This is a genomic window from Streptomyces sp. B1I3 (genome assembly GCF_030816615.1).
Taxonomy (GTDB): domain Bacteria; phylum Actinomycetota; class Actinomycetes; order Streptomycetales; family Streptomycetaceae; genus Streptomyces.
Window position 1 is genome coordinate 5,747,244 of sequence record NZ_JAUSYD010000001.1, and the last position, 56,679, is coordinate 5,803,922.

Sequence of the window (56,679 nt, forward strand, 5' to 3'; positions counted from 1 at the left end):
GTAGTGGGTGGCCGAGTGCTCTCTCTCACACCGAGTGCGTAATCTGGGTGAAATCCCGGGTCGTGATACTGGAGTGTCTCCCCTACCCCGGGCGGTGGTGCACGGACCGTCTGAACTGCAAGGATGTGGCTATGGACAAGCAGCAGGAATTCGTCCTCAGGACGCTTGAGGAGCGCGACATCCGCTTCGTACGGCTGTGGTTCACCGATGTTCTCGGGTACCTCAAGTCCGTCGCCGTGGCCCCTGCCGAGCTCGAGCAGGCATTCGACGAGGGCATCGGCTTCGACGGCTCCGCCATCGAGGGCTTCGCCCGGGTGTACGAATCGGACATGATCGCCAAGCCCGACCCCGGCACGTTCCAGATCCTGCCCTGGCGCGCGGAGGCCCCGGGCACGGCACGGATGTTCTGCGACATCCTGATGCCGGACGGCTCGCCCTCCTTCGCCGACCCGCGCTTCGTGCTCAAGCGCATCCTCGCCAAGACCTCGGACCTGGGCTTCACCTTCTACACCCACCCGGAGATCGAGTTCTTCCTGCTGAAGAACAAGCCGGTCGACGGCAGCCGTCCCACCCCGGCCGACAGCTCGGGCTACTTCGACCACACCCCGCAGAACGTCGGCATGGACTTCCGCCGCCAGGCGATCACCATGCTCGAGTCGATGGGCATCTCGGTCGAGTTCAGCCACCACGAGGGCGCCCCCGGCCAGCAGGAGATCGACCTGCGCTACGCGGACGCGCTCTCGACCGCCGACAACATCATGACCTTCCGCCTCGTCATGAAGCAGGTCGCGCTGGAGCAGGGCGTGCAGGCCACCTTCATGCCGAAGCCGTTCTCGGAGTACCCGGGTTCGGGCATGCACACCCACCTCTCCCTCTTCGAGGGCGACCGCAACGCGTTCTACGAGTCGGGTGCCGAGTACCAGCTCTCGAAGGTGGGCCGCTCCTTCATCGCGGGCCTGCTCAAGCACGCCGCGGAGATCTCCGCCGTGACGAACCAGTGGGTCAACTCCTACAAGCGCATCTGGGGCGGCTCCAGCCGCTCGGCCGGCGCCGGGGGTGAGGCCCCCTCGTACATCTGCTGGGGCCACAACAACCGCTCCGCGCTGATCCGCGTCCCGATGTACAAGCCCGGCAAGACCGGCTCGGCCCGCGTCGAGGTCCGCTCCATCGACTCCGGCGCCAACCCCTACCTGACGTACGCGGTGCTCCTCGCCGCGGGCCTCAAGGGCATCGAGGAGGGCTACGAACTCCCGGCCGGCGCCGACGACGACGTCTGGGCGCTCTCCGACGCGGAACGCCGCGCGATGGGCATCGAGCCGCTGCCGCAGAACCTGGGCGAGGCGATCTCCCTGATGGAGAAGAGCGAACTGGTCGCGGAGACGCTCGGCGAGCACGTCTTCGACTTCTTCCTGCGCAACAAGAAGCAGGAGTGGGAGGAGTACCGCAGCGAGGTCACGGCCTTCGAGCTGAAGAACCTGCTGCCGGTGCTGTAGACGCAGGCCGGGCGCTGTCGTCGCGCTCGTACGTGGCTCGGGGCCGACGGTGCGACACCGTCGGCCCCGAGTTGCAGTGTCAGGCAGACGTGACGCTGCCCGGGCCACGGTTCGCCCGCCGGTCGTGTCACGGCGCAGCCGCGCCCACCGGCCCGCATCCACCGGGCGTCCTCGCAGCACAGGTTCCCCCGGTGGCCGTTCGGGCGGGTAAAAGGGCCCGGGGTCGCCGCCGCGTCACCGCTTGCGTCCGCCACCCCCGTCGCCCGTACCGGCGGCGGACCGGGCGGCCAGGTACTCCTCGAACGTGCCCTTGCCGACGGCCTGTTGCGGGGCCAGGTGGCCTCCAGAGCGGAAGCTCCGGTACGCCGGGCCGAAGAGGGGCACCTGCACCACGGGGCGCCTGCGCCCGGTGGCGGCGAGGTACGCGCGGGCCAGCTCCGGGAAGGTCCGCACGGCGGGGCCGCCCATGTCCGCCACCCGGCCGGCGGGCGGGCCCTCCGCCAGTCCGGCCAGGCGGTCGGCGACCTCGGAGACCTCCACGGGCTGGTCGCTCACCCCTGCCGGGAGGATCAGCACGGGCAGTTTCGCCAGGGCCCGGAGGACCGTGGCGACCAGGTCGTGGAACTGCGTGGCCCGCAGCACCGTCCAGCCGAGCCCCGACTCCTCCACCATCCGCTCCACGGCGAACTTGGACCGGTAGTAGCCGAACGGCACCCGGTCGACGCCGACGATGGAGATGTAGACCAGGTGACCCACGCCCGCGCGGCGCGCCGCCGCGACGAGATGTGCGGCGGCCTGCTCGTCGCCGCCACGGGGCCCGGTCGCGCAGTGCACGACGGTGTCCACGCCGTCGACGGCCGCGTCCAGTCCGGGGCCGCCCTCACGCAGATCGACGGCGTACGGCTCTGCGTGCCTGCTGAGTACCCGTACCTCGTGCCCCTGTGCCCGCAGCCGCTCGGTGACGAGGCGGCCGAGCGTTCCGGTACCGCCGGTGACCAGGATCGTGGCCATGCTGTTCAGTCCCTTCCGATGGTGGCGCTCCCGGACGGAGCGCCCTCACCCCTCAGGACCGGGTAGCCCCACGCGATGTGACAGGCCCTGCCGCACGGGCGCCTACGGACGCGCGAGCTGACGCCCTACGAAGGCCAGTTTGTCCGGGTTCATCACCACCCGCACGGCGACGATCTCCCCGTCGCGGCAGTCGAACGCGGCCACTGCGAGCAGCGTGCCGTCCGCGTGCCGGGCGACCAGGGCGGGCGCGCCGTTGGCCTCGGTGACCGTGAACCCCACGCCGTCGAGGAACCGTTCGGACATGCCCACGAGGAGGCGGGCGACCTTCTCGCGGCCTGCCACGGGCCGCCGGGCCGTGGAGACCTTGCCGCCGCCGTCGCTCCACCAGGTCGCATCGGCCGCGAGGAGCTTCTCCAGACCGGCGAGGTCGCCCTCCCGCGCAGCCGTGACGAACATGGTCACGAGTTCCTCCTGCCGCTCCCGCCCGGCCGGAAAGCGGTTCTCGGACGTGGCGATCCGCTGTCGCGCCCTCCGGTGGAGCTGCCGGCAGTTGGCCTCGCTCAGGTCGAGGACGCCGGCGATCTCCCGGTGCCCGTACGCGAAGGCCTCCCGCAGTACGTAGACGGCACGCTCGGTGGGCGTCAGCCGCTCGAGCAGGACCAGCACGGCCAGGGACACCGTGTCCCGTTGCTCTGCCGACTCCAGCGGACCGAGTGCCCCGTCCGAGGTGACCACGGGCTCCGGCAGCCAGGCCCCGACGTACCTCTCGCGCCGGGCACGGGCGGAGGCCAGCCGGTTGAGACAGAGGTTGGTGACGACCTTGGCGAGCCAGGCCGCCGGCGCCTCGACCGCTGCGCGGTCGGTGGCGCTGAAGCGCAGGTACGCGTCCTGGACGGCGTCCTCGGCCTCCTCGGCGGAGCCGAGCATGCGATAGGCCAGTCCGAACATGCGCGGGCGGTGGGGCTCGAACTCCTCGGCGGACGCGGTCGTCATGTGGTCAGCCTGCCAGACCCCCTGCGCCGGGCCGCCAGGTGTCGCCAGGGCCACGGAACCCGTCCGGCACGGCCCGGCCCACCCGATCCGTGCTTTGCTCGGCGGGCCGATGACGGAGCGGGAATGGGGGAGGGGCGCGTGAGCGAGGGCGGACTCGACGAACAGCTCAGGGCGGCGGTACGAGCGGGCGACGCCGACGCGGTGAGGAGCCTGGTGGGGAGCGGCGCGGACCCGGACACGGTCGGCGCGGACGGCCTGCCGGTGCTCTTCGGCGCGGTGGCGGCGTACGACGCGGCGGTCGCCGAGGCGCTGGTGGAGGGTGGGGCGGACCCCGACCGGGCGCTGCCGGACGGCACCACGCCCCTGTGGCGAGCAGTGGACGGCGGCTCCCCCGCCGTCGTCTCCGCGGTGCTGGGCAAGGAGCCCCGGCTACGGCTCCCGGAGGCCGCCCGCGAACAGCTGCTCACTGTGGCCCGGAGCTGGTACGAGAGCGGTGCGGCCGGGGAACTGCGGCGCAGGACAGGCGCGGCGGGTCCCGCCGTGACGGTCCGGGTGCACGACGACGAGTACAACCACGTCGATGAGGTGTCACTCGGCGGACTCGTCGTACGGGCCGGGCACGGTGCCGTTCTGACCTCACTGGAATGGGCCTTCGGCATCCTCACCCCCGTCGACGAACTGATCGGCCGGGCCGTCGGCCGGCCTGACGAGGACGATGTGCACTGGTCCGCGGTCCGATGGGTCCTCACCGCGCGCCGCGACGCCGGGACATGGTCGGCGGTGGTGGTCCACCGTCACCACCCCGCTCCGGCGCACCGCCGCTTCGTGGCGGATCTCCTGTGGTCGCGAGGGGTGTCGCTCGGCAACGACACCTGCAGCGAGAAGAGGGACAGCGTGTTCCTGATCGGCTGGGCGGCGGAGGAGAGGGACAGTGTGATGCTCGCGAAGGTGCTGCACGCCCTCACCGAGTACGAGGACCCCGGCCAGGAGGCCGTCGGACTGCGCTACGCCGCCCATGCCGATCCCCGGGTCCGCCGTGAGGTGCCCTGGGCCCTCACCCAGGAAGGTGTCTCCCGCAGCCCGGCGTCCTGTGCCGCGCTGCTCACTCTCCTGCGTGACCCGGACGCCGAAGTGCGGCGCGAGGCGTGTGCGGCCGGGGCGCGGGACGACGGCATGATCGCCGGGATCACCGAGGCCCTGCTCATGCTGGCCGAGGAGCCGGACGCCGCCTCGCGGACGGCAGCCGCGGCGGGTCTGGCCGCATCCCGGGACCGTACGCCAGCCGTCGCCGACACCCTGGCGGCGCTGCTCGGCGAGAGCGATCAGCTCGTGCGCCTGGAGGCCGCCTACGGGCTGGCCCGGCGGGACGATCCGCGCACCGCCGAGGCGATCGGACGCGTCGGGCCGCTCGGCCCCGGCTTCGAGCACGACCACCGGGCCCACGCGCTCCTGGAGTGGCGGTGGCGGCAGCGGGAGGCGCGGTGACGTACGGACGGCGGCCCGCAGCTTCCAAGGCCCACCGCTTTCCGGCGCGCAGCTTCCCGGCCGCAGCGGAGCCGGAGTGCCCGCCCCGGCGGGTTTCCACGGAGTGCCGGATTACCGGGGCGGGTGACCGGGGATCAGGCGCCGGTGCAGGTGAGGGTGCCGGGCGCGGTGGCCGCACCGCCGGTGGCCGGCGAGGGGTCAGCGGGCCACGCGTGCGCGCCTGTTGACGGGCCCCGCCCACCGACCGCGGGTCACCGTCCGCGTGCCGGTCCTGTCGGCCGGCGGCGCGCCCGTGACCCCGCGGTGCCCGTGACCCCCGTGGCGCCCGCGAAAGGGCAGAACCCGGCCGGTGGCCGGGCCCGTTCTGGTAGTCTGCCGCTTCCCGAGACCGGGACCGACCCAGGAGGTGAGACCCATTACCGCTGTATCAGTACGGGTGCTCACCCCTCGCCGTCGCGTGGCCGACACGGCATAGGCGACCGCGGAGCGCCCATCGGATTTCCCCGAAAGGCTCCGCCGCATGTCTCAGTCGACTCCACCGCTCACCGTCTCCTCGATCGTCACCACGCTCCGCGCCGCCGGCTGCGTGTTCGCCGAGGACGAGGCGGAACTGCTCCTGTCCACCGCCCCGGACCCCACCGAACTCGCCGCGATGGTCGAACGCCGGGTCGCCGGGCTTCCGCTCGAACACGTCCTGGGCTGGGCCGAGTTCCACGGAATGCGTATCGCTGTGGACCCAGGTGTCTTCGTACCGCGACGCCGTACCGAATTCCTCGTCTCGCAGGCCGCGGCGCTCGCCCCCGCCGGGGCGGTGGTCGTCGACCTGTGCTGCGGCTCCGGCGCGTTGGGTGTGGCACTGGCGTCGGCGCTGCCCGGCGCCGAACTGCACGCGGTCGACGTCGAACCCGCCGCCGTACGCTGTGCGCGGCGCAACGTGGAAGGGCTCGGGACGGTGTACGAGGGTGACCTCTTCGCGCCGTTGCCCGTCTCGCTGCGCGGCCGCGTCGACGTCCTGCTCGCCAACGTGCCCTACGTCCCCACCGACGACGTCGGGCTCCTGCCGGCCGAGGCGCGCATCCACGAGCCGCGGGTGGCACTCGACGGCGGCGGCGACGGGCTCGACGTCATGCGCAGAGTGGCCGCCGAGGCGCCGGACTGGCTGGCCCCGGGAGGCAGCCTCTTCGTCGAGACGAGCGAGCGCCAAGCGGCACGGGCCCGCGAGACCGTGGGCGCCGGCGGACTCACCCCGCGCGTCGTCGTCTCCGGGGAGCTCTACGCGACCGTCGTCATCGGGACCCGGCGTCCGTGAACTGCCAGCGGGTCTGACCGTACGGCTCGCCCTTCGCGAAGCCGAAGGCCGTACGCGGGGGCACCGCGAAGACCTCCGCGCGGCCGCCCGCGCCGTTGGAGAACATGCCGTCGGTGACACCGAAGTGCCAGTCGCTGCCGTACTTGGCCTCCCATGCACCGGCCAGCGCGATCAGCCGCTCCTCGTCCGTCACCCGGACCGCCCGGCCCTCGACCACGACGTCGAAGCCCTCGTTCAGCGTGTTGGCGCCGGTGGTCAGGACGACCTCCGGGTTGGCTGCCAGATTCCGCGCCTTGCGCTCCGCCGCGCCCGTACAGAAGTGCAGCGCACCGTCCGACCAGAGGCCGATCAGCGGTGTGACGTGCGGGCGGCCGTCGGGGCGGACCGTGGACAGCCAGTACAGCTCCGCACCCTCCAGCAGCGCGACCGCGTCCGCCCACGGGCGGGCGGTGGCGTCCTCGCCGCTGTAGCGGGTGTCCAGGGCGGTCTCGGGGGTGGCGTTGCGGTCCGTGTCCGGCATGACGGGCCTCCTGTGGATGCGGTGTGTGCTCGTACGGAGTGCGGTGCGTGCTCGTCCAGGTCATCGTGCCTGTGAAGTGCCGACTCCGCCGCCGCTCCGAATTCGCCGGCGCGCGGCTAGGCTCGGAGGTCGGACATGTGTGTGGTCGGCGGGCAGGAGAGCGCGGGATGACGACGGTGCCGGGACGCAGGAGCAGTACGTTCACCCGACTGCTGCGGCACGGTTTCACCGACCCGTCCGCCGCCGAACGGCTGCTGGACCTCCCCGAGCTGTCCACCGTGCGGTCCGATCCCGTCCTCTTCGACGCGCTCGGGGCGACCGCCGACCCCGACCTGGCCCTGCGCGGCCTCGTGCGGCTCGTCGAGGCCGAGGAGCCCGACGGGCGCCAGGTGCTGCTCGACACGCTCGTCACGGCGAAGCCGCTGCGCGACCGGCTGCTCGGCGTCCTCGGCGCGTCCGAGGCGCTCGGGGACCATCTGGCGCGGCATCCGCGCGACTGGCAGGCGCTGGTCACGTACGAGGCCACCGACCTCCATCCCGGGGTCGCGGAATTCGAACGCATGCTCGCCGGCGCCGCCGACCCGGACTCGCTGCGGGTCGCCTACCGCAGGTCCCTGCTGTCGATAGCGGCCCGCGACGTGTGCGGGACGACCGATGTCGCCCAGGTCGCCGCCGAGCTGGCCGACCTGGCGACGGCCACGCTGCGCTCCGCGCTCGCGATCGCGGGTGCCGCGGCGCCCGCCGACGCCGCGCAGTGCCGGCTCGCCGTCATCGCGATGGGCAAGTGCGGGGGACACGAGCTGAACTACGTCTCCGACGTCGACGTGATCTTCGTCGGGGAGCCCGCCGAGGGGGCGGAGGAGAGCGCGGCCCTGCAGGCCGCCACCCGGCTCGCCGCCCACATGATGCGGATCTGCTCCGACACCACCGTCGAGGGGACCATCTGGCCCGTCGACGCAAACCTGCGCCCCGAGGGCCGCAACGGACCGCTCGTGCGGACCCTCTCCTCGCACCTCGCCTACTACCAGCGCTGGGCCAAGACCTGGGAGTTCCAGGCGCTGCTCAAGGCCCGCCCGGTCGCCGGTGACCGGGGACTCGGCGCGGAGTACGTCGAAGCCGTCTCGCCCCTGGTCTGGCAGGCCGCCGACCGGGAGAACTTCGTCGGCGACGTACAGAAGATGCGCCGCCGAGTCGTGGACAACATCCCCGTCGACCGCGTCGACCGGGAGCTCAAGCTCGGCCCGGGCGGGCTGAGGGACGTGGAGTTCGCCGTACAGCTGCTGCAGCTGGTGCACGGGCGCAGCGACAGCACGCTGCACGCCGGCTCCACGCTGGAGGCCCTGCGGGCGCTCGCCGACGGCGGATACGTCGGGCGGGCCGACGCGGCGCAGCTGGACGAGGCCTACCGCTTCCTGCGGGCCATGGAGCACCGCATCCAGCTCTACCGGCTGCGCCGCACCCACCTGGTGCCCGAGGACGAACCCGACCTGCGGCGTCTGGGGCGCTCCCTCGGCCTGCGCACGGATCCCGTCGCCGAGCTCAACAGGGCGTGGCGGCGGCACGCCTCCGTCGTGCGGCGGCTGCACGAGAAGCTGTTCTACCGGCCGCTGCTGGACGCCGTGGCCCAGCTGGCACCCGGCGAGAGCCGGCTCAGCCCGAAGGCCGCCGTCGTCCGGCTGGAGGCCCTCGGCTACGCCGATCCCGCCGCCGCGCTGCGGCACCTGGAGGCCCTGTCCTCGGGGGTGTCCCGCAAGGCCGCCATCCAGCGGACGCTCCTGCCGGTGCTGCTCGGCTGGTTCGCCGACTCCGCCGATCCGGACGCGGGCCTCCTCGGCTTCCGGCAGGTCTCCGACGCGCTCGGCAAGACCCCGTGGTACCTGCGGCTTCTACGCGACGAGGGTGCGGCGGCCGAGAACCTCGCCCGTGTCCTGTCGGCCGGCCGCCTCGCCCCCGACCTGCTGATGCGTGCCCCGGAGGCCGTGGCCATCCTCGGCGCGCCGGAGGGGCTCCGGCCCCGCGACCGTGCCCACCTGGAGCAGGAGGTGCTGGCCGCGGTCAGCCGGGCGCCCGGGGCCGAGGCGGCCGTCGCGGTGGCGCGCGGGATGCGGCGGCGAGAGCTCTTCCGTACGACGGCGGCCGACCTGATCGGCTCGTACGGCACCGAGGAGAAGCCGGCCGAATCCGATCCCGGGGCGCTCGTCGACCGGGTCGGCTCCGCCGTCACCGACCTGAACGCGGCCACTCTCTCGGGGGCCCTGCGCGCGGCCGTACGCGCACGATGGGGCGACACCCTGCCGACCAGGTTCGCGGTCATCGGCATGGGCCGGTTCGGCGGGCACGAGCTGAGTTACGGCTCCGACGCGGACGTCCTGTTCGTGCACGCGCCGCGCGAGGGCGTGAGTGACGAGGAGGCGGCCCGGGCCGCGAACACCGTCATCACGGAGATGCGCAGGCTGCTCGAACTGCCGACGGCCGACCCGCCGCTGCTGATCGACGCCGACCTGCGGCCGGAGGGCAGGAGCGGGCCGCTCGTGCGCACCCTGAAGTCGTACGAGGCCTACTACCGGCGCTGGGCGCTGGTGTGGGAGAGCCAGGCCCTCCTGCGGGCGGAGCCGGTGGCGGGGGACGAGGAGCTCGGGCGCGCGTTCATCGAGCTGATCGACCCGCTGCGTTATCCGGTGGAGGGGCTGGGGGACGACGCGGTGCGCGAGATCCGGCGGCTCAAGGCGCGGATGGAGTCCGAGCGGATGCCGCGGGGCGCGGACCCCACCCTCCACGCCAAGCTGGGGCGGGGCGGGCTCAGCGACGTCGAGTGGACGGTACAGCTGATGCAGATGCAGCACGGCTGGGCCGAGCCCGGGCTGCGCACGACGCGTACACGTGAGGCGCTGGCCGCGGCGTGCGCGGCGGGGCTGATCCCGGCCGAGGAGGCCCAGACGCTGGACGAGGCGTGGGTGCTGGCCACGCGGGTGCGCAACGCGGTGATGCTGGTACGCGGGCGGCCGGGGGACACGTTCCCCTCGAACCCGCGCGAGCTGACGGCGGTGGGCCGCTACCTGGGCTACGAGCTGGGACACGTCGGGGACATGCTGGACGACTACCGCCGGATCACGAGGCGGGCGCGAGCGGTGGTGGAGGAGCGGTTCTACGGGGCGGCGGGGTGAGAGGCCCGGCGGGAGGCGGCGGTGCCGCCGGCCGCCTGACGGGCCCGGGAGGACGCCCTCAGTCGCCGGGCTCCGGGGCCGCGGCGGGGGCCGATCCCGGGAGCAGGGCACGCAGGCGCCCGCCCCCTGCGCCGGAACGCGGGACCACCTTCGGCAGACGGTGCGGAAGCGACCCGTACCAGCCGTACGAGACCGCGTAGCCGAACGTCAGGCAGGCCATTCCGCCCACCGCGTCCAGCCAGAAGTGGTTCGCGGTCGACACGATCACGATCAGCGTGACGAACGGGTACAGCAGGCCCAGGATGCGGGCCCAGGGTGCGGTCGCCAGGGCGCATATGGTCAGACCGCACCACAGGGACCAGCCGATGTGCATCGACGGCATCGCCGCGTACTGGTTCGACATGTGCTTGAAGTTGCCCGAGGCCATCGACCCCCAGGTCTCGTGCAGCATGACCGTGTCGATGAAGCCCGTTGCCCTCATCAGGCGGGGAGGGGCCAGCGGGAAGAGGTAGTAGCCGAGCAGCGCCACCGCCGTGGTCGCGAAGAGGATCAGGCGGGTCGCCGCATAACGGCCCGGTTGGCGGCGGAACAGCCAGATGAGCACACCGATGGTGATGACGAAGTGCAGCGTCGCGTAGTAGTAGTTCATGGACACGATCAGCCATGTCACCGAATTGACCGCGTGGTTGACCGTTTCCTCGAAGGCCAGCCCGACGCTGTGCTCCAGGGACCAGATCCGGTCGGCGTTGCGCAGGGCAGCCGCCTTCTGCTCGGGCACGGCGTTGCGCACCAGCGAGTAGAGCCAGTAACTGACCGCGATCAGCAGGATTTCGAACCACAGGCGCGGGCGCCGGGGGGAGCGAAGCGAGCGCAGGCGCCAGGACCACTGGGGGCGGGGCCCCGGAGGCTCGGCGGCGGTCGCTCCGACCGCGAGGGGTGAAGGGGTGACCGCCGTGCGGTCTTCCTGTGTAGTCACGTGCGATTCACCCATAGGCGCAGAGTCTGCCAGATACGTTCCCGTGTGCCCGATGATCCTCCGGTCGGGTACCGGCCGCACATTCTGTACCTTACGGCCAGGTGCGCGGTCCTGAGCGGGCCCCACGGGTCCTGCCGCCCGCCGGTCCGGTCCCGGTCGTGCCCCGTGCGGTCACCGGCGTGACCGGGGGCCCGGCGAGGTGCCCGGCCCCGCCGCGGTCGAGCCGCGGACGACCAGCTCGGGCATGAAGACGAATTCGCTGTGCGGAGCGGGGGTGCCGCCGATCTCCTCCAGCAGCGTGCGCACCGCGGCCTGTCCCATGGCCGTCACCGGCTGCCGGATCGTGGTCAGCGGCGGATCGGTGAACGCTATGAGCGGGGAGTCGTCGTAACCGACCACCGAGAGGTCGCGCGGCACCTCCATCGACAGCCGGCGGGCCGCCCGGATCGCGCCGAGCGCCATCATGTCGCTGGCGCACACCACCGCGGTGCAGCCGCGCTCCATCAGGGCCGAGGCCGCCGCCTGGCCACCCTCCAGCGTGTAGAGGGAGTGCTGGATCAGCTCTTCCACCGCGTCCGCGGCAAGGCCGAGCTGCTCCGCCATCGTGGCGTGGAAGCCCTCTATCTTGCGCAACACCGGCACGAAGCGTTTGGGGCCGACCGCGAGGCCGATGCGCTGGTGTCCCAGTGCCACCAGGTGCGTCACCGCGAGCCGCATCGCGGCCCGGTCGTCGGGGGAGATGAACGGCGCCTGCACCTTGGGGGAGAAGCCGTTGACCAGGACGAAGGGAACACCCTGCGCACGAAGTTGTTCGTAGCGCTGCATGTCGGCGGAGGTGTCGGCGTGGAGGCCGGAGACGAAGATGATGCCCGAGACCCCGCGGTCCACGAGCATCTCGGTGAGCTCGTCCTCCGTCGAGCCACCGGGCGTCTGCGTCGCCAGCACCGGTGTGTAGCCCTGCCGCGTCAGCGCCTGGCCGATGACCTGGGCGAGGGCGGGGAAGATCGGGTTCTCCAGCTCGGGCGTGATGAGGCCGACCAGTCCGGCGCTGCGCCTGCGCAGGCGCACCGGGCGTTCATAGCCGAGGACGTCGAGCGCCGCGAGGACGGATTCACGGGTAGCCGCGGCGACACCGGGCTTGCCGTTCAGTACACGGCTGACCGTCGCTTCGCTGACCCCCGCCTGAGTTGCGATATCGGCAAGCCGTGCGGTCATGGAAGTGGACTGTACCGGGCGCGTGTCGGATTGCCCACCATGCGCCGGATTCGGGCCCCACGGCTCCGTGGCGGAGCTCTGCAGCGGCCTGCGCAGCAATATCTTGCAAGGCCTTGCGGCCCCTCCCCGCTCACGGCGATCGGATCGTCGTACCGCCCAGGGAGGCGGCCTGGCCTGCTGCGGGCAGGGCGGAACGGGCTCCGTCAAGAGGCTTGACGGCAACCTTGAGGACACGCCAATGTAACGATCAGCGGCGCTTGCAGAAATCTTCCGCAAGGTCTTTCGGTCGTCTTTCATCCTTGTTACGTTCACGTCGACCCGGCGCCGCGACGGAGCGGTACGGCAGTTGAAGGAGTTCAGATGCGACGTGGCATAACGGCCACCGCCCTGGTCGCGGCCCTGGCGCTCGCGGCGACCGCCTGCGGCAGCGACGACGAGTCCGGCGGCAGCAAGAGCTCGGGCGAGCTCTCCGGCACGGTGACGTGGTGGGACACCTCGACCGTCGGCAGCGAGGACAAGGTCTTCAAGAAGATCGCCGAGGGTTTCGAGAAGAAGCACCCGAAGGTCGACGTCAAGTACGTCAACGTGCCCTTCGGTGAGGCGCAGAACAAGTTCAAGAACGCCGCGCAGGCCGGCGCCGGCGCCCCCGACGTCATCCGCTCCGAGGTCGCCTGGACCCCGGAGTTCGCGGACCTCGGCTACCTCGCTCCGCTGGACGGCACCTCGGCGCTGAAGGACGAGGACGACTTCCTCGAGCAGGCCGCCGCGTCGACCGAGTACAACGGCAAGACGTACGCGGTTCCGCAGGTCATCGACTCCATGGGCATCTTCTACAACAAGAAGATCTTCGCGGACGCCGGTGTCGAGGTCCCCAAGAACATCGGCGACCTGAAGACCGTCTCCAAGACGATCAAGGAGAAGACCGGCAAGACCGGTCTCTACCTGCGCGGCGACGACGCCTACTGGTTCCTCTCCTTCCTCTACGGCGAGGGCGGCGACCTGGTCGACGCCTCGTCCAAGACCGTCACGGTGGACGAGCCCGAGGGCGTCAAGGCCTTCAAGACCGTCAAGGAGCTCGTCGACTCCGGTGCGGCGAAGACCGATGCCACCGACGGCTGGGAGAACATGCAGTCGTCGTTCAAGGACGGCAAGGTCGCGATGATGATCAACGGCCCGTGGGCCGTCGCCGACACCCTGACCGGCAAGGAGTTCACCGACAAGGCGAACCTGGGCATCTCCCCGGTGCCGGCCGGTTCCGCCGGGCAGGGCGCCCCGCAGGGCGGCCACAACCTCGCCGTGTACGCGGGTTCCAAGAACCTCGAGGCCTCGTACGCCTTCGTCGAGTACATGACCTCGGTGGAGACCCAGGCGCAGACCGCCGGTGAGCTGAACCTGCTCCCGACCCGCACCTCGGCGTACTCCAAGCAGGAGGCCGCGGACAGCGAGATCGTCCAGTTCTTCAAGCCCGTCGTCGAGACCGCCGTCGAGCGTCCCTGGATCCCGGAGACCGGCAGCCTCTTCGCGCCGCTCGTCACCGAGTACACCAAGGTCCTCACCGGCCAGACCACGCCGGAGAAGGCCGCTTCGACGACCGGCGACTCCTACCGCAAGCTCCTCGAGGGCTGGAAGTAACCCAGGAAGGCAGGCCGGCTGATGGCTGTCCACACCAGCCAGTCGGTGGCGAAGGCCGCGGGCGACGACGTCGCCCGCGGCCGGAGCCGCGGTACTGGTAACCCCCCGCCCCCGAGCAGGCTCCGGCGGGCCATGTCGGTCCACTGGTACGCCTGGGTCATGGTCGCCCCGGTCGTGATCGTGATCGGCGTGATCATCGGCTATCCGCTGGTCCGCGGCGTCTACCTGTCGCTGACCAACGCCAATGAGCGCAACGTCGCACGGTCCATCGGTGTCAACGAACTGCCCGCCACCTACGAGTTCGTGGGCGTCGACAACTACGTCGACGCGCTGACGGGTACCCAGTTCCTCGGCACGCTCGGCTGGACCCTGGTGTGGACGGTCTCCTGCGTGGGCATCACGTTCTGCCTGGGCATGGGCCTCGCCAACATCCTCAACCGCCGTATCGCCGGACGCTCCGCCTACCGCATGGCCCTGATCCTGCCCTGGGCCATCCCCGGTTTCGTCTCGGTCTTCGCCTGGCGCTTCCTCTACAACGAGGACCGCGGACTGCTCAACAAGGTCCTCGGTGGCGCCGGCATCGACGGCATACCGTGGCTGAACGACCCGACGTGGGCCAAGTTCTCGGTCATCGCCGTCAACGTCTGGCTCGGCGTGCCGTTCATGATGGTCGCCCTGCTCGGCGGGCTGCAGTCGATCCCCTCGGAGCAGTACGAGGCCGCCGAGATGGACGGCGCCACCGCCTGGCAGCGCTTCCGCCACATCACGCTTCCCGGACTGCGCCCGGTGTCCACCACGGTGATCCTGCTCTCCACCATCTGGACCTTCAACATGTTCCCGGTGATCTTCCTGCTGACCCGCGGCGGACCCGGCGAGGCCACCCAGATCCTGGTCACCCAGGCGTACAAATTCTCCTTCGAGATCAGCCCGCGCGACTTCGCGCAGTCCTCCACCTGGGGCGTGCTGATCCTCGTACTCCTGATGCTCTTCGCCATGGTGTACCGGCGAGTGCTCCGCACGCAGGGAGACAACTGGTGACCACCGCAACGGCAACCACCCCCCGCCACGGCACACGCAAGCCCCGGCTGCGCGGCGACCGTTCCCCGGCCGCCTCCGTGGCCCTGCACCTCACCCTGATCATCGCCTCGGTGATCGCGGTCTTCCCGGTGCTGTGGGTCCTGCTGACCTCGCTGAAGCCTGCCAAGTTCGCCACGACGACGGACTTCTTCAAAGAGACGACGTTCGAGAACTACACGAACCTGATCAGGGACACCGAGTTCCTGAGCTGGTTCGGCAATTCCGTGATCGTCGCGGGACTCTCCACCGTCATCGGCGTCTTCGTCTCCGCCACCACCGGCTACGCCGTCAGCCGCTTCCGCTTCCCCGGCAAGCGCGGGCTGATGTGGACGCTGCTGATCACCCAGATGTTCCCGGTCGCCGTCCTCATCGTGCCGATCTACAACATCATGTCGAGCATCGGCCTGCTCAACCAGCCGGCCGGCCTCGTCATCACCTACCTCACCATCTCCGTGCCGTTCTGCGCCTGGATGATGAAGGGCTTCTTCGACACGATCCCGCAGGAGATCGACGAGTCGGGACAGGTCGACGGGCTCACCCCCTTCGGCACGTTCTGGCGGCTCATCCTGCCGCTCGCCAAGCCCGGTCTCGCCGTCACCGCCTTCTACTCCTTCATCACCGCATGGGGCGAGGTGGCGTACGCCTCCGCCTTCATGGTCGGTGACGAGAACCTCACGCTCGCCGGCGGACTGCAGAAGTTCGTCAACCAGTACGGAGCCCAGTGGGGCCCGATGACCGCGGCGTCCGTGCTGATCGCGATCCCGGCCGCCCTGGTCTTCCTCTTCGCGCAGAAGCACCTGGTCACCGGCATGTCCGCCGGAGCCGTGAAGGGCTGACGCGCCCAGGCCCGTACGACCGAACGCACCCGTCACGGCGGCGCCGGACCCCCGACCCGGTCCCGGCGCCGCTCCCCACCCAGACACCCCAGGGACGACATGACCCAGCACCTCGCTGCCCCCTCCACCGGCACGTCCGACGACGCCCCGGGACACCGCACCGGCTGGTGGCAGGACGCGGTGATCTACCAGGTCTATCCGCGCAGCTTCGCCGACGGCAACGGCGACGGCATGGGCGATCTCGCGGGCATCACCGCGCGGCTCCCCTACCTCAGGGACCTCGGTGTCGACGCCGTCTGGCTCAGCCCCTTCTACGCCTCGCCCCAGGCCGACGCCGGTTACGACGTCGCCGACTACCGGGCCATCGACCCCATGTTCGGCACGCTGCTCGACGCCGACGAGCTGATCCGCGAGGCCCACGACCTGGGCCTGCGCATCATCGTCGACCTGGTGCCCAACCACTCATCCGACCAGCACGAGTGGTTCAAGCGCGCCCTCGCCGAAGGCCCGGGAAGCCCCCTGCGCGAGCGTTACCACTTCCGCCCCGGCAAGGGCGCCGACGGCGGACTCCCGCCCAACGACTGGGAGTCCATCTTCGGCGGGCCCGCCTGGACGCGGACCACCGACCCGGACGGCACGCCCGGCGAGTGGTACCTGCACCTCTTCGCGCCGGAGCAGCCCGACTTCAACTGGGAGCACCCGGCCGTCGCCGACGAGTTCCGCTCGATCCTGCGCTTCTGGCTCGACATGGGCGTCGACGGCTTCCGCGTCGACGTCGCCCACGGCCTCGTCAAGGCCGAGGGACTGCCCGACCTGGGCGCGCACGACCAGCTGAAACTGCTGGGCAACGATGTCATGCCGTTCTTCGACCAGGACGGTGTGCACGAGATCTACCGCAGTTGGCGCATCATCCTCGACGAGTACCCCGGCGAGCGCATCGCCGTCGCCGAGGCGTGGACCCCCACCGTCGAGCGCACCGCCAACTACGTGCGTCCCGACGAGATGCACCAGGCCTTCAACTTCCAGTACCTCTCCACCGCGTGGAACGCCGACGAGCTCCGTACGGTCATCGACACCTCGCTCGCCGCGATGCGTCCGGTGGGCGCCCCCGCCACCTGGGTGCTCTCCAACCACGACGTCACCCGGCACGCCACCCGGTTCGCCAACCCGCCGGGTCTGGGAACCCAGATCCGTACCGCGGGCGACCGCGAGCTCGGGCTGCGAAGGGCCCGCGCGGCGACCCTGCTGATGCTGGCACTGCCGGGCTCCGCCTACGTGTACCAGGGCGAGGAGCTCGGCCTGCCGGACGTCACCGACCTGCCCGACGAGGCCCGACAGGACCCGTCGTTCTTCCGCGCCGAGGGCCAGGACGGCTTCCGCGACGGTTGCCGGGTGCCGATCCCGTGGACCCGCGGAGGCAGCTCGTACGGCTTCGGTGACGGCGGCAGCTGGCTGCCGCAGCCCGCCGGCTGGGGCGAGCTCTCCGTCGAGGCGCAGACCGGCCGGGAGGGCTCCACCCTGGAGCTGTACCGCGCCGCGATCGCCCTGCGCCGCGAGCACCCGGGGCTCGGCGCCGGTACGGACGTGGAGTGGCTGGCCGCCCCCGAGGGCGTGCTCGCCCTCGGCCGTCCGGGCTTCGTCTGCACCGTCAACACGACCGGCGCTCCGGTCCGGATGGCCGTCCCCGGCACCCTGCTGCTCGCCGGGGCCCCGGTGACCGTCGAAGGCGACACGTTCGAACTGCCCGCCGACACCACGGTGTGGTGGACGGTGTGACCGTCCCCGCCCCCAGGACCGGGCCGGCGCTGCGGCTCTCCGACATCGCCGGTCAGGCCGCGGTCAGCGAGGCCACCGTCAGCCGGGTGCTGAACGGGAAGCCGGGCGTCGCGGACACCACGCGTCAGCGGGTGCTCGCGGCGCTCGACATCCTCGGCTACGAGCGTCCCGTACGGCTGCGGCAGCGCAGCGCCGGGCTGATCGGGCTGGTGACGCCGGAGCTCACCAACCCGATCTTCCCGGCGTTCGCGCAGTCGGTGGAGCAGGTGCTCGCCGGGCACGGCTACACACCCGTGCTCTGCACCCAGCTGCCCGGCGGCGCCACCGAGGACGAGCTCGTCGAACAGCTCGTCGAGCGCGGTGTCGGCGGGATCGTCTTCCTGTCCGGGCTGCACGCCGACACCTCTGCGGACCCGGCACGCTACGCCGCGCTCAGCGACCGTGGGGTCCCCTTCGTCCTGATCAACGGGTACAACGAGCGCATCAGCGCCCCGTTCGTCTCACCGGACGACACGGCAGCCGTCCGTATGGCCGTCGGGCACCTCGCCGAGCTCGGCCACCGGCGGATCGGCCTGGCGATCGGGCCGCAGCGCTACGTGCCCTCCCGGCGCAAGCGCGAGGGGTTCGTCGAGGCGGCCGTGTCCGTCCTCGGCATGTCCCGCGAGGAGGCCGAACTCATGGTGTGCTCCACGCTGTTCGGCGTGGAGGGCGGCCAGGTCGCGGCGGGCGCCCTGCTCGACCGTGGCTGCACAGGCATCGTCTGCGGCAGCGACCTGATGGCGCTCGGCGTCGTCCGGACGGCCCGGGGGAGGGGGCTGGACGTGCCCCGGGACGTCTCCGTGGTGGGCTTCGACGACTCCCAGCTCATCGCCTTCACCGACCCGCCGCTGACCACGGTGCGCCAGCCGGTGCAGGCGATGGCCTCGGCGGCCGTGGGGGCGCTGCTGGAGGAGATCGGCGGAAGCCCGGTGCAGCGTACGGAGTACGTGTTCCAGCCGGAGCTGGTGGTACGCGGGTCCACGGCGGCGGCGCGCGGCGCCTGAGGCGGTGCGGCAGCGGGTAGCGAGGGGCCGGGTCCGGAGGGGGGACCCGGCCTTTCGCGTGCCCGGCCCCGTCGGCGCCCGCGGCGAGCAGCTGTAACGGGACGGTCAGCTCTCGGAGGCGTACGTCACGAAGGCTTCCCAGGCGGTCGTGGTGAACCCGAGGCGCGGTCCGGGCAGATCCTTGGAGTCCCGCACATGCACCGCTCCGAGCGCGGTCGCCACTTCGACGCAGTCATTGCCGTCACCGCTGCTGCTGTAGCTGCTCCTGAGCCACTCGAGCTCGGTGGCTCCCTTGGCAGAGGGCTTGTGAATCATGTTTCTCCAAGCAGTTGCTCAATGAAGGCCAGCGACTCACGTGGCGTAAGAGCCTGCGCCCGGATCATGCCATAGCGCAGTCCGAGGATCCTCAGTTGCTTCGGGTCGGAGACCGGACGGCCGTTGAACGCGCCTTCGGATCGCCCCACCGCACTGCCGTCGGCAAACCTCAGAACCTCGATCAGCCCACCCGTCCCGGGATGCTCCTCGCGACACGTCGGCATCACCTGGAGTGCCACGTTCGGCAACCGCCCTACCTCCAGCAGATGTTCGAGTTGGCGGCGCAGAACCATTGTGCCTCCGACCGGGCGGCGGAGTGTCACCTCTTCCTGGACAAAACTCAGTGACGGGAGTGGGACCCGGTCGAGCATGGATCGTCGGGCCGAGCGAGCAGCCACCACCCGGTCCATCTCGTCCTGCGTGTAGGCCGGTAGCCACGAGGCGAACAGCGCCCTCATGTGCTCCTCGGTCTGCAACAGGCCGTTGATGTTGTGGTGGTGATACGCCTCCAGTTCGACGGCTTTGGCTTCCAGCTTCGCGAGGTCCCGCACCTTCTTCGGGTAACGCGCCTCCTCCAACTCCCGCTTCAGGATCGCGAGTTTCCCGCCCGCCCCCAGCACCTCGTCCGCCCTGTCCAGGAACTCCGGCCGGGGGATGCGCCTGCCGCCCTCCACCTTGTAGACCAGGTCCTCGCCGTAACCGATCGCGGCCCCGAACTCACCGGCACGCATGCCTGCCGCTTCCCGCCAGGCCTTGATCTGCCGGCCCACCGTGGCGACCATCGCGACCCCCGACTCGTCGTCCGGATCGACGTCCCAGCCGTGATCGTCCGCTCCGTGGTCCCCGCGATCCGTACCAGCCTCGTCCACGCTCATCCGTGCCCCACTTCCGACGCGCCTGCCGTTCCTGCCCAACCTCTGTCGTTCCCGGCGAGTCACCCCGGACAGCCGGGACAGCACCGGACAGGAGCGGGACAATCACCGTACGTAACGTCTCTGTCGCTTCCCACGCTACGCAGGCGGGACCACGCTGAGTGACGTGACCCAAGAAACCACCCGAACCGAACATTCCACTCCCACTCGGCGGTTCACCGTGCTGCTCTCTCCCACCCGCCGGGGTGCCAGGCTCGCCCGTCTGCTCGCCACGGCGCATCTGGGCGACTGGGGCCTGCCCACGGAGGCGGCCGCGCACATCGTGGGCGAACTGGCCACGAACGCCGTCGTTCACGGCCGCGTACCGGGCCGCGACTTCCGTGTGCACCTCTCGGTCCACCACGACGCGCTCCTCCGCATCGAGGTCACCGACACCCGGGGTGAGCGGCTGCCTCCCGTGCCCGGCGCCGCCCCGGCCGCCGACGCGGAAACGGGGCGGGGCCTGCTGATCGTCGGGGCACTCGCGGACCGCTGGGGCGTCGACGTCGGGCCGGTGCCGCGCAAGACGGTCTGGGCCGAGATCGACCTCGTACGGTGACCCCTGCCACCGGGTCGCGGGAGCCCGCGACCCGGTGCGCCGGGACGTGGTGGCCCACCACGCTGTGCGCCTGTGCTGTGGCCGGTGGTCCGGCGTCTCCGTCAGTGACGTGCTCGTCAGCCGCGCGGCCCGGAGGCCGAGAGCGCGGCGGCCGTCTCGCGCGCGAACGCTTCCGGGTTGTCCAGCATGATGTTGTGCCCGCAGTCCGGGACCGGGACCACGCGCACACCGGCTTCGGTGAGCGAACCGTGGTCGGCGGGCGCGCCGTCGGCCTGCGGGAACAGGTACGTTCGCGGGATCTGAAGCTCCAGCAGCAGCTCACGCATGGTCGGAGTGGTCCCGCGGGTGAGGTGCACGGCGCTGCGGTGGAGAGCCTCCAGGCCGGTCAGGCGCATCGTGGACCACCAGTGGGGCCCCGCCAGGTCACGGATCTGCCGCCAGTCGCCCGCCAGGAAGTCGGCCTCGGAGAGGGCGGCGATCCCGCCGCTCCCCGGGGCGCCGGGTACCGGCGTCGAAGGATCGAGATTCGCGTCCACCAGCACCAGGCGTGACACCAGGCGTGGGTGACGAGCGGCCAGGACGACGGCCACGGACCCGCCCATGCTGTGCGCCACCAACTCCGCGCCGGTGACGCCCGCGTGCGTCAGAGCGGTGGCCAGTGCATCGGCGTGTGCTTCGAGGCGGTAGTCGAAGTCCGTCGGGCGGTCGCTGATGCCGTGCCCCAGCAGGTCGACGAGCAGGGACCTGCGGCCCGTGAGCAGCGGATGGGCGGCGGCCTGTGCGAAGTAGGCGGGGGAAGTTGAGCCGAGGCCGTGTACATAGACCCGGGCCGGTCCCTGCCCGGGCAGCTCCACCCAGCGGATCCGGTCCCCTCCGGGGGTCACAACGGCGTCGCGCACTCTTCGCTCCTCCTGGCTCATCGCTGATCGGCAAGAGCGTAGCCCGTGAGCCGGGGCGGTCTCCTGGGGGCTCAGGACGGGGCGGCGGTGGCCCGGTGGTGGCGCGGCATCAGCCCAGGCCGGTCGCGACCACCAGGCCCGCGACGGCCCGGGCTGCGCCCTTCACGACAGGTGTGCGCCGGCGGTGGTCCGCGGTGCAGGCGGTCTCGGTGTCCTCCGCGAGCCGTAATCGAGGGAGAGGAGCAGGACGAAAGGCGATGGCTGTGCGTACGAACACCCGCTCGCGGGTGCGCAGTGGTCGTCCGGTGCTCATGGGACGCATCCAGCGGGCCGACGCACGGGAGAGGTCCGGAAGTCGGCCCGGGATGGGCCGGCGGGGAAGCGACGTCCGGACCTCTCCGCGCAGTGACCGGCCCGGCCGGCCGGGCGCGTGGGACCCGGCGTGCCGGCCCCCCGGCCGGCCGGGCCGGAGTCGGGATGAACTTAACAGTCCCGCAATAAATTGCGTAAGTCCTTGCAGGAAGAAATCTCCGAGATTTCGGCGAGATGAGCGGGGTGTGTTCGCGTCGTGTCCAGGGGGTTGACCAGGGCAGGCCGGACTCGTACGGTCTGCTGCACCCCAGGTTTTGCATTCTTGCTGCAAGAACCTTCAGGAGCCTTGACGGCACGGCGCGTTGCCCGGTGAGGCTGCTCCGCCATCCCCCGCACTTCCCCCACCGCAGGAGGAACGTCATGGCACGCAGACCACTGTCTGCCTCGCTCGCCCTGGTCACCGGCGCCGCCGTCCTGGTCATCCCCACCGGACTCGGCGGCGCCGGCACGGCCCAGGCCGCGCCGCCCGGTGAGAAGGACGTCACCGCGGTGATGTTCGAGTGGAAATTCGCCTCCGTCGCCAAGGCCTGTACCGAAAGCCTCGGCCCGGCCGGTTACGGCTTCGTCCAGGTCTCACCGCCCCAGGAGCACATCCAGGGCAGCCAGTGGTGGACCTCGTACCAGCCCGTCAGCTACAGGATCGCCGGCCGGCTCGGTGACCGTACGGCCTTCGCGAACATGGTCAGCACGTGCCATGCCGCGGGCGTCAAGGTCATCGCCGACTCGGTGATCAACCACATGTCGGCCGGTTCGGGCACCGGCACGGGCGGCTCCTCGTACACCAAGTACGACTACCCGGGCACCTACTCCGCCGGCGACATGAACGACTGCCAGTCGCAGATCACCAACTACGGCGACCGGGCCAACGTCCAGAACTGCGAGCTGGTCGGCCTCGCCGACCTGGACACCGGCGAGGAGTACGTACGCGGCAGGATCGCCGGCTATCTCAACGACCTGCTCTCCCTGGGCGTCGACGGCTTCCGCATCGACGGCGCCAAGCACATACCGGCCACCGACCTCGCGAACATCAAGTCCCGGCTCAGCAACCCGGGCGTCTACTGGAAGCACGAGGCGATCTACGGTGCGGGCGAAGCCGTCTCGCCCTCCGAATACCTCGGCAGCGGTGACGTCCAGGAGTTCCGTTACGGCCGCAGCCTCAAGCAGGTCTTCAAGAACGAGAACCTCGCCGGCCTGAAGAACTTCGGCGAGGGCTGGGGCTTCATGGAGTCGGGCAGATCGGCGGTCTTCGTCGACAACCACGACACCGAGCGCGGCGGAGACACCCTGAACTACAAGGACGGCGCCGACTACACCCTGGCGAGCGTCTTCATGCTGGCCTACCCGTACGGCTCCCCGGACGTCCACTCCGGCTACGAGTGGTCCGACAAGGACGCGGGCCCGCCCAACGGCGGTCAGGTCAACGCCTGCTACAGCGACGGCTGGAAGTGCCAGCACGCCTGGACCGAGATCGCCTCCATGGTCGGCTTCCGCAACGCCACCCGCGGCCAGGCCGTCTCGAACTGGTGGGACAACGGCGGCGACCAGATCGCCTTCGGCCGGGGCACCAAGGGCTATGTCGCGATCAACCACGAAGGGTCCCCGCTGACCCGCACGTTCCAGAGCTCCCTGCCCGCCGGTGACTACTGCGACGTCCAGTCCGGCAAGGGCGTCACCGTCAACGGCTCGGGGCAGTTCACCGCCACCCTCGGCGCGAACACGGCCCTCGCCCTGCACGCCGGGGCCCGCACCTGCGCCGGAGGCGGTGGCACGACCCCGGACCCGAACCCCGGGACGGGGCAGTCCGGCGCCTCCTTCGGCGTCAACGCCACCACCGTCCCCGGCCAGAACATCTACGTCACCGGCGACCAGGCCGCGCTCGGCAACTGGCACCCCGGCAGCGCCCTGAAGCTCGACCCGGCGACGTACCCCGTCTGGAAGCTCGACGTCGGCCTGCCCGCCGGGACGACGTTCGCCTACAAGTACGTCCGCAAGGACGCGAGCGGCAACGTCACCTGGGAGAGCGGCGCCAACCGCACCGCCACCGTGCCGGCCTCCGGCAAGGCCACGCTGACCTCCGACGTCTGGCGCGGCTGACCCGTACGTCCGGCGGGCCGGGGACGCGAGGGTGAGCGTCCCCGGCCCGCACCGCTCCACACCGCCCGACCCCGAAAGCCGAGGAGTACCCGCCCGTGTCCCGAACCACCCTCCGGCGGGGAGCCGTAGCCGCACTGTGCGCGGCGCTGCTCCCCGTCGTACCGGCGGCATCCGCGTCCGCCGCGCACAGACCCCCGGCCCCGCCCTCGGACGCGAAGCTCGCCCAGGAGCCGGCCAGGCACGACCTGACCCGCGAGCAGTTCTACTTCGTGCTGCCCGACCGGTTCGCCAACGGCGACACCACCAACGACCGAGGCGGGCTGACCGGCTCGCGGCTGGAGACCGGCTACGACCCCACGGACAAGGGCTTCTACCAGGGCGGTGACCTCAAGGGCCTCACCCAGCGGCTCGACTACATCAAGGGCCTCGGCACCACCGCGATCTGGCTCGCCCCCATCTTCAGGAACCGGCCCGTCCAGGGCACCGGCGAGAACGCCTCGGCCGGCTACCACGGTTACTGGATCACCGACTTCACCCAGGTCGACCCGCACTTCGGCACCAACGCCGACCTGGCGAAGCTGATCGACAAGGCCCACGGCAAGGGCATGAAGGTCTTCTTCGACGTCATCACCAACCACACCGCCGACACCGTCGACTACGCCGAGAAGAAGTACGGCTACAAGCCCAAGGGCGCCTTCCCGTACCTCGACAAGGACGGCCGCCCGTTCGACGACGCCGCGGGCATGGCGCAGGTGGACGCCGGCTCCTTCCCGTACACCCCCGCCAACACGGGCGAGAAGGTCCCGTCCTGGCTCAACGACACCACGATGTACCACAACCGGGGCGATTCGACCTACGCCGGCGAGTCCACCGGGTACGGCGACTTCTCCGGCCTCGACGACCTGTGGACCGAGCGTCCCGAGGTCGTCTCCGGCATGGAGAAGATCTACGAGAAGTGGGTCCGCGACTTCGACATCGACGGCTTCCGCATCGACACCGTCAAACACGTCGACCTCGACTTCTGGACCCAGTGGGCGACCGCCCTCGACGGCTACGCGGCGAAGCACGGGCGCGACGACTTCTTCATGTTCGGCGAGGTCTACTCCGCCGACACCGCGATCACCTCGCCCTACGTCACGCGGGGCCGCCTCGACGCGACGCTCGACTTCCCCTTCCAGGAAGCCGCCCGCCAGTACGCCTCCCAGGGCGCGCCCGCCTCGAAGCTCGCGGCCGTCTACGGTGACGACTACCGCTACACCACCGACAAGGCCAACGCCTACGAACAGGTGACCTTCCTCGGCAACCACGACATGGGCCGGATCGGCACCTTCCTGAAGCAGGACAACCCGAAGGCCGACGACGCCGAACTGCTCGACCGCGCACGCCTGGCCGACGAGCTGATGTTCCTCGGCCGGGGCAACCCGGTGGTCTACTACGGCGACGAACAGGGCTACACCGGCGCCGGCGGCGACAAGGACGCCCGCCAGCCCCTCTTCGCCTCGAAGGCCGCCGACTACCTCGACGACGACCAGATCGGCACCGACCGTACGCACGCCTTCGACGCGTACGACACGAAGCACCCGCTCTACCGCTCCATAGCCACCCTGTCGAAGCTCACCGCGGAGCACCCGGCGCTGCGCGACGGCGTGCAGACCGAGCGTTACGCGAAGGACTCCGTCTACGCCTTCTCGCGTACGGACACCAAGCGCCCGTACGAATACGTCGTCGCCGCCAACAACGGCACCGAGGCGAAGACCGTGAAGCTCGCCACCGAGTCCGCCGGCATGGACTTCCGGACGCTGTACGGCGGCTCCGGCACCGTCCGCAGCGGCGCGGACAAGACCCTCGAGGTCACGGTGCCCGCGCTGTCCAGCGTCGTGCTCCGCGCCGGCAAGCCGCTCGGCGCCCCCGCGACCAAGCCCTCGGTCACCCTGAAGGCCCCGGCCGCCGGAGCCACCGGCACCGTCGAGATCAGCGCCGACGTGGACGGTGGAGACCTGAACCGCGTCGTGTTCGCCGCGCAGACCGGCAACGGGAAGTGGCGCACCCTCGGCTCCGCCGACCACGCCCCGTACAAGGTCACCCAGCACCTCGACGAGTCGGTGGAGGCCGGGACCGCGCTGCGCTACAAGGCCGTCGTCGTCGACCGGGCAGGACGCACGTCGAGCGTCCTCGCCTCCTCCACCGCGGGCCAGGCCCCGCCGGCCCCGAAGCCCGTCGCCGTCGAACGCGACCACGCCCTCGTCCACTACAGGCGCGCGGACGGCGACTACGAGGGCTGGCAACTGAAGTCGGGCGACAGGAGCGCCGACTTCATCGGCCGGGACGCCTACGGCGCCTTCGCCTGGATCGACCTCGACGAGGGTGCCTCCACCGTCCCGTACACGGTCGAGAAGGCCGGGAGCGCGGACGGGCCACAGCGCACGATCGACCTCGCGAGGACCGGACAGGTCTGGGTCGAGCAGGGCAAGGACGGCCAGGCCACCGAAGCGCCCGAGGGCGCCGAGCCGCCGCAGGACACCTCCAAGGCCGTCCTGCACTACCACCGGGCCGACGGGAACTACGACGGCTGGGGCCTGCACACCTGGACCGGAGCCGCCGCCCCCACGGACTGGGCGAAGCCCCTGCAGCCCGTGCGGACCGACGCCTTCGGCGCCACCTTCGAGGTCCCGCTCACCGACGGCGCCACCTCGCTCAGCTACATCCTCCACAAGGGCGACGAGAAGGACCTGCCCAGCGACCAGTCCCTGGACATCGCCACCTACGGGCACGAGGTCTGGATGCTGGGCGGGAAGCCCGGATACCTGCTGCCGCAGGCGGGCGGCGTGCCCACCCCCGACCTCACCAAGGCCGAGGCCCAGTGGATCGACGCGGACACCGTCGTGTGGAAGGTGAAGGCCACCGACGCCACCAGCCAGCAGCTCGTGTACGCGAAGGAGGGCGGCATCTCCGTCGTCGACGGCGCGCTCTCCGACGAGGGCCGGTGGCTCCGGCTCGGTGCGACGGAGCTCACCGCCGCCCAGAAGGCGAAGTACCCGCACCTCAGGGACTACCCGGCGTTCACCGTCGACACCCGTGACCGGGACAGGGTCCGCGCGTCCCTGCGCGGCCAGCTGATCGCCACCCAGCGCGCCGCCAACGGCGCCCTGCTCGCCGCCACCGGCGTACAGACCGCGGGCGTACTGGACGAGTTGTACGGGAAGGCCGCGAGCGGGGCCGCGCTCGGGCCCGTCTTCCGCAAGGGCACCCCGACGCTCTCCGTCTGGGCCCCCACCGCCCGCACCGTCTCGCTCGAACTCGACGGGAAGACCGTCCCGATGCGGCGCGACGACCGCACCGGCGTCTGGTCGGTCACCGGGAAGAAGTCCTGGGCGGGCAAGCCCTACCGGTACTCCGTCCAGGTCTGGGCGCCCACCGTCCAGAAGCTGGTCACCAACAAGGTCACCGACCCCTACTCCACCGCGCTGACCACCGACTCCGCCCGGAGCCTCGTCGTCGACCTCGACGATCCGGAGCTGGCGCCGCGCGGCTGGTCCGCCCTGAAGAAGCCGGCGGCCGAACCGCTGCGCGACGCGCAGATCCAGGAACTGCACATCCGTGACTTCTCGATCGCGGACAGCACCTCCGAGCACCCCGGTGAGTACCTCGCCTTCACCGACACCCGCTCCGACGGGATGAAGCACCTCAGGGAGCTCGCCGACTCCGGCACCGGCTACGTGCACCTGCTTCCCGCCTTCGACATCGGGACCATCCCGGAGAAGAAGTCCGACCAGCAGAAGCCCGCCTGCGAGCTGTCCGTCTACGCCCCCGACTCCGAGGAACAGCAGGCCTGCGTCACGAAGGCCGCCGCGAAGGACGCCTTCAACTGGGGCTACGACCCGCTGCACTACACCGTCCCCGAGGGCTCGTACGCCTCCGACCCGAACGGCACCAGGCGCACCGTCGAGTTCCGCCGGATGGTCCAGGGCCTGAACGGCGCCGGGCTGCGGACCGTCATGGACGTCGTCTACAACCACACCGTCGCCTCCGGCCAGGACGACAAGTCCGTCCTCGACAGGATCGTGCCCGGCTACTACCAGCGGCTCCTGGAGGACGGCACCGTCGCCACCTCGACCTGCTGTGCCAACACCGCGACCGAGAACACCATGATGGGCAAGCTCGTCGTGGACTCGATCGTCACGTGGGCCAAGGAGTACAAGGTCGACGGCTTCCGCTTCGACCTCATGGGACACCACCCGAAGGCCAACATCCTCGCGGTCCGCAAGGCCCTCGACGAGCTGACCGTCGCCGAGGACGGCGTCGACGGGAAGGAGATCATCCTGTACGGCGAGGGCTGGAACTTCGGTGAGATCGCCGACGACGCCCGCTTCGTCCAGGCCACCCAGAAGAACATGGCCGGCACCGGCATCGCCACCTTCTCCGACCGGGCCCGCGACGCCGTGCGCGGCGGCGGCCCCTTCGACGAGGACCCCCGCGTCCAGGGCTTCGCCTCCGGCCTCTACACCGACCCCAACACCTCGCCCGCCAACGGCACCGAGGCCGAGCAGAAGGCCCGGCTGCTCCACTACCAGGACCTGGTCAAGGTCGGGCTCACCGGCAGCCTCGCCGACTACACCTTCACCGACACCCAGGGCCGCACGGTCAAGGGCTCGGCCGTCGACTACAACGGGGCCCCCGCCGGATACGCGGCGGCCCCCGGCGACGCCCTCGCCTACGCCGACGCCCACGACAACGAGTCCCTCTACGACGCCCTCGCCTTCAAGCTGCCCACCGGCACCACCACCGCCGACCGGGCCCGCATGCAGGTCCTGGCGATGGCCACCGCGGCCCTCTCGCAGGGTCCGTCGCTCTCCCAGGCCGGTTCCGACCTGCTGCGCTCCAAGTCGCTCGACCGCAACTCGTACGACAGCGGCGACTGGTACAACGCCCTGCACTGGGACTGCCGCGAGGGCAACGGCTTCGGACGGGGACTCCCGCCCGCCGCCGACAACAAGGACAAGTGGTCCTACGGCAAGCCGCTGCTGACCGCCGCGACCCTCACCCCCGGGTGCGCCGAGATCACGGGAGCGTCCGCCGCATACCAGGACCTGCTCACCATCCGCACCACCGAGAAGGAGTTCTCCCTGGCCACCACGGAACAGGTGCAGACGGCCCTGTCCTTCCCGCTCTCGGGCACGCGGGAGACGCCCGGCGTGATCACCATGCGCCTGGGCGAGCTGGTCGTCGTCATGAACGCCACCCCGGCCACGCAGAGCCAGGAGATCCCGGAACTGGCCGGAAAGGCGTACGCCCTGCACCCCGTCCAGGCGGCGGGCGCGGACGCCACGGTCAAGAAGTCCTCGTACGAGGGGAAGTCGGGCGGCTTCACCGTGCCGGGTCGCACGGTCGCCGTGTTCTCCCGGCGCTGACCTCCCTTCCCCACCGGCCGGCCCCCGGCTCCGTGCCTCGTCGGCCCGGAGCCGGGGGCCGGCCGTCCGTCCGGCGGTGGGTCCCTTGCGCGGGCGGCGTGAGCACGCGAAGCTGACGTCGTACACGAACATGCACGCCGTACACGTATGCGTACCCGTCCCCGCACCAGGAGCGTTTGATGCCGCAGATCACCGTCGACTACTCCGCCGAGCTCGACGACAGCTTCGACCGCCGCGGCTTCGCCCTCGCCCTGCACCCGCTCGTCGCCGAGACGGTGTCGACCGAGGTCCCCGCCTGCAAGACCCGGTTCCACCGGGCCGAGGAGTCCGTCGTCGGTGACGCCCCGGCGGGCGACTGTGTCGTGAACGTCTCGATCGCGATGCTGCCCGGCCGGGCCCCCGAGACCAAGGCACGTCTGACACAAGCCGTCCTGGAACTGCTGGCCGGGCACCTGAAGCCCGTGGACGGTCTCACCGTCCACGCCTCGGCCGAGGTCAGGGACCTGGACGCGTCCTACCGGAAGGACTGAGGAAGCCGCTGGGCCGGGGCGGCGGGCGCCAGCACGGAGAGCCGCGCCAGCAGCTCGCCGAAGGGGCCGTCCGGGGGTTCCTGGGCGAAGACCCGCAGCATGATCCCCGCCATCTCCTGGTCGTACGCGGCGCTGACGGCGGCCAGCGCCGCGAAGTCGTGGACCAGCTGCAACTCCAGCTCGGCGCGCGCGATCCGCTTCCCGTCCAGCCAGAGCTGGGCCGTCGACTCCGCCAGTGACACCCAGGACCGCACGACCAGCTCCAGTCGCGCGGGGGGTGTCTCGACCCCGAGATGCGCGACGATCTGCTCGTACGCGGCCTGCCGTACCCCGTCGATCAGGGCGTTGGCCGTGGAGGAGCCGCCTGCCGGACCTCCCCGCAACAGCGCGGCGAAGCCGGGGCCGTGCTCCTCCACGAAGTCGAAGAACCGGCCCATCACCCGCAACAGCCGTCCCCCCAGAGGACCTTCGTGCGGTTCCAGGAAGCGGCCGGCCAGCTCGTCGGCGGCCCGCGCGAGCGCCGCCTCGTACAGGCTCTGCTTCCCCGGGAAGTAGTGGTAGACGAGCGGACGCGAGATACCGGCGGCCGCCGCGATCTCGTCGATCGACACGTCGTCGGGCGAACGGTGGCTGAACAGCTCCAGCGCGACGCCGAGCAACTGCTGCCTGCGCTCGTCGACGCCCATCCTGCGCCGCTCACCGGTCGTCATGCCGACAGCCTAACGGGACAGGTCACCGGCCCCCGGGCCCAGCCCCACCGGCCGGTTCGCGAGGACGGGGCGGCTGCCCGCCGAGCCGCCGTCCCAGGCGAGGGACCGGCTGCGCCCCGGCCCGTCAGCGCAGGGCCCGTACCCGGCTGCCGTCCGCCAGCAGCCCGTCCAGCCGGGCCCGGTCGCCCGCCCGGGCGCGCACCGCCAGCAGCCGCCCCTCCGTCCGCCCCCGGACCCCGCCCGTCGCGGAGAGGGAGGCGAACTGCCGGGAGCCCGCGGCGAGTACGTACCACCGCCCGCCGGCCGACCTCCACAGCACGCCCGCCAGCACCCGGGGGCGGCGTACCCCGCAGTCGGGCGAGTCCTGGGCGTGGGCCGCGACCGTCCCCGGGGCGCGGGTGCCGCCCGGCCCCCCGGGCGGCTGGAACTGGGCCAGCGCCCTGCTCCCCGTGCCCCGCCAGGTCTCCGCCCGGGTGCAGAGCCACAGTGCGGCCCCCTCCCCCTCGGGGAGCCGCTGCCTCGCGTACGGCCAGGAGTTCACCGACCGGACCCCGTTCGAGCGCACCGCGGGCAGGAGACAGGCGGTGCGCGCCCAGCTCTCCCGCTCGGCCGGGCCCGCCACATCGTGCGGAGCGGACGGCGTACCCGAGGTGAGGCGCACGGGCGTGAGCTCGCCGAGGTCCGTCAGCAGCCGCACCCCCGTGGCGTCCCGGACCTCCAGGACCTGCCAGGAGTGGCAGCCGGCCGGACCCCCGGGCCCGGTCAGCGCGTCGGTCACCCCGTCCGGGTCGCGGTGCAGTGGCCGCGCCGCCTCGCGCGGCACGAGCAGGTCCCGTACGGCCACCTCGCGCACCCAGGGAGCGGTGAGGTAACGGATCCGGCCGCCGCGTCGCTGCACGACGAGCGCGCTCGCGGCCACCGCGTCCGCGCCGTCCACCCGGGCGAAGTCCAGGGCGACACCCCCGGCCGGACCGGCGTCGCGCGGCTCGGCGTAGCGCACGATGCGCAGCCCGTCGTGGAACAGCACCACGACAACCGGGCCGACCTCGCCCGCGTACAGCAGCTGCGGCGGGCCCATCGGCGGTCCGGCCGGTGTCCCTGGCGTCGCCGAGGAGGCCACCCCCGGGCCGGGCCGCGCCCACGCGGCGAGGGCGCGGCCCAGCAGCCTGCTGTCCCCGGCGCGGTGACCACGCGTGGGCCAGGCGGTGAAGTCGGTACGGGCCGAGCTCCGCCAGAAGCCGGCGGCCACCCGGTGCAGCGCCGAGGGATCCACGGCCTGTTCGGCGGCCCTGTGACGGGAGTGAAGCGGGGACGCGGCCTGCGGGCCGCGCAGGCCGTCGTCCGGCATCAGCAGCAGCGTCCCGCACACCAGCAGGGCGGCCAGCCCCGCGACGAGGGCACGCCCGAACCGCCGGCGCCGGGCCGGATCGGTCGGCCTGACCTGCAGCGAACACGCGTCGAACTCCGGTGACGCCAGGAGCGCGTGGCGGGCCGGGAGCGCGTCGGCCTCCCGCAGCGCCGCCTCCGGCTCGGACACGCCCGCCACACCGAGGACCCGGCACACCTCCGGGTCATCGAGCCCCTCCAGCCCTCGCAGCACATGGGCGGCCCGGCAGGGGCCGGAGACCCCGGCCAGCGCCTGCTCCAGGGCCAGCTCGTCCGCCCCGCAGGAGTGCGGGAACAGCCGCAGCCCCCACACCTGGGGCAGCAAGGGGGGCAACTGCACCCGGCGGGGCAGGGCGAACCGGCGCAGCGGAAGACCCGCCTCCAGCGCGGCACGCACCACCCGCAGCCGTACACACGCGTACGCCCGCCCCGCGTCCGCCGGGACGTCCGGGGCGCGAGGGATCTCCGAAGCCGGCGCAGGCGCCGCCTCCGGATTCGTGGGGCGGGCCCTGGGCAATGACCGCTGGACGAGCCAATGGGCGGTCAGGACGCGACGGTTGCGGCCAAGTGTGGGCGGAAGGATGAGATATCCGATCCTGACGAGCCGGGCGTAGTGCTCCGTGAGGGCTGCCTCGGCCCGCTCCGCACCGGCCTGTTCCGCGTACGGGTGTCCGGCCGAGGACGGTACTGCTCGCAGTGGGGGCACGTTCAGCAGAACGAGCGAATGGTGCGATGGTCACCCCGGAGTGCCGTGGAGCGCCCCGGAGTTTCCCTGGAGTGCCTTGGGGCCTTGGAGCCGTGGAAAGCCCTGGAGTGCGAGCCGTCCCGTGCGGCCGTTCACCGCACACCGGGTCGCCCCCGCCTCCGGCAGGCCGACGACGGCGGTATGTGGTGAGCCCGGCCGTCGCGCTGCGCTGACACCCCGCCGCAATCCGTGGTTTCGGCGCGCCGGAGGGGGCCACCGGGGCACGATGGCCCGATGGTGAAGCAGTCGGAGTGGCGACGAGGGCAGGGCCTGCGGGCCGCCGGAGCCGTACTGGCGGGGCTGGTCCTGCTCGCCGCGTGCGGTGGCGGAGCGGACGGCGACGACGAGCCCGCCGTACCGCCGGCCGCGAGCGGCACCCTGGAGCAACTGGCGGCGAAGGCACGGTGCGAGCCCGACCTCCAGACCGACGCCGAGGAGATCCGCCAGGCCGACTGCGCCACCGGCGAGGGGCGTTATGTGCTGGCCACGTTCGCCACCGACCGCGGCCAGCGGGAGTGGATCAACGAGGCCAACGACTACGGCGGCTCCTACCTCGTCGGCCGGAAGTGGGTCGCGGTCGGCGACGCGAAGGTGGTCGCGGCGCTGCGCGGCCGGCTCGGGGGGACGGTGGAGACCGCCTCGCCGCACCACTCGGGGAACAGTGGCGGTGGGGGGAGCGAGGGCGGGCACTCCGGTCACCACGGGAGCTGACCGCGCAGGAACAGGGGGAGGTGCCGCTGTGTGGGGGAAACGGGGGCGTCAGGTCCGCGTCAGCGGCACTTGCGTCCGCCGTTGACGCAGCTCACCACCTTCCTCATCAGCTGGTCGTCGAACACGTTGATGAAGTCACCGTGATCGGTGACGGGCTTGTGCAGCTGCTCCGGGAAGGAGTCGACGGCGAAGCCGGGGCCCGGCGGCACGTCGTACACGATGCGCTGCACCAGCTGCGGGATGGCCTTGAATCCGTTCGGGCACCGCCCGTCGTCCTGGGCGAACGCCACATGGGTGCGGTGGTTGGCGCTGTCGGTGTTCCGGCCGTCCCAGCAGCTCTGGAAGGCGAAGGAGCGCACCACCTGGCTGCCTTCGGGGCAGATCGGGTACTTGTCCTTCAGCTGCCGGTCCTCGAACCCGGTGCAGCTCCACGAGGCGTTGGCATTGGCGTCCCCGTTGGTGAAGGCCTTGGCGTCGCCGGTGATGATCCGCAGGAAGCGCGGCATCGCCGTGACCTTTCCTGCCGGGGAGCCGACGAATTTCAGCGTGACCTGGGACGGAGTCCGGATCTCCCCGGTGTTCTGGTCCTTGCCGCCGCCATCGGCGCCCACGTCGTTCTCGTCCTCCCCGTTCTGGAGGCGCAGCACCGGCCAGTAGTAGGTCGATCTGTCACCCTGATTCCGGCAGGTCGTCTCTCCGCCGGCCAGATCGTCGTCACCGGAAAAGGCGTCCGTGGCCTGGTTTCCGACGTAGTCGTGCATGTGGTGGGCGCCGTTGCTCACTCCGGGAGCGGCGATGACGTTGTCCGGGTTGAATTTCCCGTTCTCATTACGGCCGCAGTCGGTCGTGAACGTGCCGCGAGAGGCACCCCGGCGATTGCGCGGGCGGTCGACATTGGGCTGAACGGACTCGATGTCGACAAAATCGGACGCCTCGGGGCCGTTGCCCCCCTGGTCGCCGCCCTGATCCTGTTCGCCGTCCTGTCCTTGGCCGGCGCCCTGGTCGGTACCCTGGCCGCCGTCCTGGCCCTGGTCGGTACCCTGGCCGCCGTCCTGTCCTTGATCGGCGCCTTGGTCGGTACCCTGGCCGCCGTCCTGGCCCTCGCCGCCGTCGCCACCCTCGTCGCCCGGGTCGTCGGCGCGCAGACTGCACGGCGCCAGCCCGTCCAGGTTCTGCGGGCGGGCCCTCGCGGTGCGCTCGATCGCGATGCCGATCCGGTCGAGGCTGGCGGCGCGCTTGCTCCTCAACGGCCCGAGCACCGCGTTCTCCGCCAGGTCCGGATCCCGGGCGATCTGTTCCTTCCGGTCCGCGAACTGCCGGTAGGCGTCGGTGATCTGCGTATCCATGGCCGCCAGTTCGCGATCGACCTCCGGACGGGCCCCGCCGGGCACATCGGGAAGGGCGATATTCGCGTCGGGGCAGTCGATGGTGGACATCTGGCGACCCGCGTTCCAGGACCGTCCCGGAGGCGCGCCGGACGCGCCTTCTCCCGCACTTGCGTAGACATTGACCGCGACCAGCCCACCCCCGCCCAGAAGCAGTGCGGCCGAGGCGGCCATCGCCCGGTTGGCCAGTGTCGAACGTTTCTTGCGCGATGTGCGTCCCATGGAACTCCTCTGCTTCGAGTCAGAAGCGTGACGTTCCATACGGACCCGGCGGCGGGTCCGTTCAGCACCGTGCGGAATTCGTGCAACTCTCCACGGCCGTAACGGTTCGAACACCTGAAACGGCCACGGGTCCTGTCTCACACGAACGCGGCCGCGGAGCCGCCCGCCGGGTCAGCCGTGGTCGAGGTAGGCGAGTACCGCGAGCACGCGGCGGTTGTCGTCGTCCGACGGCGGCAGGTCGAGCTTCCCGAAGATGTTCGAGGTGTGCTTGGCCACCGCACGCTCCGTGATGACCATCTGCGACGCGATCGCGCCGTTCGAACGGCCCTGCGCCATCAGCTCCATGACCTCACGCTCCCGGGGGGTGAGACCGGCCATCGGCTTGTCCTGCGACCTCCGGGACAGCAGCTGCGAGATCACCTGCGGATCCATCGCCGTGCCGCCCGCCGCCACCCGGCGCACCGCGTCGATGAACTGGTCCGCGTCGAACACCCGGTCCTTCAGCAGGTAGCCGATGCCGCCGTTGCCGTCGGCCAGCAGCTCTCGCGCGTACAACTGCTCCACGTGCTGGGACAGGACGAGCACCGGGAGCCCGGGCCGCGCGCGCCGGGCGGTCAGCGCGCACTGCAGGCCCTCGTCCGTGTGGGACGGCGGGAGCCGGACGTCGACGACGGCGACGTCCGGCTCCAACTCGGCCAGGGCCCTGGAGAGTTCGGGCCCGGTCTCCACCGCTGCCGCGATCTCGAAGTCGTAGGCTTCGAGCATGCGCACCAGGCCGTCGCGGAGCAGGAAGAGATCTTCGGCTAGGACAACGCGCAAGGGATCTCCATGGTCACCATGGTGGGACCGCCCACAGGACTGCTGACGGCCAGTACGCCGTCGAATGTACCCAGTCGGCGTTCGATTCCGCTCAGTCCCGAGCCTGATCCGATGGCCGCACCGCCCTTGCCGTTGTCCGTGACGGAGATCCGCAGCATGCCCCCGGCGTGGTGCATGTCCACCCAGATGCGGTCGGCGCCCGCGTGCTTCACCGCGTTCGTCAGGGTCTCGCTGACGGCGAAGTACGCGGCGGACTCGACGGGTGCCTCGGCGCGGCCCGTGAGTTCCACCGTCACCTCCGTCGCGAGGGGCAGCCGCAGCGCCAGGGCGCGCACCGCGTCCCCGAGCCCACGCTCGGCGAGGACCGGCGGGTGGATGCCCCGCACGAGGTCACGCAGTTCGGTGAGGGCCTCGGCGGAGGACTCGCGGGCCGTCGCCAGCAGCTTCTTCGCCTGCGCCGGGTCCTTCTCGATCAGTGCCTCGATGGTGCCCAGATGCATGCCCATGGCGACCAGCCGGGCCTGCGCCCCGTCGTGCAGGTCCCGTTCGATGCGCCGCAGTTCGGACGCCGCGGTGTCCACGGCCTCGTACCGGGTCTCGGTGAGCCGGTCGATGCGCAGCGCCAGTTCCTGCTCGTGGGTGGGCGCGAGCATCGCGCGGGCGAGCACGAAGTGCAGTCGCAGCAGCGGCCGGGTCGTCCACAGGCCGACGTGGAAGAGGACGACACCGAGGCCGGCCGCCGCCAGTGCGGTCGCCTGGCCGCTGACCGGCACGAAGCCGTACCAGTACGCGTCGTCCTCGAAGACCCGCCACAGACCGGCCGCCAGTACGAGTCCTTCCACCGGGTAGACCATCAGGGCGCAGGCCAGGACCAGGAGTACGTAACCGGCCGTCATGTCCACGAACAGCCACCGCAGGTCCCGCCACGTCGCGGGGTCCTTCAGTATCAGCGTGGTGCGCTCCACCTGTCCGGTGAATCCGGTGCGCGGATCGCGGGGGAACGGCCGGTAGGCGACCGGGATGCGGACGTCCGACCAGGTGGCCGCGAGCGACCGGCGCCGATCGGCGTGCCTGCGCACCGCCTCCGTGATCCAGGGGGTGGTGACCAGCCCCACGCCCAGCAGCACGAAGACGATCGAGAGCACCGACAGGACGAACAGGGTCGTCGATCCCGCGATGCTCGCGAACGACAGGACGAACGCCCGCCCGGCGTCCTGCAGCGAGCCCCGTACCCGGTTTCGTGTCGCCCGTGTCGCACGTGTCGCGGTCATCGTGTTCTCTCCCCTCGCCGGGACCGTCGGGTCCCGTCCGGCGATCAGTGTCACCCGCGCAGTCCCGCGACCATCAGCCGTTTCACCACCCGGGCGGGGTGTACCTGGCACCACCCCGGGACCTCGCCCTGTGCTCCCCGGAGTGGGGGGCCCGGCGGCTGGGGCGCCGGGCACGCCGTTCCTAGATTCGGAGGCGTCCTGTTCGACGCTCATCCCAGGAGGCGACACCGTATGAGGCGCAACCTCGCGGCACGCATCGGTGTGTGGAGCGCACACCACCGTAAGACGGCCGTTCTCGGCTGGTTGCTCTTCGTCGTGCTCGCAGCGGGCGCGGGTGGGGCGTCAGGCATGGTCGAGATGTCCGAGTCGGAGAACGGTGCCGGAGACTCCGCCCGGGCCGAACGCATCCTGGAGGACGCCGGGCTCGGCCGTCCCGCCGGGGAGCTGGTCATGGTGTCCGCGCGCCGGGCCGGTGAGTGGCGGACGGCGGCCGGCGAACTCGCCACGGCCCTGCGCGGGACCGGTGAGGTCCAGGGCCTCGCGGATCCGGTCGTGTCGAGGGACGGCAGGGACGCGCTGCTCACCTTCGAGATGAAGGGCGACGCGGCGACCGCGGCGGACCGGGTGCAACCCGTGCTGGACGTGGTGTCCGAGGTCGGCGCGCACCGCGGTGACGTCCACATCCACCAGTTCGGCGAGGCCAGCGCCGGTAAGTGGCTCGGCGATCTGCTCTCCGAGGACTTCAGGAAGGCCGAGTACACCGCCGTGCCCCTGGCGCTGGGCATCCTGCTGGTGGCCTTCGGCGCCGTCGTGGCCGCGCTGCTGCCCGTCGGGCTCGCGCTGACCGCCTGCATGGCCGCATTCGGCCTGCTGTCGCTCGCCAGCCACCAGTTGCACCTCTACCAGACGACGTACTCCGTGATGTTCCTGATGGGCTTCGCCGTCGGCGTCGACTACTGCCTCTTCTACCTGCGGCGCGAACGCGACGAGCGCGCGGCGGGGCGTGACGCCGAGACCGCGCTGCGCATCGCGGCAGCCACCAGCGGTCGCGCCGTGCTCGTCTCCGGGCTCACCGTCATGGTCGCGATGGCCGGCATGTTCCTGTCCGGGCTGCTGCTGTTCAAGGGCTTCGCGCTCGCCACGATCATCGTCGTCCTCATCGCCGTGCTCGGCTCCGTGACCGTCCTGCCGGCCCTGCTGTCCTGGCTCGGCGACCGGATCGACGCGGGACGCGTGCCGCTGCTGAACCGGCGCGGCAGGCGCGGGAAGCGGCCGAGCGGCGGCATCGCGGGCAAGGTGCTGCGGCCGGTCCTGGGCGCGCCGAAGCTCTTCGCCGTCGCCTCCGTCGTCGTACTGCTCGCGCTGGCCGCCCCGGCCCTCGGTATGAAGACCGAACAGCTCGGCCTGGAGCAGCAGTTCGGCTCCGACTCACGGCTGGCCGTCGCCTACACCCGCATCTCCGGCAGCTTCCCCGGCGGCCCCGACCCGGCCCTCGTCGTGGTGAGGGCCGACGACATCGACGCGCCGGAACTCCGCACGGCGCTGAGTACGTTCGCCCGGGTGACCGTCCACCGGGAGCGGAACGTCGCCGAGATCGAGGTCCCGCTGCCGGACGGTGAGAAAGATCTGGCCGACCTGCGCGACCGGCGGCTGCCCGACGCCTTCGGCGGGACGGGCGCCGAGGCCTACGTGACCGGTGAGCTGGCCTCGTCCGTCGACTTCAACGACCAGCTGAAGCGCGGCATCCTGCCCGTCTTCGCCTTCATCACCGCCGTGACCTTCCTGCTCATGCTGTTCTGCTTCCGCTCCTACGTGATCGCGGTGACCGCCGTCCTGCTCAACCTGCTCTCCGTCGCCGCCGCGTACGGAGTGATGACCGCCGTGTTCCAGCACGGCTGGGGCGCCGGTCTCATCGGCTCGGAGGGCGTCGGCGCCATCGAGTCCTGGATGCCGCTGTTCGTGCTGGTGGTCCTGTTCGGCCTGTCCATGGACTACCACGTGTTCGTCGTCTCCCGGATCCGCGAGGCCCATGACAGCGGGCTGGACACCCGGTCGGCCATCGACACGGGCATCCGGCGCACCGCGGGAGCCGTGACGGGCGCCGCGGCGATCATGGTGGCGGTCTTCTCCGTCTTCGGGACCCTGTCCATGCAGGACATGCAGCAGATGGGTGTCGGCCTCGCGGTCGCGGTGCTGCTGGACGCCACGATCGTCCGGATGGTGCTGCTGCCCTCGGCCATGGCACTCCTGGGCGAGCGGAACTGGCGGGTGCCGCGCGGACTGTCCCGGCTGCCTGCCCCGGAGCACAGAGAGCCCGCGGAGCCGGCCGGGCCCGGTACGGAAGCGGTGCCGGCGGAAACGCGCGGCTGAACGTCCGCGCCCCACGAGGCGGCAGGAGGTCCCGAGGCCGGAGCCTCCTGCCCGTACGCGCGTCAGGGCGTGTACTTGTACCCCACGCGCCGCACGGTCTGGATCGACCGGCGGTGCTCCGCGCCCAGCTTGCGGCGCAGCCGGGCGACATGGACATCGACGGTGCGCCCGTCGCCCACGTGCCCGTAGCCCCAGACCGTCGTCACCAGCTGGTCGCGGGTGTGGACCCGGTGGGGATGTGCCACCAGGTGGGCCAGCAGCTCGAATTCGAGGTACGTGAGGTCGAGCGTGACGCCGTCGACGGCAGCGGTGCGCCGGGTGGAGTCGATCCGTACGGGACCCTCCGCCGGAGCACCGGCGCCCTGCTCGGGCACCGACTGCCGGTACGGGGAGGCGGCGACGGCCCCGGCGAGGGCCGGCTGCTGGTCGGCGGGGACGAGCACCAGGTAGCCGACCATCGGCGGCCGGCCCGGCAGCGCGGGCAGTGTGTGCTGCGGTGCGGGCAGCCACGTCGCCCCCGGCGGCAGGAAACCGGCCGGATCGGCGAGCTCCACGACCTCGTCACGGTCGACGGCCCGCAGTCGGTGGCGGTTGGGGGAGAGGGCGTTACGGGAAGCGGTGGCGGCGGACGCGGCGGGAAGGGTACGGCTGTTGGCCATGGGAGTCAGCTCTTTCGCGCGAGGAGTCGTCGAGGACGTACGTCGTGCGCGCGGGCCGAAGACCGGGGTGAGCGGCTTTAGAGGGCCTGCGCGTTCCACGCGCGGCAACACACCCGGTCGAAGTCGTGGTGCTGACGGGAGGGCCAGAACGGCTCGAGGTCGCTGCGACCCGATGCGGTGTGCTGGAAGCTGGCCATGCCCCCATTGAACCAGAGATCGCGCCGCACAGCAGTGCCCTCTCACCCGTCGATACGGACCCTGGCCGTTACCCGCCTGACCAGGCGGAGGACGGGGGACGAGCGGTCACCGCCACCGGCACGGCGAGGGGCGCCCACCGTGTCGGTGGACGCCCCTCGCCGTGCCGGTGGCGGCGGGATCAGACCTGGCCGGCCTTCTCCAGCGCGGTGCAGCAGGTGTCGACGATCAGCCGCGTGACCACGTACGGGTCGACGTTGGCGTTCGGGCGGCGGTCCTCGATGTAGCCCTTGCGGTCCTGCTCGACCTGCCACGGGATACGGACCGATGCGCCGCGGTCCGAGACGCCGTAGCTGTACTCGTTCCACGGGGCGGTCTCGTGAAGCCCGGTCAGACGGTCGTCGATGCCGGCGCCGTAGTGCTTGACGTGGTCCATCGGCTTGGAGCCCTCACCGAGCGACTCGCACGCGGTGATGATCGCGTCGTAACCCTCGCGCATCGCCTTCGTGGAGAAGTTGGTGTGCGCGCCCGCGCCGTTCCAGTCGCCCTTGACGGGCTTCGGGTCCAGCGTCGCGGAGACGTCGAAGTCCTCGGCGGTGCGGTACAGCAGCCAACGGGCGATCCACAGCTGGTCGGAGACCTCCAGCGGGGACAGCGGGCCGACCTGGAACTCCCACTGGCCGGGCATGACCTCGGCGTTGATGCCGGAGATGCCCAGGCCCGCCTTCAGGCAGTTGTCCAGGTGCTTCTCGACGATGTCACGGCCGAAGATCTCGTCGGAGCCCACACCGCAGTAGTAGCCGCCCTGCGCGGCGGGGAAGCCGCCTTCGGGGAAACCGAGCGGACGGTGGCCGTCGAAGAAGGTGTACTCCTGCTCGATGCCGAAGATCGCTTCCTGGCCCTCGAAGCGCTCGGCGACGGGGCGCAGCTCGGCACGGGTGTTGGACTCGTGCGGAGTCATGTCGATGTTGAAGACCTCGCACAGGACGAGGATGTCGTCGCCGCCGCGGATCGGGTCCGGACAGGAGAAGACCGGCTTCAGGACCCGGTCGGAGGCGTGCCCCTCGGCCTGGTTGGTGCTCGAGCCGTCGAAGCCCCAGATGGGCAGCTCCGCCACGCCCTGCGTGGGACTCCCGGCCATGATCTTCGTCTTGGAACGGAGCTTGGCGGTCGGCTCGGTGCCGTCGATCCAGATGTACTCAGCCTTGAACGTCACGGAAGCCATCCTTCTGCGGGTGCTGCGGTCTATGGTGCGCAGCTTGGCAAGACGCGATTTCCCGTCCGTTGCCCGGATGTGAACCCCGTGTTACCGACGTTTCGCGGAGGGGCCGGACAGCAGGTCCCCGCCGCACGGAGGCGTCTCACCCCGCGGCACATCGGATACGTTCGCCCGCTGGGCGGCCCGCAGCGGGCGGCATCCCCACCGGGCGGCGCAGATGCCGCGGGCGGGACCGGGCACACTGGCCGCATGACCACACCTGCTGCCCCCGCCCCCGGACCGGCCCCCCGTACGCCGATGCGGATCGGGCTCGTCGGTGCGGGCCCCTGGGCGCGCATGACCCAGGCCCCCGCGCTGGCCGCCCACCCCGGCGTCGTACTGAGCGGTGTCTGGGGACGCCGGCCGGAAGCGGCGACCGGGCTCGCCGCCGCCCACGGCACCGAGGCGTACACGGACGACGCCGGCATCGACGCGCTCCTGGCCGCGAGCGACGCGGTGGCCTTCGCCGTGCCCCCGGACATCCAGGCGCCCCTGGCCGCGCGCGCCGCGGCAGCCGGATGCCACCTCCTGATGGACAAGCCGGTCGCCACGACGGTGGCAGGGGCCCGCGAGGTCGCCGAGGCCGCCGAGCGGGCGGGCGTCGCCTCCGTGGTCTTCTGCACGCTGCGGTTCGCCGCCGGGACGGCGGGGTGGATCGCCGAACAGGCCGCGGCGGACGGCTGGTTCACGGCCCGGGCCCTGTGGCTCGGAGCGCTGTACGCCCCCGGCACGAGCAGCGAGTTCGCCGCCTCGCCGTGGCGTCGCGAGAAGGGCGGCCTGTGGGACGTGGGCCCGCACGCGCTCTCCGTGCTGATCCCGGTCCTGGGCGACGTGACGGAGGTGGTGGCCGCCCGCGGCCCCGCCGACGCGGCACACCTGCTGCTCCGGCACACATCCGGCGCCTCCAGCACGGTGACGCTCGCACTGGACGCACCGGTGGGCGCGGTGGGGACGGAGGTCGAATTCCGGGGGGAGCGGGGGACGGTGGGCCTGCCCGAGGGCGGTGGCGACGCGCTCGGAGCGTTCCGGGCGGCCGTGGACGGGCTGATCGAGGCGGCGCGTACGGGGGTGGCCCACCCCTGCGACGTACGGTTCGGGCTGCGGCTCACCGAGGTGCTCGCGCAGGCCGAGGCACAGCTGGGGCCGGTGACGGCGGCCTGAGCCGGAGGCGTTCCGGCGCCCGCCCGGAGCCCGGCTGCCGCCCGAGGTGCGGGCGCCGCGGGCGGCGGGGCACGCCCCCGCTGCGCGTCCTTCCCGGGATCCGCCTACATCAGCCGGGGCCGGAGCTCCAGCCACGCCTCGGCCTCCTCCCGCAGCCGAGGGTCCCGGACGCGGGGCAGAAGGTCGCGGGTGGCGAGCGAGAGGCGCTTGGCCTGCCGCGAGAGGTTCACCGCCGTGAGGTTCTCCAGGGAGTAGGCCGTGGTGTCCCGGGTCGCCACCTCTGCCCGGGACGCGCCGATGCCGTCCAGGCACATCCGTACCGTCTCGTCCGGTGGCAGCAGCGCGTGCGAGGCCAGCTGGAGCAGCATGTCCGTACGGTCGAGGGCCCCGGCGGCCTCGCACCCCTCCAGCAACCAGCGACCGAGCTCCGCCCAGACGGCACGCTCGGCGCCCACGCGCCCGGTGATCCCGGTACAGCACGCCGACCACAGGGACCACCACCAGCGGGCCCGCTCGGCCGGCTCCTCGGGCCGGCGGCGCACCACCCACCGCTCCCGGGCGTCCCGGTCGAGTCCGGCCAGATGTTCCGTCCGGCTTCTGGCCGCCTCCCGCGACCAGGTGGCCCGCTCACTCCGGGGCCCCGGCAGGAACCAGGACGGGGCCGTGGCCTTGAGCACCGCCCCGTCCTCCTCGTCCACCAGCAGGCCGACACGGCTGTCCACGCGCACGAAACGCCGGCAGCCCAGCCCGTCGGGGTCCACCTCGACGAGAGGGAAGCCCCGTGCGTCCAGAGCCGCCGCCAGGACGTCGATGCGCAGCGGCACGCCGAAGCGGTGGGCCTGCACCATGACGTAGAGCCCACGCCACTGTTCCGTGGGCGAAGCGCGCTGCCAGGCGAACTCGGCGAGGGCGTAACTGCGCAGCAGCTGCCGCGCGTCGCCGCTCTCCGCGTGGTCGTCCCCGAGGAGGCGGGTGACCTCGTCCGGGTGCGAGGAGGCGTCGGCGCCGTCCACGGTGCCGCTGATCACGAAGTCCGCCACGAGGGCCGTGGGGGACGCCTCCTGGTGCGGTCTCATTCCTTCGCCTCCCCGGCGAGCGCGGTGTACGCCCCTTGCAGGAACCGCCGTACCGCCGCCGCCTCCCGGTCGTCGAAGGTCCGCAGCAGCTCGGCCATCCCGGCGAGGGTGGGCCCGAAGAACTCCTGCCCCAGCTCCACGGCCCGTGCGTCCACCGTGAGCAGGACCTGGCGGCGGTCCCGGTCGTCACGGCTGCGGGTGACATGACCGAGGCGCTCCAGCCGGTCGATGAGCGCCGTCGTGCCCGCGCTGTTGAGGCCGAGCTGGGCCCCGAGCCGGCCGGCGGTCGCCGGCGTGCCCGCCCGCGCGGCGTCGAGCAGGCAGATCAAGGCGCGTACGTCCGTGGGGTGCATCCCGTGCCGGGCCGCGAACTCCGCCTGCCGCAGCCCGAATTCGATCGTCACCCGGCGCAGCAGATGGACGGTCGCCATCTCCGGGCTCCGGTCCGCCGGTGAACCGGCCGCAGTGCTCATGGGCTCACGTTACCTCGCTCAGCGAGATAACGTGGGGCCGGGAGGCACACATGCGAACCCTGAACCCCGAAGCCCTGCGAGCGTTCCACGCGGCGTACGACGAGGTCCTGACCAGCCACTGGCCCGCCACGACCACGCAGACCGACATCCCGACCCCCTACGGCACCACCCACCTCAACAGCTGCGGCCCCGAGGGCGCTCCGCCGCTGGTCCTGCTGCCCGGCGGCGGAGCCACCTCCACGGTGTGGTTCGCCCAGGCCGCCCGCCTCGCCCGTACCCACCGCGTCCACGCGGTCGACCTCGTCGGCGACCCGGGCCGCAGCACCGCGGGGGAGCGCCCGGTCCGTACGGCGGCCGACCTCACGGCCTGGCTCGACGCTGTGCTGGACGCGCTGGGCGTGGAGCGCACCGCTCTCGGCGGCCACTCGTACGGAGCCTGGATCGCCCTCCGGTACGCCCTGCACGCCCCGCGTCGCGTCGGACGGCTGGTCCTCGTGGACCCGACCCTGTGCTTCGCCGGCTTCCGCCCCGGTTACCTGCTGCGCGCGCTGCCGATGCTGATCCGTCCGACGGAGGGACGGACCCGCTCCTTCCTGGCCTGGGAGACGGGCGGTGCGGAACTCGACCCCGCCTGGGTACGTCTGCGGGACGCCGCCGTCCACTTCCCCGCCGCCCGCCCGGTCACCGGCCCGCGTCCCTCGCCCGAAGCCCTGCGGGCGCTCGACGTGCCGACGCTCGTCCTGACGGCGGGGCGCGGACGGGCGCAGGACGCCGACCGCGTCGCCGCGACGGCGGTCCGGCTGCTCCCGCACGCCGAGACGGCGACGATCCCGGACGCCACGCATCACTCGCTGCCGCTGCACCCCCCGGAGGCCGGGGAACTCGCGCGGGCCGTCGAGGACTTCCTCACCGCGCCAGTGCGTCCCGTACCGCCTCGTCCGTCCGGGCCACCACGGCGCTCCCGTCCTGCGCGGTGATGATGGGGCGCTGGATCAGCTTCGGATGCTCGGTCAGCGCGGTGATCCACCGCTCCCGCGCATCGGCGTCCTTCGGCCACTCCTTGACCCCCAGCTCCTTCGCGTCCGCCTCCTGGGTCCGCGTGATGTCCCACGGCTCGAGCCCCAGCCGGTCCAGGACGGCGCGGATCTCGTCGGCGGACGGCACGTCCTCCAGGTAGCGGCGGACGGTGTACTCGGCGCCCTCGGCGTCGAGCAGATCCACAGCGCTGCGGCACTTCGAGCAGGCGGGATTGATCCAGATCTCCATGGGGCCCAGGGTACGGGAGGGGTCCGCGAAATGGCCTCTGGCCAGGGGCGATTGTCAGTGGTGGGCAGTAAAATGGAAGCAGTTCGTGAGGGTTCCACCACCGTGCCAGGAGGTTGCCGATGGCCGTTGCCACAGTCACGACCGAGCCGCTCAACACGTCCCTGCCGAAGAAGCCGCTCCCCGCGGGGCGGCCGCGCGAGTGGTACGTCTCCCACAACCGCCGCCTCAAGGCCATGCGCCTGGCGATCGCCCTGCTCGACACGGGCGTCTACCAGCCGTCGACCGCCGACAACACCAGGATCCGCGCGACAGCCGAGCGCCTCGCCATCCACCCGCCGTCCGACACCACCTGCCGCATGGTCAGGGCCCTGATCCGCTACGGCCGCTGACCCACGCCGCCTGTGCCCCCACGACCGCCCGGGGGCACAGGCGGCCCGTCCCCCGCACGCTCCCGGCGCCGCCACCACCGCACCGCCGAGGGCACCCGGGGGACGAGGCCCACGAGGAGGAACAGCGAGGACCACGGCACCCGCCACCAGGGCGTCACGCTCGCCGGCGGCGACCAGGGCGACGGGGGAGGAGAACGCGGAGGGCCGCCGTCCCGTGCGGGACAGCGGCCCTCTCGGCTGCTGCTGGGGAGCTCGAGCTCCCGGACGACCTAGAGGTCGAAGTACAGCTCGAACTCGTGCGGGTGCGGGCGCAGCTGGATCGGGGCGATCTCGTTCGTGCGCTTGTAGTCGATCCACGTCTCGATGAGGTCGGGCGTGAAGACGCCGCCGGCCTGGAGGTACTCGTGGTCCTGCTCCAGGGCCTCGAGGACGGCCGGGAGGGAGGTCGGGACCTGCTGGACGCCCGCGTGCTCCTCGGGGGCCAGCTCGTAGAGGTCCTTGTCGATCGGCTCCGGCGGCTCGATCTTGTTCTTCACACCGTCCAGGCCGGCCATCAGCAGGGCCGAGAACGCCAGGTACGGGTTGGACGACGGGTCCGGGGCGCGGAACTCGACGCGCTTCGCCTTCGGGTTGGATCCCGTGATCGGGATGCGCATCGCGGCGGAGCGGTTGCGCTGCGAGTACACCATGTTGACCGGCGCCTCGAAGCCCGGGACCAGGCGGTGGTAGGAGTTCACCGTCGGGTTGGTGAAGGCCAGCAGCGACGGGGCGTGCTTCAGGATGCCGCCGATGTAGTAGCGGGCCATGTCCGACAGGCCGGCGTAACCCTGCTCGTCGTAGAAGAGCGGCGTGCCGCCCTGCCACAGCGACTGGTGGACGTGCATGCCCGAGCCGTTGTCGCCGAAGATCGGCTTCGGCATGAAGGTCGCGGTCTTGCCGTTGCGCCAGGCGACGTTCTTCACGATGTACTTGAAGAGCATCAGGTCGTCGGCCGCGGCGAGCAGCGTGTTGAACTTGTAGTTGATCTCGGCCTGGCCGGCGGTGCCGACCTCGTGGTGCTGGCGCTCGACCTGGAGGCCGTTCTTGTCCAGCTCCATGGAGATCTCGGCGCGCAGGTCGGCGAAGTGGTCGACCGGCGGGGTCGGGAAGTAGCCGCCCTTGTAGCGGACCTTGTAGCCCCGGTTGTTCTCGACCGCACCGGTGTTCCAGGCGCCGGCCTCGGAGTCGATGTGGTAGAAGCTCTCGTTCGCCGACGTCTGGAAGCGGACGTTGTCGAAGACGTAGAACTCGGCCTCGGGGCCGAAGTAGGCGGTGTCGGCGACACCCGTCGAGGCGAGGTAGGCCTCGGCCTTCTTGGCCACGTTCCGCGGGTCACGGCTGTACTGCTCGCCGGTGATCGGGTCGTGGATGAAGAAGTTGACGTTGACCGTCTTGTCGCGGCGGAAGGGGTCCACACGGGCCGTCGACAGGTCGGCACGGAGCGCCATGTCGGACTCGTGAATGGCCTGGAAGCCGCGGATCGACGAGCCGTCGAAAGCCAGTTCCTCGGCCGGGTCGAAGGTCGCTGCGGGGATCGTGAAGTGCTGCATCACACCCGGCAGGTCGCAGAACCGGACGTCGATGAACTTGACGTCGTTGTCGGCGATGTACTTCTGAACTTCGTCGGCGTTCTGGAACATCCAACTCCTCCTACTCCCGACCCGGGAAAGGGCGGGGTTGCAGCTCGTTGTGCGGCCAGTGCGGTGGCACACGCTGGCCCCGACCATAGGCAGGGCGGATTTCTCCGGCGTGACCCATTTGTTTCGCCCAAGTTAACCAGGCGGGGGGCGAGCGGCGCCTCAGCGACGTGTCCGGTGCCCCGCCCGTCCGTGCGCAAACACGGGCGCAGTACCGTGTACGGGTGGACAACAGGCAAGCAATCGGATCGTGGCTCTCGGGCCCGCGCGCGGCGGCCGAGGACATGGGCGCCGACTTCGGGTACCGGGGCCGGCGCCTCGGTCTGCCCCAGGAGGGCCCGGGGTCCGTGGCCCCGCTCGGCCGGCGCTTCGGGGCCCTCTTCATCGACTGGGCCGCCTGCATGCTGATCGCATACGGACTGATCGCTCGCGGTGACCAGCAGTCGGCCGGGAACTGGGCGCTCGGCGTCTTCCTCGTACTGAGCCTGCTCACGGTCGGAACCATCGGTTCCACCCCGGGCAAGCGGATCATGGGCCTGCGGGTCGTCGCCGAGGACGGCGGCCGGCTCGGTGCCGTGCGGGTCGCCCTGCGGACCGTGCTGCTGCTCCTGGTGATCCCGGCCCTGGTCTGGGACCGCGACAGCCGCGGCCTCCACGACCGGCTGGCCCGCGCCGTCCAGGTGCGCATCTGACGTAAGCGGACGCGTCCGATCCGTGGACCGTTCGATCCGTGGACGTGCCGGGGCCGTGGGGGCACGTCCGATCCGTGGACGTCTCCGGAGCCGTGGGGGCACGTCCGGTCCCTGGTTGTCTCCGGGCCATGGGCTGCGCGGACGGTTCCGGGGCGCCCGCGGGAACAGCGGACACGCGTGAGGGCGGCCCCGGACAACGAGTCCGGGGCCGCCCTCACGCGTGTCCTGCTGCCTCAGCGCATCTTTCCGCCGCGCGGCATCCGCATGCCCTTCGGCATCGGGCCCTTCGGCAGCGGCATGTTGCTCATCAGGTCGCCCATCGCCCGCAGCCGGTCGTTGGCCGCCGTGACCTGCGGGCCGGTCAGGACCCGGGGAAGCTTCAGCATCGTGGTGCGCACCTTCTTCAGCGGCACCTGGCCCTCTCCGTCACCGACGATGATGTCGTGCACCGGCACGTCCACCACGATCCGGGCCATGCGCCTCTTCTCCGCGGCCAGCAGGCTCTTCACCCGGTTCGGGTTGCCCTCGGCCACCAGCACGATGCCCGCCTTGCCGACGGCCCGGTGGACGACGTCCTGGCTGCGGTTCATCGCGACCGCGGGTGTCGTGGTCCAGCCCCGGCCCACCCGGTCCAGCACGGCCGCGGCGGCGCCCGGCTGCCCCTCCATCTGCCCGAAGGCCGCGCGCTCGGCACGCCGTCCGAAGATGATCGCCATTGCGAGGAAAGCCAGGACGAAGCCCAGGATGCCCGCGTAGACCGGGTGCCCGATCAGGAAGCCGATCGCGAGGAGGACGCCGAAGGTGACGATTCCCACACCCGCGACGACAAGACCGATCTTGGGGTCGGTCCGCCTGGTCATCTTGTAGGTCAGGGCGATCTGCTTGAGCCGCCCCGCGTTCTCGGCGCTGTCCGCGCCTTCAGTTTGTGCCTTCCTCGCCATGTACAGAAGTTTACGTGGCCCCGGAGTGACCTAGGAACGGCGGGCCGACACGGCGCCCAGTACGTGCTCGGCCTCGACGCGGTCCTTGGCCCGGCGGCGGTCCTCCAGGACCGCCGTCCAGGCGTTCCGGCGGGCGGTGCGCTGGCCGCTGCTCAGCAGCAGTGACTCGACGGCGCGCAGTGCGGTGGTGACGGACGGGATCGCGTGGGCGCGAACCGGTGCTGCCTGCATCGTGGGTGTTCCCCCTCGGAGCGGATGCGCGCACCGAGGTGCGCACTGGGTAGCGGGAAGCGGTGACCCGCAGCGGCCGGCAAGGCCGCTGCCGTCTGTGTACCTAGGGTCACTGCTCGGTGTTACCAGTGCATGACCGGTCGGTCAAACACCAATGAAGCCCAGATTTCGGCGCCGCGCACGCCGACGCGGCCCATACGGGGCCCCGACCTGCGGGGAGCGTACGGACCGCGCCGAATGGGCGATTACCGCCCAGTAGTGCCTTGTGCGCGGATTCACACGGCCGGGGCGGCCGTGGTGGCTCCGGTGGCCGAGCCGGCGAGGGCGGAGGAGGCCTCGCCCCGTCGCTCCATCGCCTGCTGGAAGAGACGGCCGGCGCGGTAGGAGGACCGCACCAGCGGGCCGGACATCACACCGGAGTAGCCGATGGCCTCCGCCTCGTCCTTCATCTCCACGAACTCGTGCGGCTTCACCCAGCGTTCGACCGGGTGGTGCCGCGGGGAGGGGCGCAGGTACTGGGTGATCGTGATGAGCTCGCAGCCCGCGTCGTACAGGTCCTGGAGCGCCTCGCTGACCTCCTCACGGGTCTCGCCCATGCCGAGGATCAGGTTGGACTTCGTGATCAGGCCGGCCTCGCGGGCCCGCGTGATGACGTCCAGGGAGCGCTCGTACCGGAAGCCGGGACGGATCCGCTTGAAGATCCGGGGGACCGTCTCCACGTTGTGCGCGAGCACCTGGGGGCGCGAGGAGAACACCTCGGCGAGCTGCGCGGGCTCCGCGTTGAAGTCGGGGATGAGCAGCTCGACCTTCGTGGCGCCGCCCTCCCGCTCCGCGGTCTGGGCGTGGATCTGGCGCACGGTCTCCGCGTACAGCCAGGCGCCGCCGTCCTCCAGGTCGTCGCGCGCGACGCCGGTGATCGTGGCGTAGTTCAGGTCCATCGTCACGACGGACTCACCCACGCGGCGCGGCTCGTCACGGTCCAGCGCCTGCGGCTTCCCCGTGTCGATCTGGCAGAAGTCGCAGCGCCGGGTGCACTGGTCGCCGCCGATGAGGAACGTCGCCTCGCGGTCTTCCCAGCACTCGTAGATGTTCGGGCAGCCGGCCTCCTGGCACACGGTGTGCAGACCCTCGCCCTTCACGAGCTTCTGCATCTTCGTGTACTCGGGGCCCATCTTCGCCCGGGTCTTGATCCACTCGGGCTTGCGCTCGATGGGGGTCTGGCTGTTTCGGACCTCCAGGCGCAGCATCTTGCGCCCGTCGGGTGCGACACCGGACACTCCGGCACCCCTTTGCTTTCGCTGCATTGGATTCTTCGGCGAACACCAGGGTACGCCCGTGGTTAGAACGGTCTTACGTATGGCCAACCTGTGGCCGACAGGGCCTATTCCCTACACCGAGGCGGCCGGCTCCTGCGGAGCGACGACCCGGGGCGCGAGATCGGCGTTCTCCAGGACGTCCCGCAGGTGCCTCTCGACGACCGGGAGCACCTGGGCGATCGTGATCTCGCGGCCCAGCTCGTAGGAGAGTGAGGTGACGCCCGCGTCCCGGATGCCGCACGGCACGATCCTGTCGAACCAGGTGTTGTCGGGATTCACGTTCAGCGCGAAGCCGTGCATGGTGACGCCCTTGGCGACCCGGATGCCGATCGCGGCCAGTTTGCGGTCCTCGCGGCGCTGGCCGGCGTTGGACGGTGCGTACTGCGGGCCGTTCAGCCGGGCGTCGAACTCCTCGTCGTGCAGCCGGGGGTCGAAGTCCAGGGACAGTCCGCCCGGCGCGGGACGCTCGTCGACCGGGTCGCCGAGCACCCAGACACCGCTGCGGCCCTCGACCCGGGACGTCTCCACGCCGAAGTCGGCGGCCGTACGGATCAGGGCGTCCTCCAGCCGCCGCACGTGCGCGACGACGTCGACCGGACGCGGCAGTTTCTGGATGGGGTAGCCGACGAGCTGGCCCGGGCCGTGCCAGGTGATCTTCCCGCCGCGGTCGACGTCGATGACCGGCGTGCCGTCCAGGGGGCGCTCGCTCTCGGTCGTGCGGCGTCCCGCCGTGTACACGGGCGGGTGCTCGAGGAGCAGGCAGGTGTCGGGGACGGTGTCCTCGAACCGGGCGGCATGCACCTCGCGCTGCTTCTGCCAGGCCTCCTGGTAGTCCACCGCGTCCTCGCCGAACCCGAGACGGACAAACCGCAGCTCACTCACTTCGGGTGCCTCCCTACTCGCGGTGCCGGGAGGCCGGGGGGTGTCCCCGGAACCACGTCACCATGCACTGATGTGCGCCCCCGGCAACTGTACGACCGCTCCGCGGCGCGGTGTCCGGCAGGTCGCGCGCCCGGGGTTCGCGGGGCCGGTCCGGTGTCTTCTGTCAGCGATGCCCACAATCCTCACACGATCGGATGAATGTGGAGCGAAGGTCGTCGGCGGCTTCGTCGGGGCAGTTAAGTTCGCGCCGTTCCATAAGGGCTGCCCGCCCGGCCCCGAAGGCAGGAGACCGTACAGCTGATGTCGGAACGACCTCCGCAGCGCACCCCGAACCGGCGGCTCGCTGCGCTCATCGCGGAAGCCGGGTTCTCCCACGCGGGTCTGGCCCGCCGGGTGGATCAGCTCGGCCTCGAACACGGCCTCGACCTGCGGTACGACAAGACCTCGGTCACCCGCTGGCTGCGTGGCCAGCAGCCCCGGGGCACCACTCCGGCACTGATCGCCGAGGTCTTCACCCGGCGCCTCGGACGCCGGCTCTCCGCCCAGGACCTGGGCCTGGACGCCTGCGCGCCCGTCTACGCCGGCCTGGAGTTCGCGGCGACGCCCGCCGAGGCCGTCGACATCGTCAGCGGCCTGTGGCGCAAGGACTCGGGCAGCCACGCGGAGCTGCGCAAGATCGCCTTCACCCCGGCCGGGCTCGTGGTCCCCAGCAGGGACTGGCTCATCGGGCGGGCCGACGACCGGGTGGGGAGCGTGGGCCCGCCGTCCCAGGCGGGCGCAGAGACCGTCCTGCCCGCCCCGCGCGCACCCGCGGACGCCAACGGGCCGCGTACGGCGAACGGCCTCCGGACGAACGGTCCGCACCAGAGCGACGGTCTCCCGCCGAGCGGCCTCCACCGGACCGACGGTCTCCCGCCGAACGGGCCGCGGGCCAACGGCCTCCGGCCGTCCCCCGGCCCTCACCCGGCCAACGGCGCCGGAACACTGCACGCTCCCGGCGCGGGCCACGGAGCCGGTGCCCACGGCGGCCGGGCCGGCGCCCGCGGCCCGGGCCACTCCCGCCCGCCCGTGCCCGCCGCACCGCCACCGGCCGTCCCCCGCCAGCGGCACACCGACCGCGGCCCGGGCCAGCGGGTCGGGAGCGGTGACGTCGCCGCCCTGCACTCGGTCGGTGAGCTCTTCCGCACGCTGGACAACGCCTACGGCGGCGGCCACGCCCGCCAGGCCCTCGTCAGGTACCTGGAGCACGAGGCCGAACCCATGCTGCGCGGGAGCTACGGCGAGGCGGTCGGCCGCCGGCTGTTCTCCGCCGCGGCCGACCTCACCAGGCTGGCGGGCTGGACCTCGTACGACATCGCCGCCCACGGGCTCGCCCAGCGCTACTTCGTCCAGGCCCTGCGGCTCGCGCAGGCCGCAGGCGACCGGGCGTACGGCGCGTACGTCCTGGTCACCATGAGCAGGCAGGCCGTCTATCTCCAGCACGGCAGGGAGGCCGTCCAGCTGGCCCGCGTCGCCCAGCAGGGCATCGGCTCGTCGGCGCCGCCCGTCGTCATGGCCCTCATGCACGCCGTCGAGGCGCGCGGCCACGGCGTGCTGGGCGAGACCAGGGCCTGCGTCGCCGCACTCCTACGGGCGGAACGCTCGCTGGAGGCCGCCCGGCCCGGGGACGACGTGCCCCACTGGGCGCGCTACTTCGACGAGGCCCAGCTCGCCGACGAGCTCGGCCACTGCCACCGCGACCTGCAGCAGTACCGCGCCGCCGCGCAGCACGCCGAGCGGTCGCTCCAGCTGCGCGCTCCGGCGTACGCCCGGAGCAGGCTGTTCTGCCGGGTGGTGCTCGCCTCCGCACGGCTCGGACTCGGCGAGCTGGACCAGGCCTGCCTGCTGGGTGCCGAGGCGGCCCAGCAGGCGTCGGAGATGCGTTCGGTGCGCGCGACGGAGTACGTGAAGGACTTCGAGCGCCGCCTGGAGCCGTACCGCGACGCGGTCGCCGTACGCGGCTACCGGGACCGCGTCGCCGCCCTCGGCTGACCGTCCGGCCGGCCCGCCGTCACGCGGCGGCGGGCAGTGCCGTCCCGTCACCCGGCCCCTGCCGCACCCCCAGGTCCGTCAGGATCGCGGAGGCCGCGCGCCGTCCGGAGTGCAGGGCGCCCTGGACCGTGCTCGTGTCGCGGTGGTCGCCGCAGACGTACAGACCGGCCAGCACCCGGACCGGGCGCCGCAGATCGTGCGGGGGCGACATCGCGGGCACCGCCTCGGGGTCGTGACGGGCCGCCAGGAGCTCCCAGTCGTGCGTGGGCGTGCCGTACAGCCGGGCGAGATGGGCGCGAACCGTCCGGTCGAGGTCCGCCGGCGGGGGGCCGAGCACCGTGGAGGTGATCAGCGTCCGGCCCCGTGGCGCGCGCGAGGGGTCGACCGCGCTCATCACGGCGGTGTGCGACACCGGGCCTGAGCGGTCCGCGTCCAGCAGCAGACGGGGACCCGTCGGCGGGGGGACGGGAGCCGCGTGGTGCAGGACCGTCACCGGATGGAACGCCGGTGTCCGCAGACCGGGCAGCAACTCCGCGGCGGCGCCCGCTCCGGTGGCCAGCAGCAGGGACCGGCAGCCCAGCTCCCCGTGTTCCTTGGTGCGCACGGAGGTGATGTCGGCAGCCGTGACGTGGACCCCGGTGCGAACGGTCCCGGGCGGCAGGGCGGCTGCCAGCAGCCGAGGGAGCGTGGCCGAACCGCCCGCCGGCACGCAGAGCCGGCCGCGCGCGTAGCTGCGCAGGGTGAGGTCGGCGCAGCGGCTCGACGTGGCGAGCTCGGGGTCACCGAGCAGCGCGGAGAGCAGCGGGCGCAGGAAACCGTCGACCGTCCGCGGCGGGAGACCGCGGGCCGACAGGGCGGGGAGCGCCGGCCGGTCGGGCCGGGCCACGATCCGGGCGGTGGGAGTGACGGCGAGACGGGCCAGCCAGGCACCCAGTCTGGCCTGTTCGATGGCCCCGCCCAGCGGAGCCCTGGGGGCGCTCGGGCGGGAGCGCACCGCCTTGAGTGCGCCCCTCGCGCTCCGTACGTCCCCGGCGCGGTACTGGCGGCCTCCGCTGTGCACCAGTACTTCCGGGGCGAAGTTCCGCAGGACGAGTCCGTCGAGTCCCGGCGTGCCCCTCAGCTCCGGATACGCGGAACTGAGCAGGGGCCCCAGGTCGTCGAGCAGGAAGCCGTCCACCTCCTGGGTGGCCATGCGGCCCCCGACGTGGGGGGCGGCCTCCAGGACGCTGACGTCCACCCCTGCGCTGATCAGCCGGTGGGCCGCTGACAGGCCGGCGATCCCGGCCCCGATGATGACCACATCCGCGTGGTGTGCCGTGTGTGCCGTGAGCACGAGCCCCTCCCCGATTCGGCGCGACTGCTGGGGGGCTCCTGCCCTCAACAGGGCTCCGGAATGCCCCGGTTCGGATCGAGGCTAGGCGGATGGCCGATGCGGACACAGTCGCGCGCACCCCGGGCACCGGTGCACGGGGTCGCACGGCGGCCCGGCCGGTGCGCGCCGGGCCGCCGGCCGCGGGCACCCGGGCGCCGACGGCCGAGGGCTGACCTGCGCCGCTTCCCGGGCCCGCCGGCCCGGCCCCCGGCAGGCGCCGGCCGTACTCAGCGCAGCGCGGCGCGGATGGCGGCGTCGATGCCGGGGAAGGCGAACGCGAAGCCCGATTCGAGAAGTTGGCCGGGCAGCACCCGCTGGCTGCCCAGGACGTCCTCGGCGAAGTCGCCGAGCGCGATCCGCAGCGCGGGCGCCGGCGCGGTGAACAGCGTCGGGCGGTGCAGCACCCGTCCCATGGCGGCCGTCACCTGGCCGTTGGTGACGGGGGAGGGACCGGTGAGGTTCACCGGGCCCGCGAGGGACTCCGTGTCCAGGATGTGCCGCATCGCCGCGATGTGGTCGTGCAGGGCGATGAAGCTCCAGTACTGCCGCCCGTTCCCGAGCCGCCCGCCGAGCCCGGCCCGGAACAGCGGGAAGAGACGCCCCCACGCCCCGCCCTGCCGGGCCACGACCAGGCCGGTCCGGGCGTACACCGTCCGCACGCCCGCCTCCTCGGCCGGGGCCGCGGCCTCCTCCCACTCCACGCACACGGACGGCAGGAAGCCCTCACCGGGCGGCGCGCTCTCGTCGACCGCGCGGTCCCCCGTGTCGCCGTAGTAGCCGATCGCGGACCCGGCGAGCAGCACCCTCGGCGGTGTGTCGAGCGAGGCGACGGCCTCGGCGATCGCCGAGGTGCCCAGCACCCTGCTGTCCCGGATCTCCCGCTTGTACGCCTCGGTCCAGCGGCGGTCGCCGACCCCGGCACCGGCGAGGTGGACGACGGCGTCGCAGCCGACCAGGCCCGCCACGTCGACGTACTGCCGCTTCGGGTCCCACTCCACCTCGTCACCGGTGGCGGCGGGGCGCCGGACGAGCCGCACCACCTCGTGCCCGTCGGCCCGCAGCGAGCGCACGAGCGCCGCCCCGATGAGTCCGGTCGATCCGGTGACGGCGATACGGGAGTGCGGCATGGCGTCCATCCTGCCCCATGGGCCCTGCGGTACCCGGCAACCCCGCATGGCACAGTGGCCGCATGTCCGTGCCTGAGTTCCGCGCCCTCCTGCCCGTCCGTCCCGCCACGGCGGGGGACCGGTCCGCACTCGGGGAGCTCGACCGGGCCACCTGGTCGACCCTGCACGCCGTACAGCCGAGGCCTCAGCCCCCGTACGAGCCCTTCTTCGACGACCGGAACCGGCCCGAGGACCACCTCGTCGCCGAGGCCGTCACCGGGGCGCAGGAGACGCACGTCGCGGGGTATCTCCGTCTGGCCTCGCCCACGCCGCTCGCCTGCAACGCGCACGTACGCCAGATACAGGGGCTCGCCGTGGCCGAGTGGGCCCGGGGACACGGCGTGGCCCGGGCACTGCTGCGCGCCTCCTACGCCGAGGCGCGGCGTCAGGGGGCCGGGCGGATCACGCTGCGCGTGCTCGGGCACAACACGCCCGCCCGGGCGCTCTACGCCTCCGAGGGATTCGCCGTCGAGGGCGTCCTGCCCGGCGAGTTCTTCCTGCACGGGCGCTACGTCGACGACGTCCTGATGGGCCGTTCACTCACGGCCTGAGGGGTCACGGCCTGGCCGTCCGCAGCCGGGGCCGGCCCGCCTCGCCCAGGACCGGGGCGAGGCGGGCCGGCCGACGGCTCCTCAGTCCGCGCCGAAGCGGTCCCAGA

General features: G+C 71.8%; 48 protein-coding genes (1 of these 48 cut by a window edge). 21 read left to right on the forward strand and 27 right to left on the reverse strand.

The features are described from left to right. The first annotated feature begins 131 nt into the window (after positions 1–131). Positions 132–1,493, forward strand: a complete 1,362-nt coding sequence (gene glnA, locus QFZ58_RS26145) for a type I glutamate--ammonia ligase (protein WP_307127338.1) — start codon at positions 132–134, stop codon at positions 1,491–1,493. A gap of 234 nt (positions 1,494–1,727) precedes the next feature. Here the strand turns inward: glnA (QFZ58_RS26145) and QFZ58_RS26150 are convergent, their stop codons facing one another. Together QFZ58_RS26150 and QFZ58_RS26155 are read right to left on the reverse strand one after the other, a co-directional pair. Beyond that, entirely contained in the window at positions 1,728–2,504 is a 777-nt protein-coding gene (locus QFZ58_RS26150; RefSeq protein ID WP_307127339.1) for an SDR family oxidoreductase, read from the reverse strand. A 102-nt stretch (positions 2,505–2,606) separates the two neighbouring features. Next, the gene (locus QFZ58_RS26155; RefSeq protein WP_307127340.1) at positions 2,607–3,497 is read right to left on the reverse strand and encodes an RNA polymerase sigma-70 factor; all 891 of its coding nucleotides are present in this window, start codon (positions 3,495–3,497) and stop codon (positions 2,607–2,609) included. Between the two features lie 138 nt (positions 3,498–3,635). Between QFZ58_RS26155 and QFZ58_RS26160 the strand changes: the two genes are divergently transcribed. Then, positions 3,636–4,982, forward strand: a complete 1,347-nt coding sequence (locus tag QFZ58_RS26160) for a HEAT repeat domain-containing protein (protein ID WP_307127341.1) — start codon at positions 3,636–3,638, stop codon at positions 4,980–4,982. Positions 4,983–5,502: 520 nt separating this feature from the next. Then, the gene (locus tag QFZ58_RS26165; RefSeq protein WP_307127342.1) at positions 5,503–6,291 is read left to right on the forward strand and encodes a putative protein N(5)-glutamine methyltransferase; all 789 of its coding nucleotides are present in this window, start codon (positions 5,503–5,505) and stop codon (positions 6,289–6,291) included. On the opposite strand, the gene QFZ58_RS26170 is transcribed toward QFZ58_RS26165, so the two are convergent. Then, entirely contained in the window at positions 6,269–6,811 is a 543-nt protein-coding gene (locus QFZ58_RS26170; RefSeq protein WP_307127343.1) for a pyridoxamine 5'-phosphate oxidase family protein, read from the reverse strand. The two genes, QFZ58_RS26165 and QFZ58_RS26170, sit on opposite strands and share 23 nt — an antisense overlap. A gap of 167 nt (positions 6,812–6,978) precedes the next feature. Here QFZ58_RS26170 and QFZ58_RS26175 point away from each other — a divergent pair, with 167 nt between their 5' ends. Further along, positions 6,979–9,975: a bifunctional [glutamine synthetase] adenylyltransferase/[glutamine synthetase]-adenylyl-L-tyrosine phosphorylase gene (locus QFZ58_RS26175; protein ID WP_307127344.1), complete on the forward strand. Its 2,997-nt coding sequence runs from the start codon at positions 6,979–6,981 to the stop codon at positions 9,973–9,975. A gap of 58 nt (positions 9,976–10,033) precedes the next feature. On the opposite strand, the gene QFZ58_RS26180 is transcribed toward QFZ58_RS26175, so the two are convergent. Together QFZ58_RS26180 and QFZ58_RS26185 are read right to left on the reverse strand one after the other, a co-directional pair. Continuing rightward, positions 10,034–10,966, reverse strand: a complete 933-nt coding sequence (locus QFZ58_RS26180; RefSeq protein WP_307127345.1) for a phosphatase PAP2 family protein — start codon at positions 10,964–10,966, stop codon at positions 10,034–10,036. A 156-nt stretch (positions 10,967–11,122) separates the two neighbouring features. Next, on the reverse strand, positions 11,123–12,166 hold the full coding sequence (locus tag QFZ58_RS26185; RefSeq protein ID WP_307127346.1) for a LacI family DNA-binding transcriptional regulator: 1,044 nt from the start codon (positions 12,164–12,166) through the stop codon (positions 11,123–11,125). Positions 12,167–12,526: 360 nt separating this feature from the next. On the opposite strand from QFZ58_RS26185, the gene QFZ58_RS26190 reads away from it, so the two are divergent. From QFZ58_RS26190 to QFZ58_RS26210, 5 genes are all read left to right on the forward strand, one after another. Then, positions 12,527–13,798 carry an extracellular solute-binding protein gene (locus QFZ58_RS26190; protein WP_307127347.1) on the forward strand — a complete coding sequence of 424 codons (1,272 nt, stop codon included), beginning with the start codon at positions 12,527–12,529 and terminating at the stop codon, positions 13,796–13,798. A 21-nt stretch (positions 13,799–13,819) separates the two neighbouring features. Next, on the forward strand, positions 13,820–14,836 hold the full coding sequence (locus QFZ58_RS26195; RefSeq protein ID WP_307127348.1) for a carbohydrate ABC transporter permease: 1,017 nt from the start codon (positions 13,820–13,822) through the stop codon (positions 14,834–14,836). Then, on the forward strand, positions 14,833–15,711 hold the full coding sequence (locus QFZ58_RS26200; RefSeq protein WP_307127349.1) for a sugar ABC transporter permease: 879 nt from the start codon (positions 14,833–14,835) through the stop codon (positions 15,709–15,711). The genes QFZ58_RS26195 and QFZ58_RS26200 overlap by 4 nt, the downstream gene beginning before the upstream one ends. Positions 15,712–15,810: 99 nt before the next feature. Then, positions 15,811–17,487, forward strand: coding sequence for a glycoside hydrolase family 13 protein (locus QFZ58_RS26205; protein ID WP_307127350.1), 1,677 nt, complete (start codon positions 15,811–15,813; stop codon positions 17,485–17,487). Then, on the forward strand, positions 17,472–18,530 hold the full coding sequence (locus QFZ58_RS26210) for a LacI family DNA-binding transcriptional regulator (protein ID WP_307127351.1): 1,059 nt from the start codon (positions 17,472–17,474) through the stop codon (positions 18,528–18,530). Before QFZ58_RS26205 ends, QFZ58_RS26210 begins: the two co-directional genes overlap by 16 nt. Positions 18,531–18,635: 105 nt before the next feature. Here QFZ58_RS26210 and QFZ58_RS26215 read toward each other — a convergent pair whose 3' ends face one another. Together QFZ58_RS26215 and QFZ58_RS26220 are read right to left on the reverse strand one after the other, a co-directional pair. Next, positions 18,636–18,845 (reverse strand): DUF397 domain-containing protein, encoded by a 210-nt coding sequence (locus tag QFZ58_RS26215; protein ID WP_307127352.1) that lies wholly within the window; start codon positions 18,843–18,845, stop codon positions 18,636–18,638. Continuing rightward, positions 18,842–19,720 carry a helix-turn-helix transcriptional regulator gene (locus QFZ58_RS26220; protein WP_307127353.1) on the reverse strand — a complete coding sequence of 293 codons (879 nt, stop codon included), beginning with the start codon at positions 19,718–19,720 and terminating at the stop codon, positions 18,842–18,844. Before QFZ58_RS26220 ends, QFZ58_RS26215 begins: the two co-directional genes overlap by 4 nt. A 163-nt stretch (positions 19,721–19,883) precedes the next feature. On the opposite strand from QFZ58_RS26220, the gene QFZ58_RS26225 reads away from it, so the two are divergent. Next, complete coding sequence (locus tag QFZ58_RS26225; protein WP_307127355.1) at positions 19,884–20,315, forward strand: ATP-binding protein; 432 nt, start codon at positions 19,884–19,886, stop codon at positions 20,313–20,315. Between the two features lie 116 nt (positions 20,316–20,431). On the opposite strand, the gene QFZ58_RS26230 is transcribed toward QFZ58_RS26225, so the two are convergent. After that, entirely contained in the window at positions 20,432–21,214 is a 783-nt protein-coding gene (locus QFZ58_RS26230; protein WP_307127356.1) for an alpha/beta fold hydrolase, read from the reverse strand. Positions 21,215–21,323: 109 nt separating this feature from the next. Further along, a complete protein-coding gene (locus QFZ58_RS26235) occupies positions 21,324–21,527 on the reverse strand; it encodes a hypothetical protein (RefSeq protein WP_307127357.1) in 204 nt (67 codons plus the stop codon). A gap of 419 nt (positions 21,528–21,946) precedes the next feature. Between QFZ58_RS26235 and QFZ58_RS26240 the strand changes: the two genes are divergently transcribed. From QFZ58_RS26240 to QFZ58_RS26250, 3 genes are all read left to right on the forward strand, one after another. Next, positions 21,947–23,680 (forward strand): carbohydrate-binding module family 20 domain-containing protein, encoded by a 1,734-nt coding sequence (locus QFZ58_RS26240; protein WP_307127358.1) that lies wholly within the window; start codon positions 21,947–21,949, stop codon positions 23,678–23,680. A gap of 95 nt (positions 23,681–23,775) precedes the next feature. Then, positions 23,776–29,088 (forward strand): pullulanase-type alpha-1,6-glucosidase, encoded by a 5,313-nt coding sequence (pulA, locus tag QFZ58_RS26245; protein ID WP_307127359.1) that lies wholly within the window; start codon positions 23,776–23,778, stop codon positions 29,086–29,088. Between the two features lie 179 nt (positions 29,089–29,267). Next, positions 29,268–29,618 carry a 5-carboxymethyl-2-hydroxymuconate Delta-isomerase gene (locus tag QFZ58_RS26250; RefSeq protein ID WP_307127360.1) on the forward strand — a complete coding sequence of 117 codons (351 nt, stop codon included), beginning with the start codon at positions 29,268–29,270 and terminating at the stop codon, positions 29,616–29,618. Here the strand turns inward: QFZ58_RS26250 and QFZ58_RS26255 are convergent. Continuing rightward, a complete protein-coding gene (locus tag QFZ58_RS26255; protein WP_307127361.1) occupies positions 29,603–30,328 on the reverse strand; it encodes a TetR/AcrR family transcriptional regulator in 726 nt (241 codons plus the stop codon). The genes QFZ58_RS26250 and QFZ58_RS26255 overlap by 16 nt on opposite strands. A gap of 124 nt (positions 30,329–30,452) precedes the next feature. Next, on the reverse strand, positions 30,453–32,420 hold the full coding sequence (locus QFZ58_RS26260) for a hypothetical protein (protein ID WP_307127362.1): 1,968 nt from the start codon (positions 32,418–32,420) through the stop codon (positions 30,453–30,455). A 273-nt stretch (positions 32,421–32,693) separates the two neighbouring features. On the opposite strand from QFZ58_RS26260, the gene QFZ58_RS26265 reads away from it, so the two are divergent. Continuing rightward, positions 32,694–33,170 (forward strand): hypothetical protein, encoded by a 477-nt coding sequence (locus QFZ58_RS26265; RefSeq protein ID WP_307127363.1) that lies wholly within the window; start codon positions 32,694–32,696, stop codon positions 33,168–33,170. Positions 33,171–33,229: 59 nt separating this feature from the next. Here QFZ58_RS26265 and QFZ58_RS26270 read toward each other — a convergent pair whose 3' ends face one another. The 3 genes from QFZ58_RS26270 to QFZ58_RS26280 all read right to left on the reverse strand — a co-directional run bounded on the left by QFZ58_RS26270 (position 33,230) and on the right by QFZ58_RS26280 (position 36,867). After that, positions 33,230–34,777 (reverse strand): DUF1996 domain-containing protein, encoded by a 1,548-nt coding sequence (locus QFZ58_RS26270; protein WP_307127364.1) that lies wholly within the window; start codon positions 34,775–34,777, stop codon positions 33,230–33,232. Positions 34,778–34,948: 171 nt separating this feature from the next. Continuing rightward, a complete protein-coding gene (locus QFZ58_RS26275; RefSeq protein ID WP_307127365.1) occupies positions 34,949–35,596 on the reverse strand; it encodes a response regulator transcription factor in 648 nt (215 codons plus the stop codon). Further along, a complete protein-coding gene (locus tag QFZ58_RS26280; RefSeq protein ID WP_307127366.1) occupies positions 35,581–36,867 on the reverse strand; it encodes a sensor domain-containing protein in 1,287 nt (428 codons plus the stop codon). The genes QFZ58_RS26275 and QFZ58_RS26280 overlap by 16 nt, the downstream gene beginning before the upstream one ends. Before the next feature lie 231 nt (positions 36,868–37,098). Here QFZ58_RS26280 and QFZ58_RS26285 point away from each other — a divergent pair, with 231 nt between their 5' ends. Next, positions 37,099–39,237 (forward strand): MMPL family transporter, encoded by a 2,139-nt coding sequence (locus QFZ58_RS26285; RefSeq protein ID WP_307127367.1) that lies wholly within the window; start codon positions 37,099–37,101, stop codon positions 39,235–39,237. Positions 39,238–39,299: 62 nt separating this feature from the next. Here the strand turns inward: QFZ58_RS26285 and QFZ58_RS26290 are convergent, their stop codons facing one another. Both QFZ58_RS26290 and glnII read right to left on the reverse strand, forming a co-directional pair. Next, positions 39,300–39,896, reverse strand: a complete 597-nt coding sequence (locus QFZ58_RS26290; protein WP_307127368.1) for a winged helix-turn-helix domain-containing protein — start codon at positions 39,894–39,896, stop codon at positions 39,300–39,302. Positions 39,897–40,272: 376 nt separating this feature from the next. Continuing rightward, positions 40,273–41,307 carry a glutamine synthetase gene (gene glnII, locus QFZ58_RS26295; protein ID WP_307127369.1) on the reverse strand — a complete coding sequence of 345 codons (1,035 nt, stop codon included), beginning with the start codon at positions 41,305–41,307 and terminating at the stop codon, positions 40,273–40,275. A gap of 252 nt (positions 41,308–41,559) precedes the next feature. Between glnII and QFZ58_RS26300 the strand changes: the two genes are divergently transcribed. Next, positions 41,560–42,510 (forward strand): Gfo/Idh/MocA family protein, encoded by a 951-nt coding sequence (locus tag QFZ58_RS26300; RefSeq protein ID WP_307127370.1) that lies wholly within the window; start codon positions 41,560–41,562, stop codon positions 42,508–42,510. Between the two features lie 104 nt (positions 42,511–42,614). Here the strand turns inward: QFZ58_RS26300 and QFZ58_RS26305 are convergent, their stop codons facing one another. Both QFZ58_RS26305 and QFZ58_RS26310 read right to left on the reverse strand, forming a co-directional pair. Next, entirely contained in the window at positions 42,615–43,586 is a 972-nt protein-coding gene (locus QFZ58_RS26305) for a hypothetical protein (RefSeq protein ID WP_307127371.1), read from the reverse strand. Next, complete coding sequence (locus tag QFZ58_RS26310) at positions 43,583–44,059, reverse strand: MarR family winged helix-turn-helix transcriptional regulator (RefSeq protein ID WP_307127372.1); 477 nt, start codon at positions 44,057–44,059, stop codon at positions 43,583–43,585. Before QFZ58_RS26310 ends, QFZ58_RS26305 begins: the two co-directional genes overlap by 4 nt. A gap of 50 nt (positions 44,060–44,109) precedes the next feature. Here QFZ58_RS26310 and QFZ58_RS26315 point away from each other — a divergent pair, with 50 nt between their 5' ends. Then, complete coding sequence (locus QFZ58_RS26315) at positions 44,110–45,036, forward strand: alpha/beta fold hydrolase (RefSeq protein WP_307127373.1); 927 nt, start codon at positions 44,110–44,112, stop codon at positions 45,034–45,036. On the opposite strand, the gene QFZ58_RS26320 is transcribed toward QFZ58_RS26315, so the two are convergent. Beyond that, complete coding sequence (locus tag QFZ58_RS26320) at positions 44,966–45,325, reverse strand: arsenate reductase family protein (protein WP_307127374.1); 360 nt, start codon at positions 45,323–45,325, stop codon at positions 44,966–44,968. The two genes, QFZ58_RS26315 and QFZ58_RS26320, sit on opposite strands and share 71 nt — an antisense overlap. Before the next feature lie 119 nt (positions 45,326–45,444). On the opposite strand from QFZ58_RS26320, the gene QFZ58_RS26325 reads away from it, so the two are divergent. Then, positions 45,445–45,714: a hypothetical protein gene (locus tag QFZ58_RS26325; protein ID WP_307127375.1), complete on the forward strand. Its 270-nt coding sequence runs from the start codon at positions 45,445–45,447 to the stop codon at positions 45,712–45,714. 269 nt (positions 45,715–45,983) lie between these two features. Here QFZ58_RS26325 and glnA (QFZ58_RS26330) read toward each other — a convergent pair whose 3' ends face one another. Next, positions 45,984–47,393, reverse strand: coding sequence for a type I glutamate--ammonia ligase (gene glnA, locus QFZ58_RS26330; protein ID WP_307127376.1), 1,410 nt, complete (start codon positions 47,391–47,393; stop codon positions 45,984–45,986). A 221-nt stretch (positions 47,394–47,614) separates the two neighbouring features. Between glnA (QFZ58_RS26330) and QFZ58_RS26335 the strand changes: the two genes are divergently transcribed. After that, entirely contained in the window at positions 47,615–48,082 is a 468-nt protein-coding gene (locus QFZ58_RS26335; protein ID WP_307127377.1) for an RDD family protein, read from the forward strand. A gap of 233 nt (positions 48,083–48,315) precedes the next feature. On the opposite strand, the gene QFZ58_RS26340 is transcribed toward QFZ58_RS26335, so the two are convergent. The 4 genes from QFZ58_RS26340 to lipB form a co-directional block, all read right to left on the reverse strand. Continuing rightward, positions 48,316–49,023, reverse strand: a complete 708-nt coding sequence (locus QFZ58_RS26340; protein WP_307127378.1) for a DUF4191 domain-containing protein — start codon at positions 49,021–49,023, stop codon at positions 48,316–48,318. A gap of 30 nt (positions 49,024–49,053) precedes the next feature. Beyond that, positions 49,054–49,254 (reverse strand): hypothetical protein, encoded by a 201-nt coding sequence (locus QFZ58_RS26345; protein ID WP_307127379.1) that lies wholly within the window; start codon positions 49,252–49,254, stop codon positions 49,054–49,056. 275 nt (positions 49,255–49,529) lie between these two features. Next, complete coding sequence (lipA, locus tag QFZ58_RS26350; protein ID WP_307127380.1) at positions 49,530–50,531, reverse strand: lipoyl synthase; 1,002 nt, start codon at positions 50,529–50,531, stop codon at positions 49,530–49,532. Between the two features lie 111 nt (positions 50,532–50,642). Then, positions 50,643–51,452, reverse strand: a complete 810-nt coding sequence (gene lipB / locus QFZ58_RS26355; RefSeq protein WP_307127381.1) for a lipoyl(octanoyl) transferase LipB — start codon at positions 51,450–51,452, stop codon at positions 50,643–50,645. A 300-nt stretch (positions 51,453–51,752) separates the two neighbouring features. On the opposite strand from lipB, the gene QFZ58_RS26360 reads away from it, so the two are divergent. Further along, positions 51,753–53,483, forward strand: a complete 1,731-nt coding sequence (locus QFZ58_RS26360) for a regulator (protein ID WP_307127382.1) — start codon at positions 51,753–51,755, stop codon at positions 53,481–53,483. Positions 53,484–53,502: 19 nt separating this feature from the next. Here QFZ58_RS26360 and QFZ58_RS26365 read toward each other — a convergent pair whose 3' ends face one another. After that, the gene (locus tag QFZ58_RS26365; RefSeq protein ID WP_373428589.1) at positions 53,503–54,816 is read right to left on the reverse strand and encodes an FAD-dependent oxidoreductase; all 1,314 of its coding nucleotides are present in this window, start codon (positions 54,814–54,816) and stop codon (positions 53,503–53,505) included. Positions 54,817–55,082: 266 nt separating this feature from the next. Further along, positions 55,083–55,982 carry a TIGR01777 family oxidoreductase gene (locus QFZ58_RS26370; protein WP_307127383.1) on the reverse strand — a complete coding sequence of 300 codons (900 nt, stop codon included), beginning with the start codon at positions 55,980–55,982 and terminating at the stop codon, positions 55,083–55,085. Between the two features lie 62 nt (positions 55,983–56,044). Between QFZ58_RS26370 and QFZ58_RS26375 the strand changes: the two genes are divergently transcribed. After that, positions 56,045–56,572, forward strand: coding sequence for a GNAT family N-acetyltransferase (locus QFZ58_RS26375; RefSeq protein ID WP_307127384.1), 528 nt, complete (start codon positions 56,045–56,047; stop codon positions 56,570–56,572). A gap of 81 nt (positions 56,573–56,653) precedes the next feature. On the opposite strand, the gene QFZ58_RS26380 is transcribed toward QFZ58_RS26375, so the two are convergent. After that, positions 56,654–56,679, reverse strand: the 3' portion of a protein-coding gene (locus tag QFZ58_RS26380; protein WP_307128995.1) for a DUF4240 domain-containing protein. Its footprint extends 496 nt past the window's final position; only the last 26 of its 522 coding nucleotides appear in the window; its start codon lies off the right edge, out of view — the gene reads right to left on this strand; its stop codon occupies positions 56,654–56,656.

What these genes read in the sequence shown, in the direction of transcription:
- glnA (WP_307127338.1), top strand. Translation starts at nt 132, where the DNA reads ATGGACAAGCAGCAGGAATTCGTCCTCAGGACGCTTGAGGAGCGCGAC.
- QFZ58_RS26150 (WP_307127339.1), bottom strand. Translation starts at nt 2,504, where the DNA reads ATGGCCACGATCCTGGTCACCGGCGGTACCGGAACGCTCGGCCGCCTC.
- QFZ58_RS26155 (WP_307127340.1), bottom strand. Translation starts at nt 3,497, where the DNA reads ATGACGACCGCGTCCGCCGAGGAGTTCGAGCCCCACCGCCCGCGCATG.
- QFZ58_RS26165 (WP_307127342.1), top strand. Translation starts at nt 5,503, where the DNA reads ATGTCTCAGTCGACTCCACCGCTCACCGTCTCCTCGATCGTCACCACG.
- QFZ58_RS26170 (WP_307127343.1), bottom strand. Translation starts at nt 6,811, where the DNA reads ATGCCGGACACGGACCGCAACGCCACCCCCGAGACCGCCCTGGACACC.
- QFZ58_RS26175 (WP_307127344.1), top strand. Translation starts at nt 6,979, where the DNA reads ATGACGACGGTGCCGGGACGCAGGAGCAGTACGTTCACCCGACTGCTG.
- QFZ58_RS26180 (WP_307127345.1), bottom strand. Translation starts at nt 10,966, where the DNA reads ATGGGTGAATCGCACGTGACTACACAGGAAGACCGCACGGCGGTCACC.
- QFZ58_RS26185 (WP_307127346.1), bottom strand. Translation starts at nt 12,166, where the DNA reads ATGACCGCACGGCTTGCCGATATCGCAACTCAGGCGGGGGTCAGCGAA.
- QFZ58_RS26190 (WP_307127347.1), top strand. Translation starts at nt 12,527, where the DNA reads ATGCGACGTGGCATAACGGCCACCGCCCTGGTCGCGGCCCTGGCGCTC.
- QFZ58_RS26195 (WP_307127348.1), top strand. Translation starts at nt 13,820, where the DNA reads ATGGCTGTCCACACCAGCCAGTCGGTGGCGAAGGCCGCGGGCGACGAC.
- QFZ58_RS26205 (WP_307127350.1), top strand. Translation starts at nt 15,811, where the DNA reads ATGACCCAGCACCTCGCTGCCCCCTCCACCGGCACGTCCGACGACGCC.
- QFZ58_RS26215 (WP_307127352.1), bottom strand. Translation starts at nt 18,845, where the DNA reads ATGATTCACAAGCCCTCTGCCAAGGGAGCCACCGAGCTCGAGTGGCTC.
- QFZ58_RS26220 (WP_307127353.1), bottom strand. Translation starts at nt 19,720, where the DNA reads ATGAGCGTGGACGAGGCTGGTACGGATCGCGGGGACCACGGAGCGGAC.
- QFZ58_RS26235 (WP_307127357.1), bottom strand. Translation starts at nt 21,527, where the DNA reads ATGAGCACCGGACGACCACTGCGCACCCGCGAGCGGGTGTTCGTACGC.
- QFZ58_RS26240 (WP_307127358.1), top strand. Translation starts at nt 21,947, where the DNA reads ATGGCACGCAGACCACTGTCTGCCTCGCTCGCCCTGGTCACCGGCGCC.
- QFZ58_RS26250 (WP_307127360.1), top strand. Translation starts at nt 29,268, where the DNA reads ATGCCGCAGATCACCGTCGACTACTCCGCCGAGCTCGACGACAGCTTC.
- QFZ58_RS26255 (WP_307127361.1), bottom strand. Translation starts at nt 30,328, where the DNA reads ATGACGACCGGTGAGCGGCGCAGGATGGGCGTCGACGAGCGCAGGCAG.
- QFZ58_RS26265 (WP_307127363.1), top strand. Translation starts at nt 32,694, where the DNA reads ATGGTGAAGCAGTCGGAGTGGCGACGAGGGCAGGGCCTGCGGGCCGCC.
- QFZ58_RS26270 (WP_307127364.1), bottom strand. Translation starts at nt 34,777, where the DNA reads ATGGGACGCACATCGCGCAAGAAACGTTCGACACTGGCCAACCGGGCG.
- QFZ58_RS26280 (WP_307127366.1), bottom strand. Translation starts at nt 36,867, where the DNA reads ATGACCGCGACACGTGCGACACGGGCGACACGAAACCGGGTACGGGGC.
- QFZ58_RS26285 (WP_307127367.1), top strand. Translation starts at nt 37,099, where the DNA reads ATGAGGCGCAACCTCGCGGCACGCATCGGTGTGTGGAGCGCACACCAC.
- QFZ58_RS26290 (WP_307127368.1), bottom strand. Translation starts at nt 39,896, where the DNA reads ATGGCCAACAGCCGTACCCTTCCCGCCGCGTCCGCCGCCACCGCTTCC.
- QFZ58_RS26300 (WP_307127370.1), top strand. Translation starts at nt 41,560, where the DNA reads ATGACCACACCTGCTGCCCCCGCCCCCGGACCGGCCCCCCGTACGCCG.
- QFZ58_RS26305 (WP_307127371.1), bottom strand. Translation starts at nt 43,586, where the DNA reads ATGAGACCGCACCAGGAGGCGTCCCCCACGGCCCTCGTGGCGGACTTC.
- QFZ58_RS26310 (WP_307127372.1), bottom strand. Translation starts at nt 44,059, where the DNA reads ATGAGCACTGCGGCCGGTTCACCGGCGGACCGGAGCCCGGAGATGGCG.
- QFZ58_RS26315 (WP_307127373.1), top strand. Translation starts at nt 44,110, where the DNA reads ATGCGAACCCTGAACCCCGAAGCCCTGCGAGCGTTCCACGCGGCGTAC.
- QFZ58_RS26320 (WP_307127374.1), bottom strand. Translation starts at nt 45,325, where the DNA reads ATGGAGATCTGGATCAATCCCGCCTGCTCGAAGTGCCGCAGCGCTGTG.
- QFZ58_RS26325 (WP_307127375.1), top strand. Translation starts at nt 45,445, where the DNA reads ATGGCCGTTGCCACAGTCACGACCGAGCCGCTCAACACGTCCCTGCCG.
- glnA (WP_307127376.1), bottom strand. Translation starts at nt 47,393, where the DNA reads ATGTTCCAGAACGCCGACGAAGTTCAGAAGTACATCGCCGACAACGAC.
- QFZ58_RS26340 (WP_307127378.1), bottom strand. Translation starts at nt 49,023, where the DNA reads ATGGCGAGGAAGGCACAAACTGAAGGCGCGGACAGCGCCGAGAACGCG.
- QFZ58_RS26345 (WP_307127379.1), bottom strand. Translation starts at nt 49,254, where the DNA reads ATGCAGGCAGCACCGGTTCGCGCCCACGCGATCCCGTCCGTCACCACC.
- QFZ58_RS26360 (WP_307127382.1), top strand. Translation starts at nt 51,753, where the DNA reads ATGTCGGAACGACCTCCGCAGCGCACCCCGAACCGGCGGCTCGCTGCG.
- QFZ58_RS26370 (WP_307127383.1), bottom strand. Translation starts at nt 55,982, where the DNA reads ATGCCGCACTCCCGTATCGCCGTCACCGGATCGACCGGACTCATCGGG.
- QFZ58_RS26375 (WP_307127384.1), top strand. Translation starts at nt 56,045, where the DNA reads ATGTCCGTGCCTGAGTTCCGCGCCCTCCTGCCCGTCCGTCCCGCCACG.